The 57,671-nt window shown below is 43.6% G+C and carries 43 protein-coding genes, 1 tRNA gene and 1 pseudogene (1 of these 45 running past the window's edge); 32 read left to right on the plus strand and 13 right to left on the minus strand.

Features of this window, described 5'->3' with window-relative positions; genetic code table 11:
• Together IDJ76_RS19515 and IDJ76_RS19520 are read left to right on the plus strand one after the other, a co-directional pair.
• The coding region (locus IDJ76_RS19515) for a response regulator (protein WP_191165804.1) at positions 1–295 on the plus strand (295 nt) is incomplete at its 5' end.
• 1 nt (position 296) lies between these two features.
• On the plus strand, positions 297–2,054 hold the full coding sequence (locus IDJ76_RS19520; RefSeq protein WP_191165806.1) for a PAS domain S-box protein: 1,758 nt from the start codon (positions 297–299) through the stop codon (positions 2,052–2,054).
• Positions 2,055–2,637: 583 nt separating this feature from the next.
• Here the strand turns inward: IDJ76_RS19520 and IDJ76_RS19525 are convergent.
• Entirely contained in the window at positions 2,638–3,417 is a 780-nt protein-coding gene (locus tag IDJ76_RS19525) for a sensor histidine kinase (protein ID WP_191165809.1), read from the minus strand.
• 673 nt (positions 3,418–4,090) lie between these two features.
• On the opposite strand from IDJ76_RS19525, the gene IDJ76_RS19530 reads away from it, so the two are divergent.
• The 4 genes from IDJ76_RS19530 to IDJ76_RS19545 are packed head-to-tail and all read left to right on the plus strand — an operon-like array spanning position 4,091 to position 6,754.
• On the plus strand, positions 4,091–4,447 hold the full coding sequence (locus IDJ76_RS19530) for a MobC family plasmid mobilization relaxosome protein (protein ID WP_191165811.1): 357 nt from the start codon (positions 4,091–4,093) through the stop codon (positions 4,445–4,447).
• A gap of 19 nt (positions 4,448–4,466) precedes the next feature.
• Positions 4,467–5,717 carry a relaxase/mobilization nuclease domain-containing protein gene (locus IDJ76_RS19535; RefSeq protein ID WP_191165813.1) on the plus strand — a complete coding sequence of 417 codons (1,251 nt, stop codon included), beginning with the start codon at positions 4,467–4,469 and terminating at the stop codon, positions 5,715–5,717.
• Between the two features lie 49 nt (positions 5,718–5,766).
• On the plus strand, positions 5,767–6,108 hold the full coding sequence (locus tag IDJ76_RS19540) for a hypothetical protein (protein WP_191165815.1): 342 nt from the start codon (positions 5,767–5,769) through the stop codon (positions 6,106–6,108).
• Between the two features lie 7 nt (positions 6,109–6,115).
• Entirely contained in the window at positions 6,116–6,754 is a 639-nt protein-coding gene (locus IDJ76_RS19545) for a zeta toxin family protein (RefSeq protein WP_191165818.1), read from the plus strand.
• A 15-nt stretch (positions 6,755–6,769) separates the two neighbouring features.
• Here the strand turns inward: IDJ76_RS19545 and IDJ76_RS19550 are convergent, their stop codons facing one another.
• Positions 6,770–7,168, minus strand: a complete 399-nt coding sequence (locus IDJ76_RS19550; RefSeq protein ID WP_191165820.1) for a helix-turn-helix domain-containing protein — start codon at positions 7,166–7,168, stop codon at positions 6,770–6,772.
• 132 nt (positions 7,169–7,300) lie between these two features.
• Here IDJ76_RS19550 and IDJ76_RS19555 point away from each other — a divergent pair, with 132 nt between their 5' ends.
• The 3 genes and pseudogenes from IDJ76_RS19555 to IDJ76_RS19565 all read left to right on the plus strand — a co-directional run.
• Positions 7,301–8,659: a HEPN domain-containing protein gene (locus tag IDJ76_RS19555; RefSeq protein WP_191165822.1), complete on the plus strand. Its 1,359-nt coding sequence runs from the start codon at positions 7,301–7,303 to the stop codon at positions 8,657–8,659.
• A 503-nt stretch (positions 8,660–9,162) separates the two neighbouring features.
• Entirely contained in the window at positions 9,163–9,324 is a 162-nt protein-coding gene (locus IDJ76_RS19560; protein ID WP_191165824.1) for a hypothetical protein, read from the plus strand.
• Positions 9,321–10,103 (plus strand): annotated as a pseudogene (locus IDJ76_RS19565) (recombinase family protein); the annotation flags it as partial. The gene IDJ76_RS19560 and the pseudogene IDJ76_RS19565, both read left to right, overlap by 4 nt.
• Before the next feature lie 739 nt (positions 10,104–10,842).
• On the opposite strand, the gene IDJ76_RS19570 reads toward IDJ76_RS19565, so the two are convergent.
• Positions 10,843–10,916: transfer RNA gene (locus IDJ76_RS19570), tRNA-Arg, on the minus strand.
• A 392-nt stretch (positions 10,917–11,308) separates the two neighbouring features.
• Between IDJ76_RS19570 and IDJ76_RS19575 the strand changes: the two genes are divergently transcribed.
• The 10 genes from IDJ76_RS19575 to IDJ76_RS19620 all read left to right on the plus strand — a co-directional run bounded on the left by IDJ76_RS19575 (position 11,309) and on the right by IDJ76_RS19620 (position 19,391).
• Positions 11,309–12,169, plus strand: a complete 861-nt coding sequence (locus IDJ76_RS19575; protein ID WP_191165826.1) for an N-acetylglucosamine kinase — start codon at positions 11,309–11,311, stop codon at positions 12,167–12,169.
• A 121-nt stretch (positions 12,170–12,290) separates the two neighbouring features.
• The gene (locus tag IDJ76_RS19580; RefSeq protein ID WP_191165828.1) at positions 12,291–13,112 is read left to right on the plus strand and encodes an N-acetylmuramoyl-L-alanine amidase family protein; all 822 of its coding nucleotides are present in this window, start codon (positions 12,291–12,293) and stop codon (positions 13,110–13,112) included.
• A 123-nt stretch (positions 13,113–13,235) separates the two neighbouring features.
• Positions 13,236–13,934 carry an HAD family hydrolase gene (locus IDJ76_RS19585; RefSeq protein ID WP_191165830.1) on the plus strand — a complete coding sequence of 233 codons (699 nt, stop codon included), beginning with the start codon at positions 13,236–13,238 and terminating at the stop codon, positions 13,932–13,934.
• Positions 13,934–14,779 (plus strand): phosphoribosyltransferase family protein, encoded by an 846-nt coding sequence (locus IDJ76_RS19590; RefSeq protein WP_224746422.1) that lies wholly within the window; start codon positions 13,934–13,936, stop codon positions 14,777–14,779. The genes IDJ76_RS19585 and IDJ76_RS19590 overlap by 1 nt, the downstream gene beginning before the upstream one ends.
• Positions 14,769–15,323 carry a TerD family protein gene (locus IDJ76_RS19595; protein WP_191165832.1) on the plus strand — a complete coding sequence of 185 codons (555 nt, stop codon included), beginning with the start codon at positions 14,769–14,771 and terminating at the stop codon, positions 15,321–15,323. Before IDJ76_RS19590 ends, IDJ76_RS19595 begins: the two co-directional genes overlap by 11 nt.
• Positions 15,324–15,333: 10 nt before the next feature.
• Complete coding sequence (locus IDJ76_RS19600; protein ID WP_191165834.1) at positions 15,334–15,948, plus strand: TerD family protein; 615 nt, start codon at positions 15,334–15,336, stop codon at positions 15,946–15,948.
• Between the two features lie 29 nt (positions 15,949–15,977).
• Entirely contained in the window at positions 15,978–17,123 is a 1,146-nt protein-coding gene (locus IDJ76_RS19605; RefSeq protein WP_191165836.1) for a toxic anion resistance protein, read from the plus strand.
• A gap of 7 nt (positions 17,124–17,130) precedes the next feature.
• Complete coding sequence (locus IDJ76_RS19610) at positions 17,131–18,093, plus strand: hypothetical protein (protein ID WP_191165838.1); 963 nt, start codon at positions 17,131–17,133, stop codon at positions 18,091–18,093.
• 8 nt (positions 18,094–18,101) lie between these two features.
• Positions 18,102–18,914, plus strand: coding sequence for a TerC family protein (locus IDJ76_RS19615; RefSeq protein WP_191165840.1), 813 nt, complete (start codon positions 18,102–18,104; stop codon positions 18,912–18,914).
• An 18-nt stretch (positions 18,915–18,932) separates the two neighbouring features.
• Complete coding sequence (locus IDJ76_RS19620; RefSeq protein ID WP_191165842.1) at positions 18,933–19,391, plus strand: phosphatidylglycerophosphatase A family protein; 459 nt, start codon at positions 18,933–18,935, stop codon at positions 19,389–19,391.
• Positions 19,392–19,404: 13 nt separating this feature from the next.
• Here the strand turns inward: IDJ76_RS19620 and IDJ76_RS19625 are convergent, their stop codons facing one another.
• From IDJ76_RS19625 to IDJ76_RS19645, 5 genes are all read right to left on the minus strand, one after another.
• Positions 19,405–21,966 carry an NACHT domain-containing protein gene (locus IDJ76_RS19625; protein WP_191165844.1) on the minus strand — a complete coding sequence of 854 codons (2,562 nt, stop codon included), beginning with the start codon at positions 21,964–21,966 and terminating at the stop codon, positions 19,405–19,407.
• 565 nt (positions 21,967–22,531) lie between these two features.
• On the minus strand, positions 22,532–23,200 hold the full coding sequence (locus tag IDJ76_RS19630; RefSeq protein WP_191165846.1) for a response regulator transcription factor: 669 nt from the start codon (positions 23,198–23,200) through the stop codon (positions 22,532–22,534).
• A gap of 1 nt (position 23,201) precedes the next feature.
• A complete protein-coding gene (locus tag IDJ76_RS19635; RefSeq protein ID WP_191165848.1) occupies positions 23,202–23,999 on the minus strand; it encodes a sensor histidine kinase in 798 nt (265 codons plus the stop codon).
• Positions 23,963–24,622: a hypothetical protein gene (locus IDJ76_RS19640; RefSeq protein ID WP_191165850.1), complete on the minus strand. Its 660-nt coding sequence runs from the start codon at positions 24,620–24,622 to the stop codon at positions 23,963–23,965. Before IDJ76_RS19640 ends, IDJ76_RS19635 begins: the two co-directional genes overlap by 37 nt.
• Positions 24,623–24,683: 61 nt before the next feature.
• Positions 24,684–25,079 (minus strand): hypothetical protein, encoded by a 396-nt coding sequence (locus IDJ76_RS19645; protein WP_191165852.1) that lies wholly within the window; start codon positions 25,077–25,079, stop codon positions 24,684–24,686.
• Between the two features lie 315 nt (positions 25,080–25,394).
• Between IDJ76_RS19645 and IDJ76_RS19650 the strand changes: the two genes are divergently transcribed.
• The 4 genes from IDJ76_RS19650 to IDJ76_RS19665 are packed head-to-tail and all read left to right on the plus strand — an operon-like array spanning position 25,395 to position 37,930.
• The gene (locus IDJ76_RS19650; protein WP_191165854.1) at positions 25,395–34,577 is read left to right on the plus strand and encodes a gliding motility-associated C-terminal domain-containing protein; all 9,183 of its coding nucleotides are present in this window, start codon (positions 25,395–25,397) and stop codon (positions 34,575–34,577) included.
• 37 nt (positions 34,578–34,614) lie between these two features.
• Positions 34,615–35,616 (plus strand): PorP/SprF family type IX secretion system membrane protein, encoded by a 1,002-nt coding sequence (locus tag IDJ76_RS19655; protein ID WP_191165856.1) that lies wholly within the window; start codon positions 34,615–34,617, stop codon positions 35,614–35,616.
• Between the two features lie 17 nt (positions 35,617–35,633).
• Positions 35,634–37,601, plus strand: coding sequence for an OmpA family protein (locus IDJ76_RS19660; protein ID WP_191165858.1), 1,968 nt, complete (start codon positions 35,634–35,636; stop codon positions 37,599–37,601).
• Between the two features lie 2 nt (positions 37,602–37,603).
• Positions 37,604–37,930, plus strand: coding sequence for a hypothetical protein (locus IDJ76_RS19665; protein ID WP_191165860.1), 327 nt, complete (start codon positions 37,604–37,606; stop codon positions 37,928–37,930).
• 45 nt (positions 37,931–37,975) lie between these two features.
• Here the strand turns inward: IDJ76_RS19665 and IDJ76_RS19670 are convergent, their stop codons facing one another.
• Together IDJ76_RS19670 and IDJ76_RS19675 are read right to left on the minus strand one after the other, a co-directional pair.
• Positions 37,976–41,752, minus strand: coding sequence for a cadherin-like beta sandwich domain-containing protein (locus IDJ76_RS19670; protein WP_191165862.1), 3,777 nt, complete (start codon positions 41,750–41,752; stop codon positions 37,976–37,978).
• 217 nt (positions 41,753–41,969) lie between these two features.
• The gene (locus IDJ76_RS19675) at positions 41,970–42,758 is read right to left on the minus strand and encodes an FkbM family methyltransferase (protein ID WP_191165865.1); all 789 of its coding nucleotides are present in this window, start codon (positions 42,756–42,758) and stop codon (positions 41,970–41,972) included.
• 376 nt (positions 42,759–43,134) lie between these two features.
• Here IDJ76_RS19675 and IDJ76_RS19680 point away from each other — a divergent pair, with 376 nt between their 5' ends.
• From IDJ76_RS19680 to IDJ76_RS19705, 6 genes are all read left to right on the plus strand, one after another.
• Positions 43,135–43,566, plus strand: coding sequence for a CBS domain-containing protein (locus IDJ76_RS19680; protein ID WP_191165867.1), 432 nt, complete (start codon positions 43,135–43,137; stop codon positions 43,564–43,566).
• Between the two features lie 133 nt (positions 43,567–43,699).
• On the plus strand, positions 43,700–45,328 hold the full coding sequence (locus tag IDJ76_RS19685; RefSeq protein WP_224746423.1) for a tetratricopeptide repeat protein: 1,629 nt from the start codon (positions 43,700–43,702) through the stop codon (positions 45,326–45,328).
• A gap of 272 nt (positions 45,329–45,600) precedes the next feature.
• Complete coding sequence (locus tag IDJ76_RS19690; RefSeq protein WP_191165869.1) at positions 45,601–48,372, plus strand: TonB-dependent receptor; 2,772 nt, start codon at positions 45,601–45,603, stop codon at positions 48,370–48,372.
• Positions 48,373–48,406: 34 nt separating this feature from the next.
• The gene (locus IDJ76_RS19695) at positions 48,407–49,669 is read left to right on the plus strand and encodes a right-handed parallel beta-helix repeat-containing protein (RefSeq protein ID WP_191165871.1); all 1,263 of its coding nucleotides are present in this window, start codon (positions 48,407–48,409) and stop codon (positions 49,667–49,669) included.
• A gap of 7 nt (positions 49,670–49,676) precedes the next feature.
• Complete coding sequence (locus IDJ76_RS19700) at positions 49,677–50,759, plus strand: phytase (protein WP_191165873.1); 1,083 nt, start codon at positions 49,677–49,679, stop codon at positions 50,757–50,759.
• A 262-nt stretch (positions 50,760–51,021) separates the two neighbouring features.
• Complete coding sequence (locus IDJ76_RS19705; RefSeq protein ID WP_191165875.1) at positions 51,022–51,591, plus strand: fasciclin domain-containing protein; 570 nt, start codon at positions 51,022–51,024, stop codon at positions 51,589–51,591.
• A gap of 279 nt (positions 51,592–51,870) precedes the next feature.
• Here IDJ76_RS19705 and IDJ76_RS19710 read toward each other — a convergent pair whose 3' ends face one another.
• The 3 genes from IDJ76_RS19710 to IDJ76_RS19720 form a co-directional block, all read right to left on the minus strand.
• Positions 51,871–53,286: a glycoside hydrolase family 125 protein gene (locus IDJ76_RS19710; protein ID WP_191165877.1), complete on the minus strand. Its 1,416-nt coding sequence runs from the start codon at positions 53,284–53,286 to the stop codon at positions 51,871–51,873.
• Between the two features lie 142 nt (positions 53,287–53,428).
• Entirely contained in the window at positions 53,429–54,250 is an 822-nt protein-coding gene (locus IDJ76_RS19715) for a universal stress protein (protein WP_191165879.1), read from the minus strand.
• Between the two features lie 13 nt (positions 54,251–54,263).
• A complete protein-coding gene (locus tag IDJ76_RS19720; RefSeq protein WP_191165881.1) occupies positions 54,264–55,667 on the minus strand; it encodes an inorganic phosphate transporter in 1,404 nt (467 codons plus the stop codon).
• 375 nt (positions 55,668–56,042) lie between these two features.
• On the opposite strand from IDJ76_RS19720, the gene IDJ76_RS19725 reads away from it, so the two are divergent.
• From IDJ76_RS19725 to IDJ76_RS19735, 3 genes are all read left to right on the plus strand, one after another.
• Positions 56,043–56,207, plus strand: coding sequence for a hypothetical protein (locus IDJ76_RS19725; protein ID WP_191165883.1), 165 nt, complete (start codon positions 56,043–56,045; stop codon positions 56,205–56,207).
• Between the two features lie 39 nt (positions 56,208–56,246).
• Positions 56,247–57,503 (plus strand): alkaline phosphatase family protein, encoded by a 1,257-nt coding sequence (locus IDJ76_RS19730; protein ID WP_191165884.1) that lies wholly within the window; start codon positions 56,247–56,249, stop codon positions 57,501–57,503.
• 125 nt (positions 57,504–57,628) lie between these two features.
• Positions 57,629–57,671, plus strand: partial view of a hypothetical protein gene (locus tag IDJ76_RS19735; RefSeq protein WP_191165887.1) — the start only. The gene runs 137 nt beyond the window's last position; the window shows 43 of its 180 coding nt (coding positions 1–43); the start codon lies at positions 57,629–57,631; the stop codon falls past the right edge of the window.

Below are 57,671 nucleotides of genomic sequence, written 5' to 3' on the forward strand. Positions count from 1 at the left end.
ACAAGCGCCTTATCAGGATGCGATAACACCTGATCTGATCCTGCTTGACATCAATCTGCCAAAAGTTGATGGAATAGAGGTTTTAATTCACATAAAGGAAAGCAAAGTTTTAAAGCGAATCCCTGTAATAATGTTGACGACATCATCTGCGGAAGCCGATATTTTAAAATCTTATAATAATTATGCCAATTGCTATATCACAAAGCCCATCAGCCTGGCGAGTTTTATGGATGTGGTATCAACCATTGAGGAGTTTTGGGTTTCCTTGGTTCAACTTCCGGTAAAGAAAATATGATATGCTATTCAACCCAATCAACATACTTGTCATTGAGGATAATTTGGGAGATTTTTTTTTAATAGAGACGTGTTTGCATGACACGCGTATTGATACTAAAAATATTCTACACGCACAAACATTGCAGCAGGGTATCGCAATTCTGTCCTCCAATACCATTGATCTTCTTCTGTTGGATTTAACACTTCCTGATAGCTTAGCAGGCAACTCATATATAGAAATACAGTCTTACAAAAAAAACATTCCTGTTATTATTTTATCAGGGGCAAAAAATGAAGATATGGCACTTGATATTATGAAACAAGGTGCCCAAGATTATCTGCTTAAAGATGAGTTAAATCCGAAAATATTAGAAAAAACGATTCTTTATTCCATTGAGCGAAAAAGGAACCTCACCTTATTAGACCAGTCGCAAGCTCAATACCGGCTTTTGTTTGACAATAATCCTTTGCCGATGTGGACTTACGATGTGGAAACTTTAAAATTCGAAATGGTTAATGATGCAGCAATAGAACATTATGGCTATAGTAGGGATGAGTTTTTGGGGATGACCATTTTAGAAATAAGACCGGACTCGGAAAAGCAACGTGTAAAAGAGTTCAATTTCGCAAAGCATACTAATAGGTTAAAACATGCAGGCGAGTGGCAGCACCTAAAGAAAAACGGTGAAATTATTAATGTGGAGATAACATCTCATCTTCTTGAATTTGACGAGAAAAAACTTAAGCTGATAGTGGTTTATGATGTTACTGATAAATTAAGAGCAAAGGAAGAGCTCGAAAATAGTGAAAAGGTATTTAGATCATTGGCAGAGTCTTTTCCGAACGGCGCGATATCACTTCTTGATAGCGATTTTAACTTTCTATACACCAATGGTGTTGCGTATCAAAGATTAGGGCTAAACCCTAATCTTAACATTGGTAAAAAGTTTCTTTGGAGGGATTGTTATAAAAATGATAAAAAAAGAGTGCTATCAGAACTCGAAAAATGCTTAACCGGAGAAACCGTATCATTTGAATTTAGTGGAATGGACAAAGTATACACGAGTGTTGCTGCACCAATTTTTTCAGAACGCGGAATTGCGGAAAAAATAATTGTGATAACGCAGGATATTACCGATAAACACAAAGCGGAACAACACTTAAAATTACTTGAGTCGGTGATCGTTAACAGTTCCAATGGCATCATGATCGTGAATAATCCAAACGGAAAAAAAAACGGCCTCGAAATTATTTTTGCGAATAAAGCACAACAGGAGATGACCGGCTACAGCTTAAATGAGTTAATGGGTAAAAACCCAAGGATTTTTCAGGGAATAGATACCGATAAGCACGCATCAGACCAAATCAAAAACGCTACAGACAAGCGGCAGAAGACTTCGGTTGAACTGATTAATTATAGAAAAGATGGCACAGCATACTGGGTGAATTTATCTATTGTACCAATATTTGACAGTAAACGCAAATGCACGCATTTTATCGGCTTAAGTAAAGATGTTACGGAACGAAAACTTTCTGAACAGGCTATGCAGAAAGCAAATGAAGAGTTAATGGAGAAGAATAACCGACTTTACGAAATAGCCATGATAAATTCCCATATCATCAGAAAACCTGTTGCCAATATTTTAGGCGCAATGGGGTTGATTGATAAATCCTTAATTAATAACGCAGAGATTGTAGAGTTAATTGAAAAAATTGAAATAAGTACCCTGGAAATGGATAGCGTAATACATGACATTGCAGGAAAAGCAGTCGTTTAATATTTTTTGTTATTTAAACCATAATTAGATTAAAAATCAGCTGAATTTTAAACACTTGGAAATAAATTATCGGAATAGGATTTATTAGAATCCAGGCACCTCAACATTTAGGAAATTACAAATTAACCTTTAGCGATTTTTTCTCAAATTAATTTCAGTATCGCTGAACGGGCAATATCTTTTCATTATTTTATTAATAAAGTTCATAAAAATAGCTCACCTAATTTAATATTATGACTTTACTCTCCCGCAAGAAATTTATATCGCCTTACGTGATTTTTATCCTGACTATTCTGTTCTCTGTAACTTTAGATTCGCGCTTGATCTGTAATTCGATATAAGAGAATAAAACCTATGCCAGAACAATCAATCTGCGGGTAGGCAGCGAATGCTGAGTATTAAATCTACCTTTAGATATCACAGTGACTAAAAAGACAATACGGCTGCAAAAGGATTATCTGGAAAAGATGAATCATATTATTTTTTGCTAAAGACAAATGTGTTGAGCAAAAGCTGACCAAGGCGGCTGATGAGCAAAGGTTAGTAGCGATAGTTTCGGGCTATAAAACCTATCAGTCGGCAATCAAATCTTATGGACGTTTGGCAGCCATATGTAAAATTTTGTGCCCTTTCCTGGCCGGCTTTGAAAATGTATAGTACCTCCATAACTTTCAACAATTTTTTTACAGATGGATAAACCCAAACCATGTGATTTTTCGCCTGAAGTCCCAGGCCTTCTGCCTTTAGGCTGTGCGAATACATAAGGTTGTAAGCTCTCAGGTATTCCTATCCCAGTGTCTTTTACGATAATTTGGAGGCCGTCGCTGATCATTCGGGTGTCTACCGAGATTTCACCAAATTGCGGCGTAAATTTCATTGCATTCCCAATGAGGTTGTCGACTACGCGCGTTATTTTTTCCTTATCCACCTTTAAAAATATGTCTCCTTCAAAAAAATTTACTAAAACAGTTTGATTTTTTCGATCTATTAAATGCTTTGAAAAACGCAGGTAGTTCTTTATCAATTCATGAATGTTGACATCCTGCCTATATATGGTTTCTAAATCGCTATTTTTTATTGTCAAGAGTCCTTCGACCAATTTGAGTGAATAACTGGCTGCCAATTTAATGGCATCTAAAAGTTCATTTTGGTCTTCAGATAATTTATTTTCTTCCATAAGCAGCGTTGCCAACGAAGTTATGCTTCCTAAAGGATTGCGAAGGTCATGCGCAGTAGTTCGAATTAGTTGGTCTTTTTCCCTTAGTAGCAATAAAAGGTTCTCGTTGCCGGAAAATTCTGGACAAGAGTGAAATGAGACCTGAAATTCATTTTCAATGTAATTCGCGGATTTATTACTTGTCATGATAGCTCCAATTGTTTATCCTATACGGTTTTGATATTTTTTTAATTAAATAAAATAATTATAGGCATATCTTATGCCAATTGTAAGAAATAGAGGTATTTAACAAGATTATTATCATCTTAATGACGTTATCGTTTTAAAAAACATAAAAACACTAACGCACTTTTGAAAATTTTTTTGTGTTTTTAGTAGCCCCTGTCTGATTTTTGTAATCATTAAAATCCAAGTATAAAGGACATATGTAAAATTAGGTATTAGGATGCCTTATACCATTTAAAATAGTCTTTCATGCACGGGAAACAGGACTTAATAAGATGCGGTTTATTTTAAATAACTAATGACTCCAAACATGGCGGATTGGAAGGTCTGCATTATGAAGACTAAAGTATGTACAACCCGCAGCGGCCCTTGTAAACAATCGCTGTTCAAGCTAATGCATCGCTTGATTTCGAAGCAAGTTATGTTTTGGTAATACCAAAACGACTTGCCGATGGGTTCGCTTTACTCATCATCGGGTAGGAAACTACTTCACCATGTTCAGCATTTTAATAGAAGAAATTTAAATCCAGTCGGAATTCAGGTGATTTTATCGTAATTTATTTATCGGTACTACCTAAAACCTTGTCATATATACCTTGTCTAAGGCCGCAGCTTTGACCTAAATCATTTAATAATGAGCAGGCCAAGGAAAGATAAAGAACATAAACTCTCGAAAGTAATCGTCTTTCGGTTAACAGAGGCAGAACTTCAAAAACTGGAGGGGTATAGCGAAACCTGCGGCAAAGCTATTGGTGTGATGGTCAGGGATAAATTATTCACAGGAAGCTTTCCCAGGCAAGTGATGCCCAAATCAGACCACCAGCTTTATGCCGAATTAAACCGTATCGGGAACAATATCAACCAGCTCGCCCGGAGGGCCAACAGCGGGTTTATGTACAAGGGCCATACGCAGCTATTGTTGGATCTGCTCAACAAATTATTGGTTCAGCAGCAATTAGTCGTCAATCACCTGTTAGATGGTCGCCGTTGAAAAGTTCGGGTCCAACTTTATGGGCGCACTGGGATATAACCTAAAGAAAATGGATCATCCCGATAGCAGGCAACGTGCAGAACTGCTGGCAACCAGTTTTTCTTCCCTAACACCGGGAATGATCAAAAAGGAAGTTGAACTGATCCGGGAGTTACGCCCGGCATTATCCAAATATGTGTGGCATACCAGCCTGAATTTTTCCGTTGAGGAACTCGCAGATAAGTTAACCAATGAAAATATGTTGGAAATGGCTTTGGAGTATATGAAAGCGATGGGTTACGAAGATAACCAATACCTGATCGTCAGGCACCATGATGCAGACCACCCTCATGTTCACCTGCTGGTCAACCGGATTACCTACGATGGCAAAGTAGTATCCGACAGTAATAACTTTCATAAAAGCCAAGCCGCGCTTCGGAGGTTAGAAAAGCAATATAACCTGATAACATTAGATCGAGGTAACCTAGTAACTAAGCAGCGCAATAACAACAGATCTTTAGAGCAGAGTAGCCACATAACAACAGATCAGCCTAACAACAGATCAAAACACCTGGGTAACAATAGATCAATAGAGCAACGTAACGATGTAACCAATGGCAAGCCCCAACTGGCATCCCAGCGTTCATTGACCAAAAACGAAATTGAAAAGTCGCTCAGGACAGGTCAGCCTTCTGATAAAAGTGTATTGCAAGCATTGCTTAATCCATTGGTCGGCACCCACGGCGTACCCTTACAACGTTTCATAGAAGAATGTGAAAAGCGGGACATCTACCTGTTATTTAACCAGGCAAGTACCGGCAGGGTTAGCGGTATCACCTATTTTATCAATGATTTTATGATCAAAGGACAGGCATTGGGCAACCGTTTTAAATGGGCAGAACTGATCAAATATTTGGATTATGAGCAAAACCGAGACGGCCAGGCGATTAGCCTTTCAAACGACAGAACAAAAGCAAGATACAGAGAAACCCAATCATCCGCCGGTAACGAACGTGGAAGTGACGGACTTCCTGAAAACCTTGCACCAGGTACATCAACTATCCCTGGACAACCAACTAGCCTTAGTGGAAGTGAAGAAGAGGCTATCGGGCTTAGAGCTGATTACACAAAGACAAATGAAAATCATCTGGACACTGGCCGTACTGATAGTGCTATGGATTTTGATCATCATCCTTCAGGCGGCATTCAAATAAGTGACGATATTGACGATGAAGCGATGCTGGGCAGAAATCGCAGAAAACAGAAGCAGGCACGTACAAACAGACGGTAAAGGATTTGTTAATTATGATTATATTTGATTATTATCTTAAAGCACTTATATGGAAGTAATACTTGATAATGGAAAAAGGCCGCGCGGCGTGTTCCTTCCTTTAGAGGAATGGGAAACACTAAAATATGGCATTAATAAAGCCAGTGAGCTTTATAAGCTAATGGATGATCTCAGCCACCCGGATGTTTTCGAAATGGGCCCTGCACAGTTTTCACAATATTTGGCATCGCCTGCACAACAGGCTGTAAACAATGCGCTTGAAAATGGTTTATATGTTTCCTATCCCGCAGGAACTCCAAACACTTTTGTTCATCAGTATAAAGACGGCAGCAAGGAAGTAGTGCAATATGATCTACAAACCGGCGCGGAACATTTGATAACTAAACGATAGTTCATTCATGCCTATTTTTACTGTAGTGGCAGGCCCGAATGGTGCTGGTAAAAGCACATTTTCTGCGATGTTTTCCCGCCCCGGCGCATTAATCTTCGACCCTGACGTACAGAAATATAAAATAGAAAAGCAATATCCTGATATTTCGGATGACGCAATCGGGTCTGTACTCACTAAGGAATACATCAACTTTCAAGGTAAAGCACTTGGAAAAATGCTTCACCTAACCGTGGAGACAAACCTGCAATCTGATTATTTGCTTAGTAGTGTGGAAATATTCAAGCAGGCTAGTTACGATACGCGTTTGATCTATATGCTTTTACCTGATATTGCTACATCAATAGACAGAGTGGCATTAAGGGTAAAACAAAAAGGGCACTTCGTAGACATAGAAAGCGTCAAGACTAACTTTGAAGTGGGTCCCAAAAACCTACTCAAAATAGCAGATCAATTCGACCGGGTGATGCTCATCTCGGGTTTCAATAACAATCCGCAGGTAGAAACACAGCCACAACTGCTAATAAATATTGAAAATGGAATGACCCGCTATAAATCCGATGAAATTCCTGATTGGTGCAAAGGGATTGTTAATTCTACGGAAGTTGCCGCTACATATAATCAGGCATCTAAAGGACACAAGATATAATAGAGCGGAACCTATCTATTGTGCTTTTTTAAGCAATTCAATCTTTTCCAGTTCGCTGGCAAGCAAACGCTCATACAATTTTTTATTTTCTTCAAATAGTTCGACCAGCTTCTCTATCGGATTGAAATTAAACTGGTGCCCAATGTTAGCACCATGATTATTTGACCCTTCATAATTATTTTGGATATTGTAAATTACCGCTTCGTCGCTATAATTTTTTATAGCCTCGGCAGATACTCCAAGCACTTTGGCTATCTTTTCCAATGCACTTTCCTCTACCTCAGCACTCTGCTCAATCTTAGAAATCGCCTGCTGGCTTATACCCAATTCAGCAGCAAGTGCTTCTTGCTTCATACCTCGTAGTTCGCGAATGCGACTTATTTTTCTGCCAATATGTAAAGTTGCTTCTGCCATGGGTCAAATGTATTTTAAAATGTAAATGTACAAAACAACAGTGCCATTGTAAAATACAATTTGGTATGGTTCGGTACGGTCAAACCGTGCTCGTACTTTGACTGACGGGTTAATGCTGGCCTGTTTAATTTGATGGTCATGGAAAGCAACAAAAATTACGATAGTGCACCTCTTAATCTTAAGCCTACTGAAATAGCTAACCCTATTCTTGTAATCGCCGACTTCTTCGATGTTGACAGTCTGCCCGGTCATTTAGAAAGGTTACAGATATGGCGTAAGTGCATATTGGAAGACCAGTACTTTAAGGGCGATAAGGGAAGTCCTTCCGAATTACTTCATTTCTACAAGCTTAATCTTTGCTTGCTTGAAGCCACTTATTTGTTAATGGATCAGAACGGCATGACTGCGGCTTCTGCCGACTTATACCTTATCTTCAAACAAGTTTTTGATGACTACAACCTTTCTACCTACCGCGCGATATTGTATCAATGGCTTGAATTTGGATTGTCCGTCAGCGCAGCTAATGAATTCATAGACACAATAGATTTAATTCGGGTGTATGAAAACCTGCAAAAACTTTACCATGAGGCATGGCACATCTATCAGCACTCTGCCAGTGTATCTTCACTACAAATAAAAGATTTGGTTGAGAAGGGCGAAGGTAATCTTATCGACAATAATGGTGTAAAACTTTACAATCTGAATACGGCAATCGAGATCCATCGGCAGGAAACGATGAGTAGCCTTGTGGCAAAAATAAAGCATAAAGTTTCCTCTGCTCAGGCTATCATCTATTTAGGCCAGCCACCTGTAACTCCCGGAAACATCTTTCTTTTCGTATTAATCGAAGATAACGACCAAAGGCAATTACAATGCGTAGCCAGTACTATTGAAGAAAGCTGCCTTCAAATTGCGTCCGTTACCGCATTGGTACATCGCCCTTCCAGATTGAATAGATCAAGTGGCGATAATTTGTTTTTTAGCAATGCTCTAAAATGCCCTATCATCTATCTATCGGGCGAATTGCTTCTGCCTTCCGTAACCGTATCGGGTCATGGCGTACGGGAAAATGAATTAGTGATCTGGCTAAGGTGGATGGAACAGGGTAAAGACTTTTTAAAAGGTGCGGAATATTACCTTACCATCGGGGCTAATAAGGCTGCACTGTTTTCTTTAGAACAAGCGGCAGAATGCTTTTTGATAGGAATCATAAGGGTGGTAAACGGTTACACAACTCATATTCATAACCTCTCTACATTGCTTAACATTAGCCGAATGTTTACACATGATATAGCAGATGTGTTTGATTTAGGCAACCATGAGAGCCTGCAACTTTTTAACGTGTTGAAACATGCGTATATTAATGTGAGATATAAAGATAGCTATGAGATAGATTATCAATCAACAGCCTCCCTATTCCCTTATATTAAACAACTACTGGCAGTGGTAGAGCAGATTTACCAAAGACATTTAATGATGAATACTTTGTAGATTTAATTTGGGTGAATGGCAGCTGCGGCAAGCGGCTCATTACATCACGCGTTTACACGCTATATTCATTTGCCGCCAGCCTCGCTGCCGGAGCAGGAGTAACTCCAACCTCGTTACACCTGCAAAAACCGAAGGCTGACTGAAAATAAAAACAGTTAAAACCTTATTGTTCAAGTCATTGTGACAAACTCAATAACCACAGCTTGTAATTTATTAGTTAAACGAATAAACAAAACTGCTCTCTTTGCCTATCGTTGCATTACATCGCACTCACAAAGTTAGCCCAGCCCCTAAATCGTAAAGGGCAAGTAAATGGCGATTGTTGCTTGGGGTTGTTTGCGCCACCCTTGACAATTTAGCGGCTTAGCACTCCCGGTTGTTTAAGCGGGGCAATGGCTACCTGTGTGAAAAGGTCTTAATCAATGTTTATTATTCGGTACTACCGATATGCTTGTCATAAGGCTTCGCTCAAATCCGTCATCATTGTTCCTTAACCGGAAACAATGGAAACTGGAACAAAGGAAAAGCGGAAAATAACCTCTGCCGATGCAGTAGCGATCCTGAAAAAATCAGGTGTTGAAATCGATGAAAAAAAAGCGGGAGAAGTTTTGGATATGATGTATTTTTTAGCTAAATTGATTGTAAATCAGAACTTTAAGACGTGAGAGCAGCAGACTTATATATCAGGGTAAGCACCGATGAACAAGCCGATAAAGGGTATTCGCAAAGAAGCCAGGAAGAGGTGCTGTTAAAATATTGTGAGATCAATAAAATACAGGTGCGTAAGATCATCTTCGAGGATCATTCGGCAAAAACCTTCATCCGTCCGGAATGGACAAAGCTGCTGGGCTTCCTGCGCCAGCAGAAGAACAAGACCGACCTGGTGCTGTTCACCAAATGGGACCGCTTTAGCCGTAACGCACCTGATGCCTACCAGATGATCGCTACCTTAAAAAAACTGGGTGTTGAACCACAGGCCATCGAGCAGCCGCTGGATATGGAAGTCCCTGAAAATAAGATGATGCTGGCGATCTATTTAACCGCACCAGAAATTGAGAACGACAGGCGGGCTTTAAACGTATTCTACGGGATGCGCAGGGCAAGGAAGGAAGGTAGATACATGGCGACTGCACCGGTAGGTTATAAGAACAGGACATTAGACGGCGGTAAAAAGACTATCGTACCGTATGAGCCTGCGGCATCTGTTTTGCAATGGGCATTTGACGAGATCAGCATTGGCCAAAATACGGTAGTTGAAATCTATAGACAGGCCAAAGCCAAAGGCCTGCCTTGCAGTAAGAACAACTTTTGGCATGCTTTGCGCAATCCTGTTTACATCGGTAAGATCGTTATCCCAAAATTAAAAGAAGAAGAAAGCTTTATGGTTGATGGATTACACGAACCCATTATCAAACCGAGCGTTTTCTACGAGGTTCAGAATGTGCTGGAAGGGCGTAAAAGAAATCTGAAGACCAAGATCGTTACCCAGGATATGTTAGCTTTAAAAGGCTTTATTTGCTGCCCTGCCTGCGGCAAAGTGTTAACTGGCAGCGCATCAAAAGGGCGCAACGCTCATTACCACTATTATCATTGTAATTCAACCTGCGGTTACAGGACAAGGGCAGAAGAAGCGAACAGCATCTTTGAGAAACACCTAAAAGACTATAACTTGAATGCAGAAGCCGCGACTTTATTTAAATCGGTTATACTGGACGTTTATAAAAACGAGCATCAAACTACAGGTAGCAGCAGGAAGCAGTTCATAGACCGTATAACCGCGTTAAACAACAAGGTTACCAAGGCAAGGGAACTGTTATTGAATGATGACATAGATGCTGCTGATTTCCGTGCAGTAAAAGTAGAAACGGAACGGGAGATCGTAGTACTTGAAAGTAAGATCAGCGATCTGAGAAGTAATAACATGAGTATAAGCGAGGTCGAAAAAACGCTGGATTCAGCATTGACGAAGCTTACTTCTATTGATGCATTGTATTGTAAATCTGATCATTACGCTAAGCGGAAACTGATTGGTTCGATATACCCTGATAAATTCACATTTGAGGATTTGAAAGTTCGAACCGCGAAGACGGGGGATGTATTTAGTTTTATTTACCTGATAAACAATGAGTTACAAGGCAAAAAAAATGGGACAACGACCAGAAATTCTGTGTTGTCCCATAGGGTGATCCCATCAGGATTCGAACCTGAGACCTACAGATTAGAAATCTGTTGCTCTATCCAGCTGAGCTATAGGACCATTGCGTTTTTTTCGCGGTGCAAATATGGTAAATTATACTCAAATTGGCAATATATTTCTGCATAATCTATTCTCTTCCTGTTTTATATTTACTCAACAAAAAACAGTGGTAACCAATAATTGTTAAAATATTATATATAATTGTAACTAAATTATAAACCGGCTTAATTGCAATGTTAATTTATTGGTGCCGTATTGCATAAAGGCACGCCAAAACTTATTAATTTGCTGCAAAACTGTTTTTAATTTTAGCGCGTAAAACTTAGGTTTTGTGCGTGAAATTTTAATTTTTTGTATTAAAATGGGTGTTTTTACTTTTTAAAGTTTGTGGGTGTTTTTTTTACAATAAGTTAATCATACTTTTAACCAATTTTTTTTAATAAACTTATTTTATGATCATAATTGCTGACGGTGGCTCAACCAAAACAAATTGGTGCCTGGTTACTGAAGAAGGTAAAAAGGTGTACTTTAACACCGAAGGGTACAATCCTTATTTCGCTCCTAAAGATTACATCATTCAATCATTAAACGATAGCCTGCCTACCGATTTGGAGAGGGATAAGATCACCGAAGTGAATTATTATGGCGCGGGTTGTTCAACCCCCGAAATGCGTAAAGTAGTTGAAGATGCCATGCAGGCGGTATTCACTAAATCAAAAATCAATATTGGCCATGACCTGCTTGCCGCTGCCCGTGCTTTGCTGGGTAACAACGAAGGTTTCGCCGCAATTTTAGGTACCGGTACCAATAGTTGTCTTTACGATGGCCGCGAGGTAGTTAACAATATCGACTCGGGCGCCTACATCTTAGGCGACGAAGGTAGCGGCTGCCATATCGGTAAAAAATTACTGATCGATTATCTGCGTGGTTACATGCCCGAAGCGGTGCGTAAAGCATTTTGGGAAGAGTTTAAACTAACCCCAGATGATATCAACGAGATTGTTTACACACAGCCGCGTGCCAACCGTTTCTGCGCAAGCTTTAGCAAGTTTGTGTATGATAACAATGTGAACATCGAGTACTCACGTAACTTGGTGCGCACATCGTTTGAAGATTTTTTCCGTAACCTGGTTACACATTACCCTGATTATCAAAAATATACTTTTAACTGTATCGGTTCGGTTGGTTACAACTTCCGTAACGTGCTGGAAGAAGTTTGTACTGAAAACGGGATGACCGTTGGCAACATCATCCGCTCGCCTATAGATAGCCTGGTGAAATACCACTTGGAACTTGCTCCAAGCCAGATATAAGACTGGCTAAAAATTAAATATTACAAAAGCGACTCAATTAAATTGGGCCGCTTTTTTATTTTTGTACGGATATGATAACTCGCAATTAAACGTTATGAGCCAAAGGTCGTCTTCACTATAAATGGATCAAAAATATTTTAAATTGTTTAGTTTACTGGCTGTCGTAGGCTCCTGGTTAATTCTTTGCTCATTCACTACCCCTGCCGATACGATAAAGAGTGGAGGTTTTAAATTTAAAACTGTGGTAATAGATGCAGGGCATGGTGGGAAGGATGCCGGAGCTCGAGGTAATTTTTCTTACGAGAAAAACGTGGCCCTTGCCATTGCGAAAAAACTGCTGTCTGCCATACAAACCCAACTACCCGAGCTGAATACCGTGATGACCCGCAGCGACGATACCTTTATTGAGCTTAACCGACGCAGTGCCATTGCCAATCAAAACCAGGGTAACCTGTTTGTTTCTATCCACTGCAACTCATCGCCAGAGGGTACTGCAGCTCGTGCTAACAAAAAGAAGGGAGTAATGCTGTTGATATACGGGATACACCGCTTGAGCGAGCAGCTGGAGGCCGTGCGCGAAAATGCCTCGATATTTATTGAAAAGGATTATAAAGAAAAATACCAGGGGTATGATGAAACAGATCCGTCTAACGTAATTATACTGAATACCTTTACCCAAAAGTATCGTAAGCAAAGCATCCTTTTTGGCGATCTGCTGAACAACGAGTTTAAAATGACCGATAACCGGGAAAGCATAGGCGTCAAGGAGCAAGGCGTTTATGTATTAGCGCATAGCGCGATGCCTGCAGTATTGGTCGAAACCGGCTTTATTAACAATCCCGATGAGGAGGAGTACCTGAATTCTGACGAAGGCCAAACCGAGATCGTACAATCTATCATTCGTTCTATCCAGGCGTATAGAGCGTCATTTGCGGCTCAGTAAATAATTGTTTCTTTTTACAAGCACAGTTTAAATTTATTACGGGACAAGCAAAAAAAAATCTACATTAGTTAACGCGATGTGATAGATCATCGGGTGTGTAATTCTTATTCGTCTATTTTACTAATGCCTTATTATCAGCACTATTCCTTCGACCTTTGGCTTACCCTCATTAAATCAAACCCCGATTTTAAGCGGGAGCGTGCTAAATACTTTCACCAAAACTTTAATTCGAGCCATAAAACAGTTGATGAGGTTTCGGGGATATTTCGCCGGGTAGATTTGATGTGTAACGCCATCAACGAAAAAACGGGAAAAAATATCGATGCCGATGAGATGTACCTGATGGTGATCGATCTGATCAATAATGGTACGCTTTTATTTGACGACGTAGATACCAAAAGTCTGCACGCACAAATGGAGACCCTTTTGTTTACCTACCCGCCGTTAATGTATTCTGATGTAACAATAGAAGTATTATCGCATCTAAAACAAAAAAGTGGCGCTACATTTAGCCTGCTTAGTAACACCGGGTTTATAACCGGGAAAACGCTACGTAAAGTTTTGGCTTTGTATGGTCTGGACAATTATTTTGACTTCGAACTTTATTCTGATGAGGTGGGGATGTCAAAACCCAACCCGGCTTTTTTTGAATTAATGCTTAATAATATTGATATCTGTAATAACTGCAAAACCATACCTTTAAGCAATATTATCCATGTTGGTGATAACCCCAAAAACGATTTCGAAGCAGCCCGCAATGCCGGCGTAAACTCGCTGCTGATCAATTCAAACAATCAAAATATTTTAAGCCTCACCCAATAATGCACACTACCTATTCATTACATCACATTAATAATACGGCCAACTTCGGTTTTAGTGCCGATGATTACAGCCGTTTTAAGTTTGGCGATGGGGCAGTAGCAAAAATATTCGGTACCGACCTGGCCATTGGTTTCATTAAAGAACATTTGGCCGTTAAGCCTGTAAAACAACAAGTAGTAGTGATATCCAGCCCGTATTCGTTTATTCCTACGGCAACTTTCGGTATGAAAACCTGGTTTGTTTATCATCTCAATCAATGGCTGGCACAACACCATTTACCCGTTGTGCAGGAAACTAAGGTACACCGCACCATTACCTATAAAGAAGACTACGGCGAACTGGATGCCAAACAACGGATGATCCTGATCGGTAATGATCAGTTTCATATCGATAAAGATTTTTTGACCGGTAAAACACTGGTGTTTTTAGATGATATCCGCATAACCGGCAGCCACGAGCGCATGATAACTAAAATGGCTGATGCTTATGGACTGCAAAACGATATGTATATGCTGTATTTTGCGGAACTGGTTAACGATGCAATTCATCCCAATGTGGAGAATCAGCTTAATTATCACCAGGTAAAAACGATATTTGACCTGGATAGGATCGTAAAGAGCCCTGATTTTTTAATTAATACCCGTATTGTAAAATATGTGCTTAACTACAGCTTCGATAGTTTTTGCGTGTTCATACAAAACCAGTCGGCAGCCGTTATAGAGCTTTTTTACAATATGGCGCTGGGCAACGGTTACCATACTATTGATGCCTACCAAACTAACCTTAACTTTATAAAAAAACATTTACTTTTAGATAATTATAAATTAATAGAATATGGCAATTAACCTTCAAAAAGGGCAGCGTGAGGCAATTGACGCCCCTAAATTTATTATAGGATTAGGATGGGATACCAACAATTCATCTACCGGGGCTGCGTTTGACCTTGATGCCTCCATTTTTATAATGGGCGATAACAAAAAGCTTTTATCAGACGAGCATTTTGTATTTTATAACAACTTGAAATCGCCCGATGGCGCGGTTGAGCATACCGGTGATAACTTAACCGGTGCAGGTGATGGAGACGATGAGCAAATTAAGGTCGATCTATCAAACATTGACCCGCGCGTAACCGAAATTTGTATTGTGGTGACTATACACGAAGCGGATAGCCGCAGGCAGAATTTTGGCCAGGTGCGCAACTCATTTGTACGGATATTTGATGCAGCTACCAATGCCGATATTTTAAAGTACGAGTTAGAAGAAGATTTTTCGATAGAGACCGCGGTAGAGTTTGGTAGGATCTACAAACGTGACAATAAGTGGAAGTTTGAGGCAGTGGGCGTCGGGATGCACGGCGGCCTGCAAGATTATTTAAACAAATACAACTAAACCTAATATCATGGCAATTAATCTGCAAAAAGGGCAACGCATCAGTCTGGAAAAGACCAACGGTGCCAAATTACAAAACATATGTGTAGGCATTAACTGGGGCGCGATAGAAAAAAAAGGTTTTTTTGGCTTTGGCGGCACTAAAGAGGCTGTTGACCTTGATGCCAGCTGCGCGTTATTTGACGAGAACAAAGCGTTAAAGGAAGTAGTATACTTTGGTAACTTAAAGTCAAAGGACCAATCTGTACGCCATAGTGGTGATGACCTTACCGGCGATATGGACGGTGACGACGGCTTGGACAATGAAGTGATCACACTTGATTTTTCGACTCTGAACCCTGCCGTAAAGCATGTTGCATTCGTATTAAACAGTTTCAGGGGCCAGGATTTTGGCACCATCCCGTTTGCATCTATCCGCATTTATGAAGGTACGCCAAAAAGGGTGAACGAGGTGTTTGCAAAATATGATATCGCAAACGGATCGGGCTTTGCAGGCCACGTATCAATGGTGATGGGTATATTTTACCAAAAGAACGGCGAATGGAAATTTAACGCCATTGGCGAGCCCACCAAAGATAAAAAGCTGGAAGAGACAGTTAACACCGTTATGAAAAACTTTTTGTAATTAGCTTTAACAGGCATTAACTTTTAACAATGGAAACCAACCCTATTAACAACGCCCCGAACTTAAACATACCGCAACTTAACGTTACGCCACCCGATGGCAGCGGCAGCACACCTGTTAAGGTTGATAAAGACGGCAATGTTGACCTTGCTGCCATTACGCCTGCCGAAGTGCAGAAATACAGTGCGCTAAGCAAGGACCTGAACCCTGCCGATGTGAACTCAATATTGAACTATGGCGTAGAGGTACAAAACTCAATGGAAAGGTATAGTAATACCTTTTTAACGTCGGTACGTACGTTTAATTCAGGCGAGGTAGGGGTTCTAATTACCGATCTGCTTAACGAGCTTAACTATATCGATGTTGATGAACTGGAGCAAAATTCATTCATGAAATTTGTATCGCGGATCCCGTTGTTGAATAAACTGGTAATGGATACCAAAAAGCTGTTTGCCAAGTACGATACAGTTGTAAATAACATCGATAAAATAACCAACAAGATAAAAGCTGGTCGTGTTAATTCTATTAAGGACAATAGTGCGCTGCAAACCATGTTTGATAGTAATGTAGATTATATTAAACAAATGGAAGATTTGATCATATCCGGCCAATTAAAGTATAACGAACTTAACGAAAAGCTGGCAGTGATGGATGGTAACCCGGCCGGTTATAACGACTATGAAATTGCCGACCTGCGCGACTTTGTTAACCGGTTAGATAAACGCCTTGCCGACTTAAAGGTAGTGCGCTTTATTATGCTGCAATCACTTGCGCAAATAAGGGTAGTGCAAAACAACAATACTACCATTGCCGAAAAGGCGCAGTCTATCGTATCAACCACTATACCGGTGTGGAAAAACCAGTTGACCATTGCTGTAGCCTTAAACAGGCAAAAGCAAAACGTAGAGATGCAGCGCAAGATATCCGATACGACCAACACCATTTTGCTTAAGAATTCCGAACTTTTAAAGCAAAACAGTATTGAGGTAGCCCGCGAAAATGAAAAGACCGTCGTGTCGATAGATACCCTGAAACGCACGACTGCCTCATTGATAGAAACATTGACGGAGGTGAAACGCATACATGACGAGGGAACGCAAAACAGGAAGGCACTTAACACCGAACTGCAAACGTTAGAAACGGAGCTGAAAAAGAATGTGACCAACACGCGCTAATTGAATTATGGATGAGAACAGGATAAGTATATTAAATGCATCAACCAGGGTTATCAGCAAGTTGCAGCTGCTATCCGTTTTTTTTGATAACGATGTTATTTATAAAATTTACCTGCGCACACAAGTAATCCATCAGCTATTTGCATCCAATTTAGATCTGGATATTAATAAACTGGAGATGTTTCATCTCCAGTTTACATCAACCCTGATAGACCTGCTGCGAATCATAAAAAAGAACAATGAAACCCAGGCTAATTTATTGTTTGACGAGATCCGCCTGAATGATCAGCTGATTGACCAGATGGACGACTCTGTTTACACAGAAAAGAATTATGTGATGGATAAACAGCGGCAGGCTTTAAAAATGAACCAGTCGTTGCGCAAACTTTACCAGGCTTTATCAGACAACACTGCCGAGTACCCATTTTCAAAAAATATCAACGTTTTCAGCGCTCACTACTCGGCCGATTTCTTCTATACCATACCTACTGAGTTGGTTTATGAATTGTTACAGTATACGGTAAAGGATGTTTACTCAAACGAGTACGCTACTATTCAGCGAAAGTTAATGGGATCGCTTTGCAAGTATGATTTTAAAACACAGTTTTACTGCGGGTTGCGCGCAAGTGATGTGATACTGGAAGTTTATAAGTTTGTTGAGGTAAACAAATACTTTATTTTTTCGCCCTTAAATAGTCTGTTGCTCTTTTGCGATGTGAATAAACTGGGCAACCTGGATCTGAAAAATACCGTATCTAAACGCGAGCGGATGATGCGCGAACTGCGTGATAAAAACATGCAGCTTAAGGGCAGTGCAGGTTTAATTAAAACCAATTTGCCGGCTAATATCACAGATCTTTTGGCCGATGATTACAAAAAAATAGCCGACGTGAATTTTATGCAGCATATGAATACCTTTGACGTACAGGCAAATGTTTTAAAAACAATGTTAAACACCGAAATTATCTAAGAACAATAATGGACTTTTTACACACTTTACTCGGCCCGGATATTAAGGCAGGCCTGCTGATTGTTTTGAACCTTATAGTGATAGAGAGTTTACTCTCGGTAGATAATGCCGCAGTGCTGGCCACTATGGTGCTCGATCTTCCTAAAAAACAGCGTAACAGGGCTTTGCGGTATGGTATAATAGGGGCTTATGTACTGCGTGGCGTGTGTTTGTTCCTGGCATCATGGCTGGTTAAAATATGGTGGTTAAAGCCACTTGGCGGCTTGTACCTCATGTACCTGGCCTTTGATTATTTTAAAGGGAAGGCCAATGCGGGCGGCGAAGATGAATCTGTTGATAAGAGTAAAAACTGGCTCTACAAATCAACTGTTGGTTTAATAGGCACGTTTTGGGCAACCGTAGCACTGGTTGAATTGATGGACCTGGCTTTTTCTATAGATAACGTATTTGCTGCCGTTGCTTTTACAGACCACGTATTTTTAATATATACGGGGGTATTTATTGGCATATTGGCCATGCGTTTTGTTGCACAGGCCTTTGTAAAGCTGATGGAAAAGTTCACCTTTTTAGAAACCGTGGCTTTTGTGGTTATCGGGGTTTTGGGCATTAAGCTCACGGCATCGTTATATGTGCATTTTTACCCGGGTACTGCTTTGAGCGAACTACTGGAAGGCGAAACTGCCGATATAGCCGTATCGGTATTTACCGTAGCTGTGTTCATTTTACCTGTATTAACATCCTTGTTATTCAATTTCCCCAAAAAGAATATTATTGAACCGGAAGTGGCCGAGTCTGCCGAGGACGTACTGGACAAAAGCTGATCTGTTATTAAAGCAAAGATGAATAAAGCTATCGCATCCATATTTGGTGTTGGTTATATAAAGGGCGGCGGCACGGTTGCTGCAGTAATTACCTGTGCCGTACTCTATTTATTATGGCAGCAGGCCTGGTTTGTAAGCCCTTTTTACCTGCTTTTAATCACAATATTGATAACCGTTTTAGGGATTTATGTTGGGAACGTAGTAGAGGCCGATTGGGGCAAGGATAGTTCGCGTGTGGTGATAGATGAGGTTGCCGGTATGTTGGTTACCATGCTTTTTATCCCGCAAAATATTTACCTTTTAATTGCCGGGCTGGTACTATTTCGTTTTTTTGATATCGTAAAACCCCTTTACATCCGTAGGATGGAAGACTTGCCCGGCGGTACCGGAGTTATGTTAGATGATGTACTGGCCGGCATTTACGCCAACGTTATTTTACAGGCTATAGCTTTTTTTATCTACGTTAGCCCCTTTTAATACTTCCCTGCAATTAAGCATTGTTTAAAACTTCTGCCTGCACAAAAAGATCTGGCCTTAAATCCCCTTCGCGCAAAATCTTCATGTTTTCGTATCGTACTTGTTGGTAAAAGGCCGGGTTTAACTGCGCAATTTGTGGAGTTTTCAAAATGGCTGCGTAAATAAAGGCCCGAGACAATTTGTTGCCCGATGAACCGCATACCGTAGTTAATTGTTTCAAATAAGCAGGGATACTTTCGTAATCTTCTATCAGGATAGCTTTCTTAATTTTAAGGGCATTGAACATAGATTTCATATACGGGGTAAAGGAGTCCTCCTCCATACTGTATATCGTTGCTACCTTCTTATAAACTTCTAATACCTGAGCGGTATCACCTAACAAGGTATATGCCTGTGCAATCAGCGTTTTTTTAAAGAAAATATAGGGGGTGAATGGTTCTAATGGTTTCTTATAAAGCTTACGTAATGCATTTACAAACCGTATCACTTTTTGGGGCTTGTTACAAAGTAAAAGTGCGTTACCCGCCAAAATATATATCAATTCATCGGCGCTATCATCCGGAAAAGTATTGCTATACAACGCTGGGTTAAAATTGAATTTAGTGATGTCAACAAACAGATCCTTTTTTATATGCCCGTATTTAAAAAACTGATACAATGTTTCCAGGCAGGTTAGCGGGTTGATAGTGAATTTTTGAAAAGTGTTTTGCGGGAAACTTTTAAGCGTATTAATATACCTGTGCAGTTTACTCATATCGAGTTGCAGTACGGCTATAGTAGCTAAACCGGTGTAGGCTATTATTTTTTTACGGTTAGATAATTCGAATTTAAGAAGCGTTTGCAAGGTCTTTTCATAATCTGAACAGATAAATTCCATCCCGAAAAAGTAATTAAAGAACTCATCGCTGCTGTCTTTTTTAAAGTACTGAACGATGGTTTCAGATTTTTTGACCGGCGAACAGGCTTTGTCAAGCAAGTCGCCTAAAAATAAGATCAGATTTGATTTTTGTTTAAGATTTAAGTGCGCTTTTGGCAGCATGTCAAAACTGTTTTGCTGCGCGGTTTTAGTTGCGTAAATAATGCACCATTTAAGTATGTAAAGTTTATGCTCGTTATCAAAAAGCAGGTTTATACTTTGAATTAGCTTTTCGTCAAATATAAAGTCGTGATCCTGCAAAAGTTCTTTAGCAAGCGTGTGTTGTAAAAAACTATCGTTTCCAAAATGTATGTTGGTATCGTAGCCAAACGAGGTACTGGTATTAAGTTCGCGTATGAAGCCAATAGATAGCAGTTCGTTATAGGCATTGGGATATTGTTTTATAGCGGAGTTTATTTTCAGTTTAGGTACCTGGTAGCTATGATTTTTAAGCTCCATGGCTTTCACCAGCAGCTTTAAAAATGTTAACTTATCGGCCGAGTGTTGCCCCAGGTATACTTTGTTGAGTATAAAAGTTGATATCAGTTCATATATGCAAACATGATCAATGTTGTTAAGGGTAAAATCTTCTTTGTATTCCTTATAGTAAAACTGAAAATATAGCGGGTGGTTAAAATGCTCGGCCAGGTCAAAAGCGATGAAGTTTTGTATAGAAGGGTTGATATTAAGGCAAAGTTCTTTTATCTCCGGCACACTAAATAAAGGTACATTGCCGCTTAAAGTATCAATCTGTTTAGCAAAACCATTAAACCATCTTTCGGTATTAGCCTGTAAGATATGCAGGTTATTGATCCAGGTGGTTGTACGCATATTAAGTACCATTTTAAACCAGGGCGTGTATTTATACATAGCAAATACATCAATAAGCTGGTTTATTAGTTGCTGAAACTGATCCGTCTTGTAGGCATATTCATCCAATCCATCTATAATCAGAATAAAATTTCCCTCTTTTTCATGATTTTGATCAGTAAGTAAATTCATGTCTGCATCGCTGCTATACCCCAGCAAGCCCAGTACCCAATCTGTCAAATTACGGCCGCTTAAAAAAACGTTCATTATTGCGCTGCTGCTGAAAAAAAGAATAATGTCGTTATTGGATGCGGATAACTGTGGGGAAAGGTGCTCTTCAACCCAGTGGCAAAGCCCTATTGTTTTACCACAGCCGGCCGGCGCACAAAAAACTGTTGCAGAGTAATCGCCGTTTAAGAATTCATCCAGATGTTCATCTACAAATCGCCTTTTAATGGTTTGATTATATGGAATGCCTGATTTGTTTTTTAAGGCCTGAAGCGTAAATGTGGTAATTTTATTTGCACTTTGTTTTAAAGAATTCCAATCGTTTGTTTGGTTAGCGTCTTTTACCGGCTTGGTTACATTTTGCTTTTCGCAAAAGTCATCCCAACCCAGGTAGCCGCAATATTTAGCCATCGTATCTATAGTAAATATCGACGGGTTAAATTTACTTAAGGCAAAACCATAAACGCGCTTGAGCGTAGTTTCACTCAGGCTGAATTTAGTTTCGGCAAAGATGTTGGTAGACAGTGTTTTACAACCGTAAGGTGTGATGCTTGCAAGGCCGGCCTTTTTAAGAACCGCTCCTTTTAAAATTTCGAAATATTGAGGTAAAAATATCGTCATGTATCCTCCAGTATCTGCTATTGTAACCCACACTCATTATATGACCAGTTGTATACACTGGCTAACGGTTGTTTCTCTCGTAATATCTCCGTTTGATATTGATCTGCCGGTTTGATATTCGTTTGCAATGCTTTGCAATTTGTGTTCAAGTTTTCTAAACTGTTCCTCATTCTCTCCATACCCAATTGAACTTAAAATTGTGCTGCCCAATAAATTATAACAATGTTCAGCGGGTAATCCCCGTATGCTCAAAATGTCGTATTTTATCTGGTTGCTTATAAATATAATCTCCATTACTCACTAAAAAAACTAATACAACTGTCTTTTATAGTGGTAAATGTATCACCTTATACGGTAGTTTAAAACAACTTGTTTTCTTATATTAAAAAAATACATTTAATAATAGTTAATAGCAACGGAAAATCAGTACAAATAAGAAACAAGTTATTGTCTGGGGGGTGATTTGTTAACTTGTGATATACGTAAATAGAGCATGCGTAGAAATACGCATTTCGCGAAATACGTATTTCTACGCATGCTTGGTTTTATATTTGTAGTAAAAAAATTACAAAGAAAGTTCAACTATGCCATGCTTTATGGCAAATAGCACCATGCCTGCAGTGTTGCGGCAATTTATTTTGTTGATGATCTTAATCCTGTAACCTTCAACGGTACGTGCGCTCAAAAATAATTCGGCACCAATTTCTGCATTGCTGTATTCCTGGCAAACCAACTTAAGTATCTCTGTTTCCCGGTCTGTTAAGGCAACGGGCAAACTGGTTAGGGCATCTACAGTTTGTAATCTATGGTTGCCACTGTTCCTGATGGCTTTTAAAGCATCATTATTGAAATAAAAGCCGGTTTTATAAACGGTCCTAATGGCCAGGGATAGTTCATTCTTGTCGCAATTTTTTGCCAGGTATGATGCCGCGCCGGTGTTGATCATCTGCGTAACCAATATCTCGTTTACATGCACGGATAGTATGATCACCTTTATTTTAGGGTGGCTCTTTTGCAATAGTTTGTTAAGCTCAATACCATTCATACCGGGCATATCCATATCAATAATGGCTACATCTATTTTTAGGCTATCGTTTGCCAGTCTATCCAGTAAATGCTGGCCGCCTTCGCATTCGGCCACTAAGTTAAAGCCTTCGGTAAAGTTTATAAGTAAAGCCAGGCTTTGTCTAAAAAGGTTTTGATCATCAACTATAGCTATGTTTATTTCGCTCATATTATATTGCGTGGCAAGTAATTGTTATGTGGAAACCTTTTCCGGCATAAGGGGTTATCAGGAACGCCGCACCGATATTTGAAAGGCGGCTCTCTATGTTTTGCATTCCCATTCCTTTCATCAAATTTTCGTTAGTGGTTTGCAGGCCCTTGCCATTATCCCGGTACTCAATGTTTAGTAGGGTTGCGTTCATAGCGAATTTAATATCGGCTTTGCTTGCGCCCGAATGTTTGATCGTATTGTTCAGTAATTCTTCCAGCACACGATAGATGGCCGTGGCAGCGGGCAATGCTATTTTCTGCAACAACTCGTCTGCATCATTAACAAGCGTAACTTCCAATTTGCCCGATTGATTGATGATCGTACTATGTTCGGTAACGGCAGCAATAAGGCCATAATACCGAAGGGTGGTTGGCGATAGGTTATGCGAAATGTTCCGCACATCCTTTACTATTTTATCAATTACACTTTTGCTTGATGCGGCAAACGTTTTGTAATGATCATCTGCTGCTGTTGCGGGTTCAAACATTTCTATCATCAGCCGTAAGCCGGATAGCGAGGTGCCTACATCGTCGTGCAGGTCTTGGCCTATACGTTTTCGTTCAGTCTCCTGCGATTCGATAATAGCGTGTAGCAGATCTTTTTGATGTGCAATTTGCGACTGTTGGAATTGCTGTCGTTGCTTTAAAAGCCTGTTTTGGTTGCGGATAGAAAATAGTATAAATGATACTACCAGCAAAAAAGTGCCGGCTATACCCAGTATTATGAAGATAAAGATATTGTCTGTTGTGCCTTGCATTTATAAAAGCCTATTGCAAATAAAATATATTCAACTACTAACATCGTATCGATAATTGCCCACACGGCATCATTAAAAAATCTATCTGCGTGAATTAAATAATTTGATGACATAAATAGGAATATGCCGCTGGAATAGTAGATGAGTATCCCGGCGTTTATCCAGTTTAAACCATTTTCGCCCCAATTTTTCTCTAAGTCGATGTCGCTTTGCGTAAAAATGAATTGTACGCAATACGCCATGATAACTACAGCTTCAAATGTGCGCGTATAGGTATTAACAGCGTTTATTTTTTGAAAGAAAAAGAAGTTGACCACACAAAGTATTGCGAACAATATCATAAGTGCCGAAATAAAGTTACGCCTTGCCTTATTTTGAAAGCACCTGTAAAACATCGATAAAAACAGAAACTCGAAGACAGCGTAGATATGAAAGATAATGATAGTTTGCATATGGAGTATATGCATCATGAAAAGATTTACAGAGTTGACTAAGCCTGAGAAGATTACGAAACCTAATATTATCCTGTAAGGCAATGGCAGATATTTATAATAGAGCAGGCCAAAAATTGCAGGGATAAGTACACTCCAGGGAACAATGTACGTAGTGTAGAAAAGCAGCATCAATTATGTTTGTAAGCTTTAAATATAGTGCTTACAAACATAATTGGCGAATGAAAATAAATTATTCGCTTAATGGACTGCCTGTAGCCGCGCAGGTTGGCGGGCATACATTGGTCAGATCGTACACATTGCTGGAATTAGGATCGCCACCTACACCTCCCGGCGTGGTGGTGTCTATGAAAAGCACATCCTGGCCGTCAACAACAGGTACCAACACCAACTTTGCAGATAGCGGGTCGGTTGCAGATTCAAGTCCGATATAAGCCCTTACAGCTTCCGCATCAGGATTATAGGTTAAGATGTTTTGAAAATCTACAATAGGAATAGAAAACGACTGTGCTATAAACCCTTGCTGCGACGCTGCAAGGTAAGTTCGCCAGTTTCTGGTCAGTGTGATCGCGTCATTTACGGGGATAGTCCCGTCGGGGCCGGTAGATTGATTGTTTGAGTCGCTCATGTAGTGAGATGTTAATTGTATATGGTTTTGTTAATTAATTTATAAGTACAGCAACTAATTTATAGCTATTTGAAACCATTTTTTTAAAAATATTCCAAATAGGAGTAATAAAAAAGATGTACTTGCGTTATAGCTAAATGCTTACCTAAACGGAAAGGATAGTAAGTAATCACTGAACAAAATGAACGGCGTTTGTATGAGTGAACGGGCACAGCTATGTCCCAAATAACTGAACAAACTGTTTCTAATCCTTCTGATAAAATCGTGCGTAATTAGGGTTGTGTAGCCATTTACACCTCCCTAAATACATTATGCATGAAAACCTTTACCTTCTTTTTCAAGCACTTAGCAGTATTGTTTCTGTTGTTAATTGTTACAACAAAGCTTTTTGCACAACGGAATTTTGCCACTACACAGGCAAGCAGCCCGGCCGGTTTACTTTGCCTTGGCTGCGTAGTTACTGAACAGGCAAATGCTGTCGACGGTAACTTACAATCACGATCAACCCTTAATGTTACTGTTGGTGTTGCTGCCTCTACATACCAGGAATTAATTTTCCCTGGGGCATCAAAGGTAGCAGCGGGTACCCAGGTAGCTATTAAACTGGGCAGTGGCGATAACCTGCTCGACTTAACCGCGCTGGGTTCAATTTCTATCAGGCCTTACAATGGCAGCACCCCGGCAGGTGCATCCGTAACTGCAGCAACTTTATTGACTGCGGCCAGTAACAATAGCCAGGCAGAAGTTGTGATCACCCCCACACAAACTTATGATAGGGTAAGGATAACACTTAACGGCGGCCTGTTGGGCGCCTTAAGTAGTTTATATGTATACGATGCATTTTACTATGGACCTGCTCCATTAGCCTGCGGTATCGCGTTCGACGAATTGCACGGCATATCTGCAGGTTTGTTAAATTTAGGTGTCGATGTAGGGGGCGTTGCTAATCCGCAGAACGCTATCGATGGTAATTTCAATACGGCATCAACACTAAACGCCGGTGTTGGCGCGGTTGGCGCCTATGCACAGCAAACACTGCTGTTTCAGACACTCTCCACAATTGGCGACTCCGTAAGGCTAACGGTATCAATTCCTCAGGCCCTTGTTGATGCCGGCGTGTTATCAAATATACAGGTATCTACCTATAACGGTAACACCAGTAATAATGATGCGGTAGCTATCAACGGTGCTTTATTAAATGTAAGGTTGCTTGATCTTACCGGCGGCAACCGTAAGTTCACCATTACCTATGCGCCAACACAAACTTTTGATAGGGTACAGTTGCGTTTAGGCGGTGGCATCGCTAATGTGCTGTCACAAATCAGGCTTTTTGAAATTGAGCGGGTAATAGCCAAACCAATAGTGCGCTTTAATAATGCGGTGACCAACAACGCCCAGGTTTGCGCAGGCAGTACGGCAGCTTTAACGGTTACAGCCATACCGGGTACCACGGTTAACTGGTACACGGCAGCCACCGGCGGCTCGCCCATATTTACCGGGAGTAATTTTACCACCCCGGTTTTAAATGCTACAACAACTTATTATGTTGGTGCTATGCATGCGGGCTGTACAGATGAATCTGCCCGTACAGCTGTGGTAGTCACCGTTAACCAGATCCCTGCGGCACCTGTTATCGCCAATAACAATATTACTATTTGTCCCGGTGCCACAGCCACCTTTGCTGCTACGGCCGTGCCTAATGTAACCATCAACTGGTATGCTACCGCAATAGGGGGTACATCGATATTCACGGGCAACAACTTTACCACCCCCGTTTTAACCACTACAACAAGTTACTACGCCGAGGCAGTTGCAGGCGGTACCTGTATAAGCCCGGTACGCACGCAGGTAACCGCCACGGTTAGCCCGCTGCCAGCAACACCGGCCTTAATTGCCGGTAATGCAACCATTTGTGCCGGCGATGTAGCAGTGCTTTCAATAGCTTCGCCGGTTGCAGGGCAAACCTACAATTGGTACACTACCGCAACAGGCGGCACCCCGGTTTTTACAGGGGTTAACTTTACAACGCCCGCCCTTACCGCAAATACATCTTACTACGCCGAAGCGGTGAATGCTACCGGCTGCCCAAGCAGCGCACGTGTACAGGGTACCGTAACAATTTCACCAAAACCTGCCGATGCGGTGTTAACTGCCAACAACTTAACTGTGGCTGCAGGTGCAACCGCCACCATCAGCGTTACCAACGCGCAAACAGGTGTTACATACAACTGGTACACCTCTGCAACTGCATCAACCCCGATATTTACCGGTACAACGTTTACCACCCCGGCACTTTTTAGCACTACAACTTATTATGTTGCGGGTACCAATGCTACAGGTTGTGTATCGGCTAACCGCACCGCTGTAACTATTAACGTAACCATTAATAACAACTCGCCCTGCGTTTTTGCCAATGCGCAAACCAGCACGGCCAATGGTATATGTATAGGTTGTTCGGTTGATAATGGCGCCTTAGCTACCGATGCCGATACCACAACGGCATCAACCATCCACGTTGTGGCGGGCTTATTAGGAGGTTACGCCGAGCAGTCTTTACAATTCCAAACCCCGGGTTTTGCGGGCGATATGGTAAAAGTAGTTTTGCAAAGCCCCGTTAACCTGGCCGATGTTGGCTTATTGGGAAGCGTTTCCATTTCGCTTTACAACGGTGCAACGCTGGTAGCCACTTATCCGCTTGACAATAACCTGCTTACCGTACGCGCCCTTGGTGGTACCAACCGCTATTCAGTTTTGGTGCCTGCTACCGGTAACTACGACAGGGCAATTGTACGCCTGAATGCTGGTGCTACGGGTTTGCTTACTTCCTTACAGGTTTACTATGCTATTCAGCAATTTCCTGTACCTGTATTTGCAAATGCCGCTCCCGAGATCTGTAAAGGCAGCCCGGCGGTATTAACCGTAAGTAACCCGGCAAACGGAACCATCAACTGGTATGCTACTCCAACCGGGGGCACATCACTATTTACAGGCGCAACCTTTACCACACCAAACTTAAACGCCAATACTACCTACTATGTAGATTATACCAGGGGCACCTGTACAGGCTCTGTGAGGTACCCAATAACTGTTTTAGTTAACGATCCGCCTGTTAAGCCTGTCGTAAACCCGGCAAGCGCAACTATTTTTGCCGGCCAAACTACAACATTTACCGCGCAGGCAGCCAACGGTGCAACAGTAAAATGGTACGTAGCTGCAACAGGCGGCACAGCCATATTTACCGGTAATACCTTTACGACACCGGCACTATCGGCAAATACTACTTACTATGCCGAATCGTCTTTAGGGAATTGTATATCTGTCGACCGGACACCGGCGCCGGTAACTGTTACGGCCATCACCATACCTGATGTTACCGTAACGCCGCCTACACAGGCGGTTAACCCCGGTGCAACGGCAACGCTAACAGCAAGCTCCACTACACCGGGTGCTGTTTTTAACTGGTACACAACATCAACCGGTGGTACAAGCGTATTTACCGGGCCAACATACACAACGCCAACCAATTTTAATAATACTACTTATTATGCCGAGGCATCAATCCCGGCAACGGGAGCGGTATCGGCAACGCGTGCACCGGGGGCAGTTACCATTAATACACTTGCGGTTAACCCTGTGCCTTGCGACGCAGCTATTAGCCAAACCAATGCCGTAAGCGGTACGCTGTGTGTGCTTTGCGGGATCAGTAATGAAAATGGCTCTGTCGATGTAGACCGCAACACCTTTGCACAATTAAATACTCCGGTTGGTTTATTAGGCGGTTATTCACAACAAATCCTGCGCTTTGCTAATACAGGCAGGGTAGGCGATAGTGTGATAGTTGAGCTGGGTATCCCCGGATCTTTAGCCAGCGTAGGGGTGCTGTCGCAGATAAGCCTTGCTACGTACAATGGAGCTACCTTTAATAACGACCGTTTCAATTTAGATGGATCGACCATTTCTGTGACCTTGTTAAACGGCACCACCCGTTTCCGTATAGCATTCAAGGCTACCGCCGATTTTGATAGGGTGGAGATCAGGTTAAACTCGGGCGTAGCCGGCGTATTGAGCGCGCTTAATATTTATGATGCCGCGCAGGAAGTTGCCGCACCTGTTATTGCAGTGGCAAGCGTAACCGCCTGCCAGGGTACACAAGCTACCTTAACAGCAACAGTTCCGGCACATGTAACCGTTAAATGGTATACAACTGCAACAGGTGGCACGCCAGTATTTACAGGCGCGGTATTTAATACCCCGGCTTTAAACGCCACAACCACTTATTACGCCGAAGCCAGCCGCACCGCCGATGGTTGTACGCAAATAACCCGCACACCGGTAACCGTAACCGTTACACCGGTGCCGAACGCCCCGGTAGTAACCAACCCAACCGCCACAGTATGTGCAGGCCAGCCTGCTACCTTCACTGCACAGGCGGTTGCCGGTGTCACTTTTAATTGGTACACTACACCGGCCGGTGGTACGCCAGTGTTTACAGGTGCCGCCTTTACTACACCTGCATTAACCCAAACTACCAGCTATTATGTTGAAGCTGCCGGTGCGGGGGCATGTGGTAGCTCTACCCGCACGCAGGTAACTGCCAACGTAACTTCGGCACCATTGGTTCCGCAGGTGGCGCAAAATCCTACACAAACCTGTTCAGGCACATCGGCTGTACTTACTGCTACCTCAACACAGCCGGGTGTCACCTTTAACTGGTATACCGCAGCAACCGGTGGCACGCCAGTATTTACAGGCGCGCAATTTACAACGCCAACATTGACGGCTAATACTTCCTACTTTGTTGAAGCATCGTCAGGTACCTGCGTAAGTGCAACAAGGGCCCAGGCCGATGTAGTAGTTAACCCTGCACCGGTAGCGCCAACCCTCGTAGTAACCCCAACGGGCGGGCAGATCCAATCCGGGCAAACCGCAACTATTACGGCATCATCAACCACAGCAGGGGCTACCTTTAACTGGTACACGTCGGCAAGTGGTGGTGTGCCCATATTTACAGGTGCTACCTTTACTACGCCAGTTTTAACATCCAATACTACCTATTATGTAGAAAGCGCGCTGGCAACAGGTTGTACCAGCCCAACCCGCACTGCGGTTACCATTAAGGTTAACCCGATATTTTCTACCGCGTGTGATTTTGGGTCGACCCAAACTATCGATATCAACGGCCTTTGTATAGGCTGTACGGTGACCAACCCGAGCAATGCTGCGGATGCGGATACTACTACCGCCAGCCAGATCAACGTACCATTAGCCGCATTAGGTGCCTATGCTGCGCAAACGCTAATATTTGCAGATGGGGGCCTGGCGGGCGATACCGTTACCGTCAAGATCAACGTTCCGGCCAACCTGGCTACGGTTGGTTTGCTTGATCAGTTACAGATTGCTTCATTTAACGGTGCCACCTATAACGGCGACCGCATAAACCTAAACAATAGCCTTATCCGCATACAATTATTATCCGGCGGTACAACTGCACTCGTCAAGTTTGTACCAGGTGCCGCATTCGACAGGGTAGAAGTAAGGCTGAATAGCACTGTAGCTTCTTTATTGAATTCGGTAAGTATTTTCTTTGCCAGCAAGCAGGTTTCGGCCCCAACCCTTACGGCCAACACGGTCAATATATGTGCAGGCAGCACAGCAACGTTCACGGTAAGTAACCCTAAAGCCGGGATAACTTACAATTGGTATGCAACCGCGACAGGTGGTGTGCCAATAACCTCTGGCGCCTCATTTACAACTGGGGCATTATCGGCAACTACAACCTATTATGTAGAAGCTGTGCGCACTTCAAATGGTTGTGTTAACCCAAATAGGGTAGCCGCCACCGTAAATGTTACCCCGCTGCCGGTTAACCCGGTTTTGGCTGCCAACACGGCTACAATTTGCGCAGGCGATAACTTTACCTTAACCGTTACCAATGCCGCCGGTGCAACCGTGAGGTGGTACGATGCCGCAACAAATGGCACGTTATTATTCACCGGGCCAAGCTTTGTGGTATCGCCAATTGCTACCATGAGTTATTTTGCCGAGATCAGCAACGGTACCTGCGGCAGCGCGGCGCGTACACAAGCAACTATAACCGTTAACCCGCGCCCTGCTACACCGGCCCTGGCATCAACCAATGTACAGGTTTGTGCAGGCAGCGCAGCAACGCTGGTAGTTAGCACACCCGAGGCTGGGGTTAATTACAACTGGTACACTGCGGCAACCGGTGGTACATCTGTATTTACAGGGGCCAGCTTTACCACACCGCCAATTACTCAAAATACCACTTACTATGTAGAAGCTGCCAATAGCACCACTAATTGTACAAATAACGGTGGCCGCGTAGCTGTAAACATCAGTATCAATAATCAAATTGCAGTGCCAACGCTAAGTGCCGCTAATACCACTGTTTGTGCAGGCGGAAGCGTAACATTAAGTGTGACTAACCCTGTTGCGGGTGTAACTTACAACTGGTATACTGCAGCAACGGGCGGTGCGCCGATATTTACAGGTATTACCTACATCGCTACTAACTTAACAGCCAATACATCTTATTTTGTTGAGGCAGCAAGTAACGGCTGTACCAGTGCCACACGTGCACAAACAAATGTTATCGTGCAACCGGTACCAACAGCCCCGCAAGTACAGGCAAATGCAGGCGGTACAAGTGTTTGTACGGGCGCATCGGCAACTTTAAGCATTGCCAACCCGCAAGCCGACCTGGTTTACCGCTGGTATGACGCTGCCACAGGCGGTACCTTAGTATACACCGGCACGGTATTCAATACCCCGGCGTTAACAGCTAACACTACCTACTATGTAGAGGCCGCCAGTGCAGGTAATTGTAATCCGTCTGCCCGTACTGCGGTAACGGTTACCGTTAACCCAACCCCGGCAGATCCAACCCTGGCATCGGCAACGCAAAGCGTTTGCAAGGGTAGCAGCGCAACATTGGCTGTGACCAGCCCGGTTGCAGGTATTACCTACCGGTGGTACGATTCACCGGCGCAAAACAATGTGCTTTTCACTGGTGCAACCTATGTAACAGGGCCGGTAACTGCTACCACTAATTTTTATGTAGCAGCCTTTAATGCTACCGGTTGCAGCAGTAATAACCTGGCAATGGTACAGGTAACCGTGCAAAACGCGCCCGATGCCCCGGTTATTGCCAATGGTAGCGCCGTAACAGCTTGTGCGGGATCTCAGGTTACATTAAACATAGCTAACCCACAGGCGGGTTATACTTATAACTGGTATAGTGCCATCACAGGCGGGGCGCCAATATTCACCGGCGTAGCATTTACCACACCTGCATTAAATAGTAACATCAGTTATTATGTTGAAGCGATAAGCGATGGCGGATGCGCATCGGCTACCCGTACCCGTGTTGATATAACCGTGCAGCCTGCACCGGCAACACCAACGCTATCCACAACAGCGGTAACCATCAATTACAATCAAACAGCTACCATCAGCGTAAGCGCACCGGTAGCAGGGGTTACTTACAATTGGTATAATGTGGGTACCGGCGGTACAGCTATATTCACGGGCACTACGTTTACCACGCCGAATTTAACCGCAACCACTACTTATTACGTAGAGGCGGTATCCGGCACATGTACATCACCAAGCAGAGCACAGGTAACGGTTACCGTTACTTTAGCAACCCCACCGAACATCGTAGTTACCCCGCCGACACGTACCGTGGCTTCAGGTCAGACAACTACGTTCACGGCATCGTCGAGCACACCTAATGCTACATTCGATTGGTACACCACACCGACAGGTGGCACGCCGATATTCAGCGGGGCTAACTTTACTACCCCGCCGATAACAGGTGATGTAATTTACTACGCCGAGGCTACGGATCCTGCCACGGGTGCAAAATCAACCACACGTGCAACAGGTACAGTTACGTTGGCAACCCCGCCAAACATCGTAGTTACCCCGCCAACACGCACCGTAGCATCAGGGCAAATTACCACGTTTACAGCATCGTCGACCACGCCTAACGCTACGTTCGATTGGTATACAACACCAACAGGAGGTACGCCGATATTCAGCGGGGCAAACTTTACCACCCCGCCGATAACAGGTAACGTGATTTACTATGCCGAGGCTACCGATCCTGCCACGGGTGCAAAATCAACCAGGGCAACCGGAACCGTTACGGTAACTGCAGCAACGCCGCCAAATGTTGTGGTTACGCCACCGGTAAGGGCCGTTACTACCGGGCAGACCACCACATTTACGGCATCGTCAACCACGCCAAATGCAACGTTCGATTGGTATACCACACCGACAGGAGGCACGCCGATATTTAGCGGGGCAAACTTTACTACCCCGCCTATAACAGGTGATATAATATACTACGCCGAGGCTACCGACCCTGTCACCGGTGCAAAATCCACCAGGGCAACTGGAACCGTTACTTTAGCAACGCCACCTAATATTGTCGTAACCCCGCCAACACGCACTGTGGCAGCAGGTCAGACAACTACCTTTACAGCATCATCAACTACGCCTAACGCTACATTCGATTGGTATACCACGCCAACCGGAGGGACACCGATATTCAGCGGGGCAAACTTTACCACCCCGCCGATAACAGGTAATGTGATATACTACGCCGAGGCTACCGATCCTGCCACGGGTGCAAAATCAACCAGGGCAACCGGAACCGTTACGGTAACTGCAGCAACGCCGCCAAATGTTGTGGTTACGCCACCGGTAAGGGCCGTTACTACCGGGCAGACCACCACATTCACGGCATCGTCGACCACGCCAAATGCAACGTTCGATTGGTATACAACATCAACCGGTGGTACGCCGATATTCAGTGGGGCTAACTTTACCACGCCGCCGGCATTCGGTAATGTGATCTACTATGCTGAAGCTACGGATCCGGTTACGGGTGTCAAATCGGCCACCCGTGCAACAGGTACAGTAACCGTAACCGCGGCTAACCCGCCGGATGTTGCCGTAACGCCGCCAACCCGTGCTATCAGTGCTAACCAGTCTACCACGTTTACTGCCACGTCATCAACAGCGAATGCCGTGTTCAACTGGTATACCACGCCAACGGGGGGTACGTCAATATTTACAGGGGCCAACTTTACCACACCGTCATTGAATGCAAACACCATTTACTACGCCGAGGCGACAGACCCGGTAAGCGGGCTCAAATCTGTATTCAGGGCGACAGGTACGGTAACTATAAATGACGATATCGTTTTTGTACCGAACGCCTTTACACCAAACGGCGATGGTAACAACGATGTGCTGTTCTATTATGGCAGTAACATTCAAAGGGCCACCTTCTCGGTTTATGATCAGTGGGGCGAGCTGCAGTTCCGTTCAACCAGCTTAAACAGTGGGTGGGATGGTACCTACAAGGGGCGCAACCAGCCGGTAGGTGTGTATGTGTACTACATAGAAGCTGTGATGAACAGCGGCCAAACCATCAAACGAAAAGGTACCGTAACCCTATTGAGATAACTAATCAGCAAACATCACCTAAATAAAATCTGCTCACATGAAAAAGTCAATCATCATATTAATGGCAATGCTGCTCCAGTTTGGGGCAGCAACCCGCCTTATGGCACAGATAGATCCGCATTTTTCACAATACTATGCCTACCCGTTATACCTTAACCCGGCATTAACAGGTATCATTAACGGTGATACCAGGGTAAACGCTAATTTTAAAAACCAGTACGCCAATATTAATAATGCCTATCAAACCGGCGCATTATCGGTTGACTACCGCCCGTCGGAAAAGGTGGGGTTGGGCTTTAACGTTTTAAACCAGGCAGCGGGAGATATCGGTTACAATTATTTTGCAGCTTACGGCTCATTCGGGTATGCCATCCAAGTATCTTCTGATGGGTATAAAAAAGTAAGTTTTGGCGTACAGGCAGGTATTATTAACCGCAGCTTTGACCCGGGCAAGGCACAGTTTGGCAGCCAGTTTAATCCCGGCAGCGGTTTCGATCCCACACTCCCCAGTAATGAAAATTTCCTGAATACTAACGCCACCATATTTGACGCAGGCGCAGGCGTATTTTACTATGACGGCGACCCGCTGCACAATGCCAATCTATTTGCCGGGTTCAGCGCGTCGCACCTTTCAAGATCTAAAGATCCCTTTGCAGTTGATGGCAGCCGGGCTATCCTGCCCGTTAGGTATACGGCCCATGCAGGTGTGCGCCTCAGGGCTTCAGAATACTTTGATGTGATACCCCATGCCATTTATATGCGCCAGCAAAAAGCGCAGGAGCGGGCCATTGGCGCCTACACCGAGTATAAGCTACCCAGTGATAAGGGTTTGATATTGGGCGCCATGTATCGTTTTCAGGATGCTGCCATTGCTAATGTAGGCTACCATGTAAACAGCCTCATTATCGGTGCCAGTTATGATTTCAATACCTCGTCACTCAACCGGGCCACATTTGGGCAGGGCGGGTTGGAATTATCTATCAGCTATGTGTTCCGCAAGCGTGTTAACGAGCCCGAACCTATTTGCCCAAGACTGTAACCACCTTAACCTTCACTATGAAAAAGATAATATTTACCATCCTAATGCTCGCCTTGTTGCAGGGCGTAAATGCCCAATACAGCGGTAAAGACGACCCCAAGATATTAGGAGATAAGGCCTTTAATAACAAGGATTACTATGAGGCTGCCTTTTATTATCGCAAATCGGCAGAGGGTTTAAGCTTGATTACCCGCCAGGCTATCCCTTACAGTGCCGGTAGTAAAAGTGTAACTAAAGGTAAGCCGGAGGATAGGGCCTACATCTGCTTCAAACTGGGCGAATCGTACCGCTTGTATGAAAATTACCTGGAGGCCGAGCCCTGGTATTACAGGGTGATGAATGAGAACTATGAAGCAAAGTACCCCTTAAGCAGGCTTTATTACGGTATTTGCCTGCGCGCCAACCAACGTTTTGATGAGGCCATTGCGCAGCTGTCGCAATTCAATATGGCTTACAAGGGCGATGCTAAGTATAACGCTTTGGCGGTTAAAGAGATAAGTAATTGCCGCTTTGCCAAAGAACAGTATCAATATCCCATCCTGATAGATGTAGCCAAACGCAAGGGCAGCTGGAACTCTGACGGATCTGACTACGCCCTGGTGCAGCGCGACGGTAATAACTACTTTACCTCATCGCGTTTTGTTAAAGAGGATAAGAAACACCTTAACCGGGTGTATAAAATCAGTAACGAGCGTTCTGCCGACCCTGCCGTGATCAAGTTCCCTGGGGATGATAGGATCAGCGACCTCGAATACGGCACCCCGTCATTTAGCGCGGACGGGCAGCGTATGTACTTTACCCGCTGGTTTAAAGAGGGGGTTAAAACTACCCATTACATTTATTGCAGCGCGTATAAAGACGGCAGCTGGCTGGCACCGCAAAAGCTTAATGCCAACGTAAATGCCGAAGGTTTTAATACCATACAGCCATCGGTAACGCGCGATGGTAAACGCCTTTATTTTACATCGAACAAACCGGGCGGGCAGGGGATGTACGATATCTGGTACGCCGACCTTGATAGCAACGGCAACCCTATCGGATCAACCAACCTGGGTAAGGAAATTAACACACCGATGGATGAGCAGGGTGCCTACTTTGATATAGCTAATAACAGGCTTATTTATAGTTCGAAAGGTTTTTTGGGCTTGGGCGGGTTCGATTTTTTTGAAAGCGTAAACGACGGCAGTGGCTGGAGTACCCCGCGCAATATGGGCTATCCTATGAACAGCGCTAAAGACGATCTGTATTACATGCCCGATAATAAGGAGGCCAATAAATTCTATATCAGCTCAGACAGGGAGTCTGATTGTTGCCTTAACCTTTTCGAGGTGTATGACAGGCGCCATTTACTCACCGGTTTAGTGGTTGATTGTGATACCCACATAGCTTTAGAAGGGGTGAAGGTAAGCTTTGTTGATTCGCTTTCTAAGCAAACGGTTAAAACTATGGTGCTGGGCAAGACAGGGCGTTACAGCTTTGATGTTACCACGCGCAGGCCTTACGGCATGGTGTTAGAAAAGGACGGCTATTTTACAAAAATACTCCCCGCGCCACCATTAGGCAAAACCGGCAGCGATACCTTATTTAACCCCGAGATATGCCTGCAGGCATTTAAGGTAGATAAGCCAATCACCATAAAAAATGTACTGTACGATTACAATAAGGCCACACTGCGGCCCGAATCTAAACTGGTGCTTAACGATCTGGTAACCATACTAAAGGATAACCCCGGGATAAAAGTAGAGCTGGGGTCGCATACAGATTCAAAAGGAACACAACCTTACAACCATAGGTTGTCGTATAAGAGGGCGCAGGCCTGTGTAGACTACATCATCAGCATGGGGGTGGCCGATAGCCGGATCTATGCCAAAGGCTACGGAGAAACAAAACCCATAGCACCTAACAAACTTGCCAATGGTAAGGATAATCCCGAAGGAAGACAATTAAACAGGCGCACGGAATTCACCGTGCTAAAATTACAATAGTTATGAAAAATCACGCAGCCAATTTAACCAGGCCAATCCTTAAAACAAAAGGCTTCAGCACCCTGCACATTGATATTTTCAATTTTATATTGATGGGAAAAACCAATCGTGAAATAAACATGATGGTCGGGTATTCAGAACGATCGCACGCAGTGGTCGACCACTCGCGCAAGGTGATGTATAAACTCCTCGCTTTAGAAGAGCTTTGCAAAAAGGATTACACAGTAAGGGTGGTTTACCCGCGCAACTACCAGTTTTGGTGGAAAAAGATCTTTAGCAAACACCACGATGCATTAATGGCAACAGCCATAGCGCCTGAATTTTATTAGCAGATAAACAGCACCATGCGGAAAAAAAGCCGCATGGTGATATGCTTATCTGATAATATTTACGTTGCCGGAAATAACGGTATCATCGTGTTTAATGATGTAATAGTAGCTGCCGCCCGATAGCTGCGCACCGTTATAACTGCCATCCCAGGCGTTGCTGTAAAAGCCGGTTGATCTGAAAACCTGCTGGCCCTGCCTGTTAAAAACAGTGATGATAACGTTGGTGTAGGCATCTACATTTTTAATGTTCCAGGTATCATTTATACCATCGCCGTTAGGGGTAAATACGTTAGGAATAGTTAACGAAAGATGGTCGGCACCAATAGTCAACACCCCCGGCAAGTACGTAAACAGGTAATTAGGGGATATTGCGCCACCCGCCGTTATTGGATATTGCCCCAAAGGCGACCGTGTTAAGGCTGTGGTGGTGACCATGGGCTGCCCCTCCAGGTCTGTAGCGTCTTCGTCATTAACAAAACCCTTATAGGTTACGGTTAATATAGGGTTCTCCGTCCCAAAATCCTTTTTGATATTATCGGCGGTCACCAAAAGTTTTACGGGTAATACTATAACATCTGATGCAAGATATTTAATATCGTAATTGGTTATTAAAAAGCCATCGCTCCCGGCAGCATCTGAAGGGATGGCAGCACCTTCGTAAACTTGTGCTTTCGCGCTCGGGTTAGCCCCGCGGCTGTACGTGAGCCTTACCGTTTTTATCGTATTACCATTTTTCAATATCCCGTCCGTTATTATAAATTTTGTTGATGCCGGTTCAGATTTTAATCTGGTGCCGTAGTTTTTTGTCACATTTACAGTTGCTATGGTAATGGGGGCAGGCTTCACAACACATTTGCTCAGGCTTACTAATCCATTTACTGCATCCTTGCTGCTTAGGGTGATGTTGCCGGTGTACTGCCCTGCAGCTGTTTTACCAGTTAACCTTACATAAACCGGTGTTGGCGGTAAGGTAGTTGTAGCCGGGTTTAATAACTCTCCGTTTGACCCCCTGGTTATCGTGACCAAATATGTTTTAGTAGTGAAACCATCCTGGGCGGTAACCTTAGTGGTGATGATTGTTTTGCCCGTTGCATTTAAAGGTATAGCGGCCGATGCCACGCCCCTTGCCAGTGCAATACCATTTACGGTAACGGTGGCATGTTCGTCATTGGTAATTACGGTTTGCCGCACGCTGCTCACCCCAGCAGCAATAGATGCCGTAAAGTTATTTGTGCCGGTAATAGGTGTAAGTGTAGCAAATGGTGTTAAATATAGCTGATCTATTTCTGCATCCGTTTTGCCGTCCTTATTCACAGTAACCGTGTAGTTTTTTATGCTAACCCCATCCGGTGCAATTATACGGGTGTTGATAACGGTGCTGCCTGCCGGGTTAAGTGGTATACTTGCAGATGCAACACCCGCTGCTGTTTTTACCCCATTAATAAATATAGTAGCATTTATATCGGCAGGGTTTATCGTTTGTTTCACGCTGGTTACCGATGAGATTACGGAGGTACGATAGTCTGCAGCTGATGTAGCAGTTAATTGTGCAGCCGGTGTGAGCGATATTTTATCGATCGCAGTATTGGTTGAACCATTTTTGCTGACGGTTATGATGATGTTTTTATGGGCAACACCATCCTGTGCCGTTATTTCGGTCTTAATGTCGGTGGTGCCTGATGCGTTTAATGGTATCGGGGCCGATGGCTGGCCGTTTAATACGATTGCACCATTAACTTTTATCGTACTGTTTTCATCGTCGGGCGCAAGGGTTTGCGTAATACTATTTACACCTGCATTTACAGATGTGGTATAGTTATCTGTACCGGGTACAGGTGTTAGCGTACAGCCCGGGTTTAATGTAATGGAGGCCACGCCGGTGTTTGATGAACCATTTTTGTTTATGGTGAGCAGATAGGCCAGGCTGTTCTTCCCATCTTCAGACGTTATTATGGTTACAATATTAGTTGGCCCGCTGGCATTTAACGCTACCGGCTTTGATGGCACGCCCGATTTAACAATAGCGCCGTTAACCTTTATAACTGCATGCGCATCACTGGATTCGGCAATTTGCTGCACGCTGGTTATTGCAGGGCTTACAGACGCGGTGTAGTTTAGGGTGCCTAATATGGGGTTGATAGTTACCGGCACATTCAAATATATATTAGCCAGCAAAGCGTTAGATGAGCCATTTTTGGATATTGTGATGGTACGTGTGTAGGTGGCTATTCCATTGGGTGCGGTAACTAAAATTTTAATATCGGTACCGCCGGTTATATTTAAGGGGAGTGCGTCTGAAAATGCCCCGGGCGCGACTACCGTGCCATTTATCCGTATGGTTGCCCGCTCATCGGCAGGGGACGCCTTTAACCTGACACTTGATACACCCGGGTTTACCGATGCCGTTAAATTAGGGCTGCCGGAAGCCGAAGTGATATAGGAGATGGGCGAGATCTCTAAAGAAGATAGGGTGGTGTTTGTATCAGACGATTTGGTTATCGTGATGGTATAGGTTTGGCTGACTACCCCATTTTGCGCCGTGATTAAAGTAGTAATAATAGTTTTACCTGTGGCATTTAACGTTATTGGTGTAGATACCTCTCCCGATCTGACCAACACCCCGTTCACTTTTATAGTGGCATTGGCATCGCTGCTGATTGCGGTTTGCTGTACGGTGTTTACCGATGCCTGTACGGTAGTTAAATAGTTGGTAGTACCCACGTTTCTGAACAGCGTAGATGCAGGGGTGAGCGAAAGTTGGTTAAGCCCCGCATTTGCAGATTTTGTGCTATTAACGCTAATGTTATACGTTTTAATAGTTACGCCGTCTTGCGCGGTAACCACTACGGGGATTAAGTTGATGCCGCTTACTAAAGCTATTGCCCCGGTTGATGTGCCTGATGGTACCACTGTTCCGTTTATTTTAACCACCGCGCCGGAATTGGTAGCTATAGGCTTAATGGTTATTGATTCGGTGTAAACGGTGGTGGCATAGTTAGTTGTTGTTTTTGAAAACGTAGGGCTTATAGTACCCTCACTGGTAACCAAGCCGGATAGCGTAGCGTCTGACGACCCCGCTCGTTTGATCTTGATGGTATAGCTTTTGGTAGTTGTAGTGTTTTGAGCCGTAACCACTATATCTATCATGTTATCGCCAGGGGTGAGGGGTATCGGCACAGATTCACTGCCGCTGGACAGGGCCTGGCCGTTCACCTTTATCGTAGCCAGCACTGATACCGCTACCGGTATAACCGTGATTTTATCGATACTGTTATCTACCGCTGCGCTGTAATTAAAATCGCCTGCACCGATTGTTTGCGTTCTCACTACGTCCGGGTTAAGATAGATGTGACTCAGCAAGGCATTGTCGGCGTTCAAATTAACCGCATCGCTAAAAGTTATATTGTTGGTACTTATTTCAAACCCTGCCGGGGCTGTTGCTAAAACCCCCGATTTTAAATTCGAGCCCGAAATATTGATCATTGCAGCATCAGACGGCGTACCGTAAACTGTGTTCACGCTTACAGTACGGGGATTGGCGACAATGGCAGGAATGGTTGGGTTTACGGTAAATTTAAAGGTGATTAAAGGGCAACCGGCCGATGTTGCGGTGATGGTGGCAATTTGTGGCGTGTTATTGTCATTTAAAGCTACAAATGGCGCAATGTTACCCATGCCTTTTGCAGGCAGCCCAATAGCAGGGTTATTGTTAACCCAATTATATGCACATCCAGTTGTAGGGAAGCTAACCAAGCGCGTGTAGGCACCGTTAGTAACCGTTTGATTAGTCTGCCCAAGTGCATCGGTGCAAACCGAACTCATAAAAAAAACAGTGATTAGGATCAGGATGTGTTTTAACTGGGCACTCACTGCGTTGTTAATAGGGGTTATTATATGTCTTTTTTAGCAAGTCACTAAAATACGAATATTTATGTTATTTATAATGCAATGATATTAGTGTTTTAGTGTTGATTTTTTAAAAAGAAACACCGATTTGGAGATTTGATTTCAACAAATGTTAAGTAAGTGCAGCCAATATTTATACTGACGGGTTGGGGTAGGCGTAAAAATCGTTGCCAAAATACTTTTCAACTGTATAACCCACGCTTTTTAAAAAATCTGCTGCTTCATTGGGCCCAATATTCAGTAAGCCCATTCTATGGGTATTATGCTCATAAAATATATGATGGATGCGTTTTTGCTGCAGTAACTTTTTTGCGCCAAATAACACCCAGGTGTCTGCACCTTCGGTGTCTATTTTTAATACGTCTATTGTTTCTATACCGTTTTCCAGGGCGTAACCGTCAAGCGTTATAACTGGGACTTCTACCGCGCCTGCATCTTCCATTATGGTAAAGCCGGCCCAGCTGGTCTGTTCGGCATCACCGCCTAAACTAAACTTTAGGATGCCGTTTTCTTTACCTGCGGCCGTTGCTACAATAGTTACGTTGTTTTGTAAATTATTTTTAGTGACGTTGTTTTTTAACGGCGCTAAAACGCCCGGCGACGCTTCAAATGCTATTGCTTTATTACCGGGTTTTTGCGCCGCCCAAAGGCAGGTATAGTAGCCATAATTAGCTCCAACGTCTATTAAAAGCCCACCCTTTTCGGCCAGTTTTATAATGTCGCGGGTGAGGTCTAATTCGTAAAAGCCATTAAAAATGATCGATTTATGCCCGTAGTCTGTTTTGGATACGTCGAGTTTAACCTGTTTGTTAAATTCGAGGGAAATGTTTTTGTCATGCACATTCTGAAACAGATCATAAAGTTTACAGGTAACCCTTGCCCTAAGGGATAACGGATAGATACACCGCGTAAAAAAAAACATGCTAAAAAAATTATTGGTTAGTATACGTTTTGCAAGGAGGGCTCGAGCATGGTTTACGTATGCACCAAAAGTAATAAAGACAAGTAACACGGCAAATTTTCTAAGAAACTCTAATTAATTTCTAAGTAAATTTTAATAAAATGAGCATAAATTCTAATAAGTAGGGTTGCTATGATGTAATTACCTAACTATTTATGACGCCATCTTAAGAACACTACGGCGGTGTAACCGCCTGCATGTTTCAATGCTTCGATTTTACAGACGCCCAGGTCAGGGTGTGCATCCGGCACAACATAAAAATCTTGTACCTTAACTTGTTGTTTTTCTTGAAGTTAAATTGTAGATTTAGGCTAACCAAACTAACCTGTACCAATTTATGAAAACCGTTAAACACATCCTTGCCCGTAAGGGGAGCGACGTTATTGCCGTTGCCGCCAGCACCACCGTGCTAAACGTTTTGAAACTGATGGCCGAAAAAAACATCGGCTCTGTAGTTGTTAAAGATGGTGAAAAGTACCTGGGCATGGTAACAGAGCGTGATTACGCACGTAAGATCATCCTGATGGGCAAACACTCTGACGATACCACTGCCGGCGAGATCATGAGTAACGACTTGCCGCACATCACCCCAAAATCAACTATAGACACCTGTATGTTGATGATGAGCGAGAAGAACATCCGCTATCTGCCCGTGTTTGACGAGGCCGAATCGCTTTGCGGGATCATTTCCATTAACGATGTGGTTTACGAAACCATCCACTCGCAAAAAGAAACTATCGACCAGCTGCACAGCTACATTCACAGTTAAGGTTAAAAGTTTGAGGTTAAAAGTCTACGCCTCAACTAAGCCGGTACTATATTTATCTTAACGGTTAACATTAAACTAACAGCAAATGACTTAATTTGCTGTTAGTTTAATAGTGATTGTACAGCAAACCGGCATGTTTAATTTTACCAGGAAGTTTTTTATGTGGTGCTTACTCATCACCGCGTGCTTCGCCGTGGTGGCTCAAAATAAAGTCGCCCAGTTGGCAGATTTTAAACAGGTGCAGTCGCTAAGTTTGAAACAGCCTGATGCTGCCCTAATCGTACTCAAAAAAATGCAGGCCCATGCTGTTGATGCAGGTGATAACGTAACGGCCGCCACCTGCCTGCAAAAAATGGGGCAGATCTGTTACACACAGGGCCATTTTGCCCAGGCCCTTGATTTTTATCAGCACGCTGACAAGCTTTTCGATAAAACACAAAACAAAAACCTGATAGCCGCTAACCTGAGCGAACTGGGTACGCTGTATTACTATAACAAACAGCCTAACCTATCGCTATCGCTTTATAACAGGGCGTTGGGGCTTTACAAGCAAACCAATAACCTAAAGGGGCAGGCCGGGATACTGGGCGATATAGGGCATTTTTACGAAAAGAGCCATCAATACGACAGCGCATTTTATTATCAGCGGCAGGCGTTAAAAAACTACAGTAATCTAAATTCTAACGGTGGCTCGGCCAAGATCTATGAAAACCTGGGCAGTATTTATGAAGACCTGGCCAAATACGATTCGGCGTATAGCTGTTTTAACCGCTCGCTGCAACTTTACCGCGCTGATGGTAACGAAACCGGGACGATAGAGGTGATCAATAACCTGGGCGATATCCTGCGGAAAACGGGCCGGTATAAAGAGAGTGTAATGCTATCGCGCCGGGCCTTGAAACTGGCTGAACAGAGCGGAAATACTTATGAGATGGCAGCAGTAACAAAGGACCTGGGCAAGGAGTATGAGCTAATGGGGCGGTTAGACAGCGCTTTTCATTTTGTAGAACTGAGCCGCAAGTACTCGTTAGAAATCTACTCTAAAGAAAGTGTTAACCAAACGGCCGTTTTACAGGTTTTGTATGATATTAATAAGAAAAGCGACGAGATAAACCGGCTCAATAATATCCGTAAGATAAACCTGATCATCACCGCAGCGGTGGTGGTTGTCGTGTTGCTGCTTTCGGCATTGGGTTTAGTGGTATTTAGCCGGCAACGCCTTAAAATAAAAGAACAGCATGCACAGGCCAGGCAAAAAGAAGCACAGCATGAACTGGTGCAACTGGAGTTGAAAAACCGGCGACTGGAAGAAGAGGGGCTTAAACAGCAACTGGATTTAAAGGGCCGGGAATTATCTGCCTACACCTTAAACCTCATCCGGAATAACCAGTTGCTGGATAGCTTGCGCAGTACCTTGCAGGCAATGGTAAAAGAAGATAAGCGCGATCAAAAAAAGCAAATGCAGCAGATCATCTTACAGATCAACGAAAGCTTTAACCACGACCAGCCCTGGAAAGAGTTCACCGCCGCATTTGAGCAGGTGCACCAAAGCTTTTTCGATAACCTGAAAAAACAAAGCAGCGACCTCACCTCGGCAGATATCCGCCTCATTACGCTATTAAAGATCAACCTTGATTCAAAGGATATGGCGGCGCTTCTGGGCATCTCCATGGATAGTCTTCGGGTATCGCGGTACCGCCTGCGTAAAAAATTGAACCTTACGCAAGGCGATAATTTAACCGCATTTATCCAGGCACTCTAAATTTGCTTTTCGGTTAATTTAGTTAGTTATGAAAATGCTTGTGCGTGTTAACACTAACTTAATGTAACGGTAATAAAACCATAACGGCGTTTTTAAAACTAATTATATAATTGATTATCAATTATATAAGATAATGTGTTGCTTTTGTATATACGGCCTTTGTAACGCTGTTGCCTTCCTGTAACGCCTAAAGTTTTTTTTGTAATTGGATATGACACACCTTTGCGGCATCAAATAAAATTGAATTTAACTGCAATTCCATATCCGTCACAATGAATAAATTTTTACAATTCTTATTTTCGTTTTTACTTTTGGCAGGTGCCGCTGGTGCAACAACAATTAAAGGTAAAGTTTACGACAAAAACTCCGGCGAACCTTTAGTAGGCGCCAGTGTTTCGTTAGCCGGCAAGGGCACCAGCACCGGGCTGGATGGTTCTTTCGAATTTAAAGGCTTAAAACAGGGTACTTACACGCTCCAGGTATCTTATATCACTTACAAGACCATTACGCAGCAAATCACGGTATTGAAAGAGGATAATGAGAAACTGAGAATCTACATGGAGTATGCCAGCAAAAACCTGAACGAAGTTACGGTAACCGCACGGGGCAACGGATCGACAGAGCGTGATGCCCGCCGTATAGAGCAAAATTCTACCCAGGTAATGAACATCGTATCGGGCCGTGCCATTGAGGTATCGCCCGATTTGACAGTGGCTAACGTTATCCAAAGGGTATCTGGTGTATCTGTCGAGCGTAACAGCAACGGCGATGGCCAGTACGCTATTTTACGCGGTATGGATAAACGCTATAACTATACCTTGGTAAACGGCGTAAAGATCCCGAGCCCGGATAATAAGTATCGTTACGTACCGTTGGATCTTTTCCCGTCAGATCTGTTAGAGCGTTTAGAAGTTTATAAAACCCTTACACCAAACTTAGAGGGCGACGCCGTTGGTGGAGCCGTTAATATGGTGATGAAGAACGCGCCCGATCGTTTCCAGGTAAATGCCAACATTTCATCAGGCTACAGCCAGCTTTTCTTCGACAGAAAGTTTACAAGTTTTGATGCTTCGGGCATTAACAGTAAATCACCTTATGAATTAAACGGCCGCAATTACAACGCTACCCAGGCCGATTTTGCCAAAGGTACACTGGCTTACACCTCAAAAAAACCTGCGCCAAACGTCATCGGTAGCATGTCTATCGGCCAGCGGTTTTTTGATAGCAAATTGGGCGTTATTGTAGCAGGCAGTTATCAAAATACCTACAGGGGAAGCAACAGCACATTTTACAACTCGGCCGTAACCGGTACAGATGCTTTTGCAGTTATTACAAGTAAAAGCTACCGCGAATATTCTGAACAACAAAAACGTTTAGGCTTGCACGGCAAGGTCGATTACGTTTTTGATAAGAACAACAAAATCAGCCTGTACAATGTGTACGTTAACCTGCAAAACCAGCAGCTGCGCGATGCCGTAAGCACTACCTATAATGGTGTTTATGACCCGGCAGTAGGTAATGCCGAATTGGGTTATACTACCCGCAGCCGCTTAACCAAGCAGGAAATTTATAACAGCACCCTGCATGGCGATCATAAATTCTTCGACAATAAATTCAAGGTGCAATGGTCGGCCGTATATTCATCAGCCCGTAACGAGGTGCCTGATAATACCACTATCAGCCTGAACGGATTAGAGCGTAACTTTGTAGATACCCGCACTTCGCTGGTCAATACATCGCCCGTTAACCGCCGTTGGGAACGTAATACGGATGAGGATAAGGCCGGCTATTTAGACCTGACCTATACCTTTAATGCAGGTAGCGGTAAATTAGACCTGAGTGCAGGTGGTTTATACCGCGATAAACAACGCAGCAGCTTTTTTAACAATTATACCCTTGCACCAACTGCAGCGCATGCAGGCGACCTGTACGGTGTAAACTTTCAAAACTACACTGATATTGCATTGGTGGTAAGCAACCCAACCGGTGCGGTGAGCAACCCTTTAACTTATGATGCCAGCGAAAAAACCGGCGCGGGTTACGGTATGTTCAAATACACGAATGATAAGTTAGAAGTTGTGGGCGGTGCGCGTGTGGAGCACACTAACCAGGGGTATAACCTGCTTTTCCCGGCGGGCGAAACCAACCCTACAGGCAGCCAGATCTATACGGATGTATTACCCAGCTTAACCGCTAAATATCACTTAACAGATAAGGCACAGTTACACGCATCATACTACAAGGCAGTAAACCGCCCCGGTTTTTACGAAATAGTACCGGGCAAAGTAATTAACGAGGAGTACCAGGAACGTGGTAACCCTAACCTGAAACGCGCCCTTGCAGACAACTACGATTTGCGTTATGAACTGTTCCCGGGTGCATCAGAGCAATTATTAATAGGCGCATTTTACAAAAGGATTAAAGACCCTATCGAGTACACCTTCCAGGCAGATGCCGTACGCGGTCAGGATATATTTTACAGCCCGGGTAACTTTGGTACAGCCAACAACTACGGTGCCGAATTAGACTACATCAAGTTCTTTAACAAAATAGGCATCAAGGCTAACTATACCTACACGCATTCGCGTATTACCACCCCAAAAACATCCCGCCGTATCAACGCCACAACCGGCGATATCGAAGCATTTTTGGTTAACCAGTCGCGCCCGCTATATGGCCAGTCGGAACATATTGCCAATATGTCGTTATTATATAAAGACACCAAAAGGGGTTGGGATGTACAGGTGGCAGGCGCTTATACCGGCCCGCGTATCAACACCGTATCGCAGTTCTTAAATAACGATCTGTATCAGCAGGGCTTTATCCAGATGGATGCATCTGCCGAGAAACGTTTTAAAAGCAACTTCAGTGTGTTTGTAAAAGCGGGTAATATCTTAAACACACCAACTAAATTGTTTATCAAAGGAACAAACCCCGCTAATGATAAGATCAAAGAAGACCTGGTTACCAACGGCCGCACACTGATCCGTGCCGATTACTACGGCCAAACCTATTTATTGGGGGTTAGATACAAATTCAATTAATACATAACAGATACCTACTTTTAAATATATCAAAATGAAATTAAAGCAAATTATAACAGCACTGGCATTAGCATCGGCCATGTTTGCCGGTTGCCAAAAGGCCAATAAATTTGTTGATACCACCCCCACGGATGGTACGGCTATTGGCGAAGTATCGGGCGTATGGACAAGGGGAAGCACCCATTTGATCAACGGCGATATCATCATCCCCGAAGGTAAAACCCTCACAATTGAAGAGGGTGTAACCGTGATAATGGATACGCTTAAAAAGCCCGAGATTGTAGTAAAGGGTAACTTATACGCTTTAGGTACCGATGCCAATCCGGTGAAATTTACAGTGAATGACCTGTATAAAACCGACGCCAAAAAATTCGGTAAACTTTGGGGAGGCATTTTAGCCGGCCCAACCTGTACCGAACTGGTGTTAGATCATGTCATATTAGAATATGGCGGCGCCACCACATCAGATGCATCCACCTCTGTTAAAATGGGTTTATATAAGGCAGTGGCCGGCGAAAACCTGCCTGCGCTATGGTTCTCTAACGTTAATGGCCGTTTGGTAGTGCAAAACAGCATCATCCGTAACTTTCAGGAAGATTGCACATACATTGAGGGTGGCAAGATCATCTTTGCGAATAACGTATTTTACACCACCGGCGTAACAGGCGGCGAGGCCATGAACTTTAAATCGGGATGTTTGGCAGATGTTGCTTATAATTTGGTTTACAGCACTAACACCAATGCTTTGAAACTTTCCAACGCGGGCGACCGTACCCCACAGGCTTACATCATTGCGTACAACAATACCATGGTAAACACCGGTTGGAGAAGGCCCACTGCCAAAGGTGGTTCTATTTGGTTAGAGGCTACTGTGCGTGCCGATTTGTATAACAACCTTTTTGCTAACACTCGTTTCGGCGTAAAAAGAGATCCTAAAAAGCCGGAAGACGCCCGTTCGGTTTATAAGAACAACTGGTATTACGGTTTCGATCAAACTACGGTTAACCAGTTCCAGCCGGGTAGCAATGATGTGGTTGCAGGTGTAAATGATGTGATCAGTAAAGTTGCCGGTGCAAATGACCCTAAATTTGTTAACTACCCTCTAAATACGCCGGTGAGCAACGCAGTTTATAACACTGCCTGGGATTTCCACTTAACAGGTAACTCGCCAGCCTTATCAACAGGCATTACAACCTTTACCCGCCACCATGCAGGTGGTATTACTATGCTTAACGGAATTACCTATGTATCGCCTGCACCGGCTATGTTTGTAGGTGCTTACGGTACAAAACTTTAATTGACTGATGAAGAAACTTCAGCTCATAAATATTGCTGTATTAGCCCTTTTTGCCTCAGCATGTGCACAAACTATTGACAAGACCTTGCCTTATGCTAACCAGCCCGAAATAAAACCGGCGGTGATTACCGAAAGTGTGCGGTTTGACACAGATGACCCGGCCATATGGGTAAACAAAGCCGACCCGGCAAAGAGTTTGGTTATTGGCACCGATAAAGCTGCCGACGGAGCGCTGTATGTTTTCGGGTTAGATGGTAAGATCATTAAAGATAAAGTAGTACGTGGCCTGCAGAGGCCAAACAACGTAGACCTGGCTTATGGCCTGATGCTGAATGGCAAACCTACCGATATTGTTATCACTACCGAGCGTATCACCCATAAACTGCGCATCTATTCGTTGCCTGACATGAAACCGGTGGATAATGGCGGCATCGATGCGTTTGTTGGAGAAGAGGGTTTCGAGTTTCGCGATTTGATGGGGATCTCGATCTATACCGCTAAAGATGGCAAAATGTACGCCATAGCAGGCCGTAAAAGTGGCCCTAAAACAGGTGGTTACCTTTGGCAGTACCTGCTGCAGGATGATGGCACCGGCAATGTAAAAGCTACATTTGTGCGCAAGTTTGGCGAATACAGTGGCAAAAAGGAAATTGAATCCATTGCGGTTGATAACGAGTTAGGCTACATCTACTACTCTGATGAGCAGGTAGGGGTGCGCCAGTATTATGCTGACCCGGAAAAAGGGGATAAGCAATTGGCTATTTTTGGTACAACAGGTTTCGCTGCTGATCATGAAGGCATTTCGATATACAAGTTAACACCAACCACGGGTTATATCCTGGTTTCTGACCAGGGCGCCAACCGTTTCCAGATCTTTAGCAGGGAAGGGGCGGCAGCCAACCCTTACGAGCACAAGCTATTAAAGGTAGCCAACGTAGCCGCCCGCCAAAGCGACGGGTCTGACGTGGTGAACGTGCCTTTAAACAGCACTTTTAAGCACGGTTTATTTGTGGCCATGAGCGATGATAAAACATTCCATTATTACCGCTGGGAAGATATAGCCGGCAAAGAATTAAAAGTAAAAAATTAGAGATTTTTAGAGATTTATATAACCCGTTTGCTATTTGCAGACGGGTTTTTTTGTGGCTAGGTTTATCATTCTAAATCGCTTGAAACCAGTTTTTTAAAGCTGGTGTTACATCTTTTTGCTGTGGCTCGTAGGGCGAAGAAGTAAATTTTTCTAAACAATTTGCGTTTTAAAAAAGTTATAAAAGCACAGTTAAATTAAAATAGAAAGCGATATAGAAAAAAAATTACGCATTAACCAAGTTGAAAATCATAATAGAAATAACATGAAAAAATCACTTTTAATGGTTGGCGCAGTTTTAGCAATTAACTTAACTGCCAGCCGCGTATTCGCCCAAACACAAGATACGACGAAGAAAACGACGACCACTACCACCACAACAGAGGGTGCAGCTGATGTAGTAGGTGCATTGGCAAGCAATGCCGATTATTCCACCGCTTTAGCAGCCGTAAAGGCAGCAGGGCTGGATGCCACACTAAAAATAGGCGGCCCGTACACCATATTTGCGCCAAATAATGTAGCGTTTAGTAATTTACCTGCAGGTAAATTGGATAGTTTGCTGAAAGACCCTGCCGCGTTAGGTACGTTATTAAAAGGCCATGTGGTGACAGGTAAATACGGCAAAGCCGATATTATTAAAGCGCTTAATGCCGGTAAAGGTAAAGCCAGCCTGACCACAATTGATGGCCAGCCGTTGACCTTAACGTTGGTAGGCAGCAAGCTGCAATTAACCAACGCTTCAGGTGGTTCGGCGCAAGTTACCTTGTTCGACCTGATAGGTGCCAACGGCGTGGTGAACGGCATTAATGGCATCTTAGCCCCGGCCAAGAAATAAGTAGTAATATCAATAATTAAGTAACAACAAAAGCCTGGTTATGCCGGGCTTTTGTTGTTTTATTAGTTCTTTTTTTGCTTAATTATCGGTTTTATTATATGCTATTCAAATTTCCACAGCCTTGCCGATCTCTGTTCCTACTGACAAAGCCTTGTCAGTAATTAGCATATCGTAAATCGTTAAATAGCTGATTGTTAAGTGTTCATGAATGTTCACGGCGTTCACGGTGTTCATGAACATGAATGTGTACATCCGAATTCTATTTTCATCCCGAAAAATCTAACTCAACAGCTGCGGCTTGCTTACATAGGTTTCCCAAAGTAATTCGCCAAACAGGGTGTTAGCCCAGGCAAACCATTTGCGGGTAAAGTTTTTAGGATCATTCTTATGAAACGACTCATGCATAAAGCCCGTACCGCCATGGGTAGTGCGCAATGTTTCGATACATTGTCTGATCTCGGCGTCGTCTGTGCTCGTCAGCGCACGGATAATGATGCTTATCGGCCAGATCATATCCTTACCGATATGCGGCCCGCCGATACCCTCGCCTGCTGTACCTTTAAAAAAGAACGGGTTGTTAAGCGATAACAGCATTTTACGGGTATTGATATATACAGGGTCGGTATTTTTGATGGCATCCAGGTAAGGCATCCCTAACAGGCTGGGTACGTTGGCATCATCCATCAGGTTAAAGCTGCCGTAACCATTTACCTCGTAAGCGTAAACCTTTCCATAGTCGGGGTGATCTATTACTGCATATTTTTGTAATGCGCCATTTATCTCCGCAGCCAAAGCCGTTAACTCCGCGGCCAATGCGGCATCTTTCGAAATAGTGGAAACCATCTCGGCTGCCTGTGTTAAGCTTGTTACGGCGAAGAAGTTGGATGGGATCAAATAAGAAAAAATTGTAGCATCGTCACTCGGGCGGAAAGCCGAGCAGATCAGTCCAACAGGTTTAACCGGGTATCCGTAGCCATTCATTGCCACGCCATCTGTAGCCCATGAGGTTTTACGCTGAAAAGAGTAGGGACCATCGCCGTCCTTGCGTTGCTGCTCCTTAAAGGTTTTCAGTACGTTTTGTATGGCAGACTTCCATTTGGCGTCAAACGGACTCACATCGCCGGTCAGCTTCCAGTATTTATAAGCCAGGCGGATAGGGTAGCAAAGCGAGTCTATCTCCCATTTGCGTTCATGCAGGCCGGGTTTCATTTTGGTCACATCATCTTTCCATTCGCCAACCTTGTTTGGGTCGTCATAAAAAGCGTTGGCATATGGGTCGCGCAGTATGCAGGTAGCCTGGTGATTGATTACCCCGGCTACCAGTTTTTTTAGTTCGGCATCTTTATTAATAAAGGCCAGGTACGGCCAAACCTGCGCGCTGCTGTCGCGCAGCCACATAGCATCAATATCGCCGGTAATTACGTAAGTATCGGGCTTGCCGTCAATAACTTTATAGGTAACGGTAGTATCTAAAGTGTTCGGGAAACAGTTCTCGAACAACCAGCCCAGTTCAGGGTTTTTCACTTTAGCCTTAAATTCCTTAATAGCAGCTTCTACAGATTTACTGCTGAATTTGCGTTGCGCCATTGGTACCCTAACGGCTGGGAACGGTGCATCAGCTGCTAATGATAACTTGCCTAAAAATACGCTGGCGCCTAATAACGTGCTGCTGCCAATAAATTGCCTTCTTTTCATGGTAGATGTTTGGTTTCTGTTAGATGCGCCTAAATTATAAAAATCTTTGGGGCACCACCTTATTTACTTTGAAATTGGGGTTATCAAAGTAGAGAGGAGTGTTTTTTGGTTTGGTGTTGTATTTGCCCGGCGGTTTAGCTACCTATTCGTGCAGCACTAATATAGCTTTAACTGAACGGTTCATTACCTGGTTTACGGTGCTCCGGTTAAACAGGCGGTAAATAACGTTGTGGTGGTGCTTAACCAGGCAAAGTATATCGGTTTCGGTTTTTTCTACAAACGTCAGTATTCCGTTAGATGCACTGCTATCATTCAGGTTGTTAAACCGAAGTTGTGTGTGCTTTATCAGTTTTTTCAATTTGTTTTCGCCGGTCTCGATACGCTTGGCATCAGTAGTACCATCCACATATAATACCTGCATTTGCTTTAATTGGAAGGCTTTAACCATTTCATTTAAAGCGGCTACATCCTCTGCCGACAGGCGGGTATCATGATCAGTCGCCAGGGTAATAGCAGGGTTACTCGGGAACTTACTCTCTAAGGGTATGATCAGTGTAGGCACCTTAACTTTGGTCACCATCATACTGGCGTTGCTGCCAACAATTCCCGCTATACCGGTAGCGCCGGTTATTCCCATAGCCAGTAACTCTACATCGTTGGACTTGATGTGTTTGGTTATTACATTCTTTAAAAATCCAACATCACAAATAGTAGTTACTTTAATGTTTTTTAGATCATCACTTGCGGTGTACTGCGCTGCCCAGGTTTTTAAGGCCTGGCGTTTATTATTATAATAATCTTCAATAAAAATGGCGTTATAGGTGCTGTTATTTATCCCTTCGGTAGGGTGGATGGCATGTATGGCGCAAACCTGTAATTTAAGCAGTTTGGCCAGCGCCATAGCGTATTCCATTGCATTTGCAGCACTTGGCGAAAAATCGGTTGCTACCAGGATCTGTTTCATACAGCGATAGAAATTAAATAAACAAATGGAATAACATGAAGAGCAATATAGCTAAAACTATCGCAACCGGCAAGGTTAAAACCCAGGCAATGGCAATATTTTTTAAAGTGTTATTATTTAAATTGCCTTTACCGCCCGAAGCTACCATAGACCCAGCAATACCGCTCGATAATACGTGGGTAGTACTTACCGGCAACCCAAAGGCGGTACTTAAACCAATGGTTGCTGCGGCCACAATTTCGGCACTGGCACCCTGGGCGTAGTTAAGGTGCTCGTTGCCTATCTTCTCGCCAATGGTTACGACGATGCGTTTCCAGCCTACCATGGTACCAATACCCAGGGATATGGAGATAGCTGCTATCACCCAAATGGGGGCAAAATCTGTTACCTTGTCCAGCTTTTCAGATTCTTTATGCAGGGTTTCAAGATCTGCGGCCGACAGGATTGACTTGTCAGCCTTTGCAATGGCATCCAGTTCGTGCTTAATGGTTTGCACCTGCTTGCGGAACTTAAAGGCATTTTTTGTTTTATTGGGGAGTTGCGCTTTCGCTTCGCGGATGGCAGCGTCCAAACCTTGCAGATCTTTGTGTTGCGTGGGGTTGTTACGTTGGATAATCAATTCGGTTTGATTGAGGGCGGCCAGGATTTTATCATCGCCCACCGAATGATCTATTGCGAACTTTGCAGGCAAAAATGCGATGAGGATCAGCATGAGTAAACCCACGCCTTTTTGCCCATCGTTACTCCCGTGAAAAAAGCTCACCAGCGTACAGGTGGTGATTAGCAAGGCGCGGATCAGCAGCGGCGGCCTGTCGTCTTCGCCGTGCGGGATGTGAAACAAAGCGGTCGATTTTAACACGTGAATTAGAAAGTACATTAATAACGCCGCAGCACCAAAGCCCAATACGGGCGAAAGGATTAACGACGAGCCAATTTCTTCGGCTTTTCCCCAGTTGACGCCTGCGCCGCCGTAATACCAGGTAAAGGCTAATCCTGCACCTATCATGGCACCGATTAAGGTGTGCGAACTGGAGCAGGGGATACCGAGGTACCAGGTACCTAAATTCCAGATAATGGAAGCCAGCAGGATAGATAGTACCATACAGGCACCCACCTCAACAGGTAAAACCATCAACTCATTTAAGGGTACCAGCTTTAAAATACCCATGGCAACGGTAATGCCGCCAACAGCCACCCCTAAAAAGTTCCAAAAACCCGACCAGGGTATGGCGTATACCGGCTTTAAAGCCTTGGTGTAAATTACGGTAGCTACAGCATTTGCGGTATCGTGAAAGCCATTTACAAACTCAAAACCTACTACAGCTAACAAGCAAATGAGGAAAACGATGAGTAACCCGCCGGACAGAGCGATCTCGCCGATGAAGGGCAGTGTTATAGAATTGAGGAATAAGTGCATATAAAAGCAATCTGCTAAACTCAAATAACCGCATTAAACATTTGCTGCAACCATAATTAGTATTAACAAATTGTTACGTTATGTTACTTGAGCAATCTCCGTGCCTGATTGATTGTGAGGTTCTTAGACTGCTTATCTGGAAAATACTTGCTTAAGCAGCTAACTCATATTAATTGATTCGATAATGTAAGTTTAACACCTGCTTGCCCAACAATAGATAATTTTGGGCACTTGATTAGTTCTTGATAAGGTCAGTTAATAGTATCGCTTTCAAAGCAAGTATCACAGGCGATAAGAAATAATCCGTAGAGCGCTGGTTCGGCAGCATGCTGAGGGTTCGATTCCTTCCTCTACATCATCCAATTATCTCTGAAAATGAATTACACTTCTATCGTAGCTGTTATCGTGCTGGCTGTAGCCGTTTTGGGCCTGCTGGTATGGAAGAACATTAGCGATGGGGAATCAAGCCTTAAGGGGACGGCCTGGGGCGGCCACACGTTCCGTAAATCCAGGCGAAAAAGGCAGCAGGGTTTAAAATAAATAATTGTTTATCGCGATATTACACCACCAATTTTAACCATGAAAAACTTTTCTATAACCATTAACTTGCTCTCCATTTTTCTGTTCGCTTCTGCTGCTGTTTCTGCGCAGGTAAAAACCCGGAAAGCCCTCTATATTATTGCAGATGGCATCCCGGCCGATGTGATTGAAAAGCTGGCGACGCCAAATTTGAAGAAAATAGCAGCACAAGGTGCCTATCTGCGCGCACATGTTGGCGGCGATAAGGATGCTTACAGCCAAACACCAACCATATCCGCTGTGGGTTATAATAGCTTACTAACCGGTACCTGGGTAAACAAGCACAATGTGTTTGATAACGATATTAAAGATCCTAATTATAACTACCCCACCATATTCCGGTTGTTTAAAGACCAGTACCCTAAAAAGAAAATAGGGGTGTATTCGAGCTGGCTGGATAACCGTACCAAATTGGTTGGCGATGGCCTTGCCGCCACCCAAAACATCCATGTGGATTACCACGCCGACGGCTACGAACTGGATACCGCTACCTTTAAACATGATAAACAGGCAGATTACATGCACCGGATAGACGAAAAGGTGATTGACGAAGCCGCTACCTCCATCCGTAAAAACGCGCCCGACCTTTCATGGGTTTACCTGGAATACACCGATGATATGGGCCACCGTTATGGCGACAGCCCGCAATATTACAAGGCTATTGAAATGATGGATGCACAGGTAGGTAAAATATGGGATGCAATACAATATCGCCAAAAGAACTTTAATGAGGATTGGTTGATATTTATTACCACCGACCACGGGCGCGACGAGAAGACCGGACGGGGCCACGGCGGGCAATCTGACAGGCAACGCTCCACCTGGATGGTTACCAACGCCAAAGGATTTAATAGTTATGAAAAGTATTACCGCCCCGGCATCGTAGATATTATGCCCACCATCGCCCGGTTTATGAATATAGATATCCCGATTAACTTTAAACGCGAAATTGACGGTACAACGCTTACAGGCCCGGTTTCGGTTGCGCAACCTATGGCTACGCTGGTACAAGGCGATATCGATGTTAGCTGGAAAGCGCTCAATACCGCCGAAAGCGTAAAGATCTGGGTATCATCAACCAATAATGTAAAGGAAGGCCGGCCCGATGAATACAAGCTTTTAGCCACCGTGCCAATAGGTACAGAACATGCGCTCGTTTCGGTAAAAGAAATGCCCTCCGCGTTCTACAAAGTGGTTATCGAAGGTAAGTTCAATATCGTAAACCGGTGGGTGCAGCCCGAAATAAAAAAGCAATAACAGTAACCGGGAGCGGATTTTTTCGCTCCTGCTTTTGTTTACACGCATCGCCATTTGCCTGCCCATGTTTATTGATCTGATAATATTGCAATAACATTGTTGTTAAACAAGCCATGTATCTTTAGATGAATCAAAACAACGGTATCATGGAAATGGGATATAACACAC

The organism is Mucilaginibacter glaciei (assembly GCF_014773245.1).
Classification (GTDB): Bacteria; Bacteroidota; Bacteroidia; order Sphingobacteriales; family Sphingobacteriaceae; genus Mucilaginibacter; species Mucilaginibacter glaciei.

What these genes read in the sequence shown, in the direction of transcription:
- IDJ76_RS19520 (WP_191165806.1), top strand. Translation starts at nt 297, where the DNA reads ATGCTATTCAACCCAATCAACATACTTGTCATTGAGGATAATTTGGGA.
- IDJ76_RS19525 (WP_191165809.1), bottom strand. Translation starts at nt 3,417, where the DNA reads ATGACAAGTAATAAATCCGCGAATTACATTGAAAATGAATTTCAGGTC.
- IDJ76_RS19530 (WP_191165811.1), top strand. Translation starts at nt 4,091, where the DNA reads ATGAGCAGGCCAAGGAAAGATAAAGAACATAAACTCTCGAAAGTAATC.
- IDJ76_RS19535 (WP_191165813.1), top strand. Translation starts at nt 4,467, where the DNA reads ATGGGCGCACTGGGATATAACCTAAAGAAAATGGATCATCCCGATAGC.
- IDJ76_RS19540 (WP_191165815.1), top strand. Translation starts at nt 5,767, where the DNA reads ATGGAAGTAATACTTGATAATGGAAAAAGGCCGCGCGGCGTGTTCCTT.
- IDJ76_RS19545 (WP_191165818.1), top strand. Translation starts at nt 6,116, where the DNA reads ATGCCTATTTTTACTGTAGTGGCAGGCCCGAATGGTGCTGGTAAAAGC.
- IDJ76_RS19550 (WP_191165820.1), bottom strand. Translation starts at nt 7,168, where the DNA reads ATGGCAGAAGCAACTTTACATATTGGCAGAAAAATAAGTCGCATTCGC.
- IDJ76_RS19555 (WP_191165822.1), top strand. Translation starts at nt 7,301, where the DNA reads ATGGTCATGGAAAGCAACAAAAATTACGATAGTGCACCTCTTAATCTT.
- IDJ76_RS19560 (WP_191165824.1), top strand. Translation starts at nt 9,163, where the DNA reads ATGGAAACTGGAACAAAGGAAAAGCGGAAAATAACCTCTGCCGATGCA.
- IDJ76_RS19575 (WP_191165826.1), top strand. Translation starts at nt 11,309, where the DNA reads ATGATCATAATTGCTGACGGTGGCTCAACCAAAACAAATTGGTGCCTG.
- IDJ76_RS19580 (WP_191165828.1), top strand. Translation starts at nt 12,291, where the DNA reads ATGGATCAAAAATATTTTAAATTGTTTAGTTTACTGGCTGTCGTAGGC.
- IDJ76_RS19585 (WP_191165830.1), top strand. Translation starts at nt 13,236, where the DNA reads ATGCCTTATTATCAGCACTATTCCTTCGACCTTTGGCTTACCCTCATT.
- IDJ76_RS19590 (WP_224746422.1), top strand. Translation starts at nt 13,934, where the DNA reads ATGCACACTACCTATTCATTACATCACATTAATAATACGGCCAACTTC.
- IDJ76_RS19595 (WP_191165832.1), top strand. Translation starts at nt 14,769, where the DNA reads ATGGCAATTAACCTTCAAAAAGGGCAGCGTGAGGCAATTGACGCCCCT.
- IDJ76_RS19600 (WP_191165834.1), top strand. Translation starts at nt 15,334, where the DNA reads ATGGCAATTAATCTGCAAAAAGGGCAACGCATCAGTCTGGAAAAGACC.
- IDJ76_RS19605 (WP_191165836.1), top strand. Translation starts at nt 15,978, where the DNA reads ATGGAAACCAACCCTATTAACAACGCCCCGAACTTAAACATACCGCAA.
- IDJ76_RS19610 (WP_191165838.1), top strand. Translation starts at nt 17,131, where the DNA reads ATGGATGAGAACAGGATAAGTATATTAAATGCATCAACCAGGGTTATC.
- IDJ76_RS19615 (WP_191165840.1), top strand. Translation starts at nt 18,102, where the DNA reads ATGGACTTTTTACACACTTTACTCGGCCCGGATATTAAGGCAGGCCTG.
- IDJ76_RS19620 (WP_191165842.1), top strand. Translation starts at nt 18,933, where the DNA reads ATGAATAAAGCTATCGCATCCATATTTGGTGTTGGTTATATAAAGGGC.
- IDJ76_RS19625 (WP_191165844.1), bottom strand. Translation starts at nt 21,966, where the DNA reads ATGACGATATTTTTACCTCAATATTTCGAAATTTTAAAAGGAGCGGTT.
- IDJ76_RS19630 (WP_191165846.1), bottom strand. Translation starts at nt 23,200, where the DNA reads ATGAGCGAAATAAACATAGCTATAGTTGATGATCAAAACCTTTTTAGA.
- IDJ76_RS19635 (WP_191165848.1), bottom strand. Translation starts at nt 23,999, where the DNA reads ATGCAAGGCACAACAGACAATATCTTTATCTTCATAATACTGGGTATA.
- IDJ76_RS19640 (WP_191165850.1), bottom strand. Translation starts at nt 24,622, where the DNA reads ATGCTGCTTTTCTACACTACGTACATTGTTCCCTGGAGTGTACTTATC.
- IDJ76_RS19645 (WP_191165852.1), bottom strand. Translation starts at nt 25,079, where the DNA reads ATGAGCGACTCAAACAATCAATCTACCGGCCCCGACGGGACTATCCCC.
- IDJ76_RS19650 (WP_191165854.1), top strand. Translation starts at nt 25,395, where the DNA reads ATGAAAACCTTTACCTTCTTTTTCAAGCACTTAGCAGTATTGTTTCTG.
- IDJ76_RS19655 (WP_191165856.1), top strand. Translation starts at nt 34,615, where the DNA reads ATGAAAAAGTCAATCATCATATTAATGGCAATGCTGCTCCAGTTTGGG.
- IDJ76_RS19660 (WP_191165858.1), top strand. Translation starts at nt 35,634, where the DNA reads ATGAAAAAGATAATATTTACCATCCTAATGCTCGCCTTGTTGCAGGGC.
- IDJ76_RS19665 (WP_191165860.1), top strand. Translation starts at nt 37,604, where the DNA reads ATGAAAAATCACGCAGCCAATTTAACCAGGCCAATCCTTAAAACAAAA.
- IDJ76_RS19670 (WP_191165862.1), bottom strand. Translation starts at nt 41,752, where the DNA reads ATGAGTTCGGTTTGCACCGATGCACTTGGGCAGACTAATCAAACGGTT.
- IDJ76_RS19675 (WP_191165865.1), bottom strand. Translation starts at nt 42,758, where the DNA reads ATGTTTTTTTTTACGCGGTGTATCTATCCGTTATCCCTTAGGGCAAGG.
- IDJ76_RS19680 (WP_191165867.1), top strand. Translation starts at nt 43,135, where the DNA reads ATGAAAACCGTTAAACACATCCTTGCCCGTAAGGGGAGCGACGTTATT.
- IDJ76_RS19685 (WP_224746423.1), top strand. Translation starts at nt 43,700, where the DNA reads ATGTTTAATTTTACCAGGAAGTTTTTTATGTGGTGCTTACTCATCACC.
- IDJ76_RS19690 (WP_191165869.1), top strand. Translation starts at nt 45,601, where the DNA reads ATGAATAAATTTTTACAATTCTTATTTTCGTTTTTACTTTTGGCAGGT.
- IDJ76_RS19695 (WP_191165871.1), top strand. Translation starts at nt 48,407, where the DNA reads ATGAAATTAAAGCAAATTATAACAGCACTGGCATTAGCATCGGCCATG.
- IDJ76_RS19700 (WP_191165873.1), top strand. Translation starts at nt 49,677, where the DNA reads ATGAAGAAACTTCAGCTCATAAATATTGCTGTATTAGCCCTTTTTGCC.
- IDJ76_RS19705 (WP_191165875.1), top strand. Translation starts at nt 51,022, where the DNA reads ATGAAAAAATCACTTTTAATGGTTGGCGCAGTTTTAGCAATTAACTTA.
- IDJ76_RS19710 (WP_191165877.1), bottom strand. Translation starts at nt 53,286, where the DNA reads ATGAAAAGAAGGCAATTTATTGGCAGCAGCACGTTATTAGGCGCCAGC.
- IDJ76_RS19715 (WP_191165879.1), bottom strand. Translation starts at nt 54,250, where the DNA reads ATGAAACAGATCCTGGTAGCAACCGATTTTTCGCCAAGTGCTGCAAAT.
- IDJ76_RS19720 (WP_191165881.1), bottom strand. Translation starts at nt 55,667, where the DNA reads ATGCACTTATTCCTCAATTCTATAACACTGCCCTTCATCGGCGAGATC.
- IDJ76_RS19725 (WP_191165883.1), top strand. Translation starts at nt 56,043, where the DNA reads ATGAATTACACTTCTATCGTAGCTGTTATCGTGCTGGCTGTAGCCGTT.
- IDJ76_RS19730 (WP_191165884.1), top strand. Translation starts at nt 56,247, where the DNA reads ATGAAAAACTTTTCTATAACCATTAACTTGCTCTCCATTTTTCTGTTC.